Source organism: uncultured Anaerobiospirillum sp. (assembly GCF_902485895.1).
In the GTDB taxonomy this organism is placed as follows: Bacteria; Pseudomonadota; Gammaproteobacteria; order Enterobacterales; family Succinivibrionaceae; genus Anaerobiospirillum; species Anaerobiospirillum succiniciproducens.
Genome location: NZ_CABTML010000108.1, coordinates 1 through 57,671, shown reverse-complemented (window position 1 = coordinate 57,671; position 57,671 = coordinate 1). Strand labels below are relative to the sequence as shown.

Sequence of the window (57,671 nt, the reverse complement as noted above, 5' to 3'; positions counted from 1 at the left end):
TCAGCAAGTCTTACATCTAATGGTGAAGACATCGGTTTGCCTTTGACAGATATGTCAATTAATTCCAATTGATTATCTATGGTGTCGGCAAAATATCTATATAACAATAAGTCTGTTTTTAGATAGCTAATAATGCGTTTAATGAAGGCTGCATTCTTCAATGACTCATGGATAAGTCCATATTTTGAAATCAAACTATTAGAGTCTTTAAAAAACTTACGGAATGGTTCGGATCCAATAGCATTGCAAAGCTGAGTTATTTCTTCGCTATTGAGAGTTTTCATGTAGATCATAGACTTCTTTCCTGTTTTTCTGTTTTTTCTAGTCGACAGGTTTGTTGAAGCAAGCGATAAGCATGTTCGTTCATAGTGCCGCACTTAATGCGCTGTCTAATCCAGGCTTGAATTTCGGGGTAGTGTTTAAGTTTAGCCTGTATGTTTCTCATTGCATGAGGCGTAGGGATTAGATTTGTATGAGTTGAGTTAAGACGTCTTAATAAATCACTTTCGATTAACCGGTCTTGTTTTGGTTTTCCTTTGTAAACAATATCTGCATACCAGATAGTGTCAAAGCCAACCAAGATCTTAATGCTGCAGTTGTATGAGATACCATGGACGATGTTGACTACATCTGTTTTGAGTGTTTGTTTAGAGTAAATTGCGCCGTCTCTGCTTATAACAACACATCCATCAAAGTTTATCTTGATGTGCAGACTAGTTTCTGTTAACAAAGATATGTCTTGCCCAGTTTTTAGCTCATTGTTATTACCATCCGTGACTAATGCATCAGGTTTAACCGTATCTTTAACTAACTTTTCTCTCCAAAGATAGGTTGAGGAAAGTATGGATACTCGTCCAGCTGTAACAAGCATTTGTCTATCAGAACAGTTAATCTTGTAAACCTTCTGACCTGAAGGAACTTCATAGAGAGGTTGTGCTGCTTTAATTGGTAGTGAATGTACTGCAGTTACATGTCCACTTACTAGTGCGTATAAGCTGTCGCTATTGTGCTTGTTGCAAAAAGCCCCTTCAACATATAAAGGCCATAGTGGTTGGAAAGAGACTGGGCTATTAGTAAGGCGACAGTGGAATTGTAAAAAGAATTTTGCAGCCTCGTGATCAAAACTAAGAGCGCGAACTTCATACAATACCCAATCATTACAACAAGTTGAGCCGCCTTCGATTTCGATACAGCCAAAGGTTCTAAAAGAGGCTGACTGAGGCTTCAATAGGTAGTATGACTTGTTGATCGTAACATCGGCATCATACGGTAACATCAGGCCTGTTTCTTTGTCGAATAATGCTCCGTAGCTATGTACGCCAGACACTGTTTGAGGCCAGTATTGACGAAGAGCTTTATTATCTTGAGAAAACTCAATTGAGAAAGAGCTATATGGTAAGTGTCCTACATCTAGGTAGGTAATGCGCCCATGATTGAAGCGTTCTTTGTTATATATGACAACATGATTACCGCATCCTTTTCCATGAATTTTCACAAAAAAGTCGTGGTTAAACTTATCTATTGGAGCGCGGATAAAGCCTAGCTCTAGCCTAAAGGAATTTTTTGTAACATCACGAATACGCAGAGGAAGATCGCGTTTGTGTGGATCATAGTTTAATTGACCGTTATTGCGCTTTGCTCTTTCTTGGCATACTTTGATCTCTTCGGATTTACTATGTTTAAAGTGAGGCCTGATCTTAGGGCCAGCTGCTAATAATGCATATTGACCGCACAAAGAACATAGCAATAAGCAGCTTTTGCTACTGATGCCGACTCCATGGCTATTTAATATTTCAGCCTCTGGAGTTGTTGGTTGCCATCCATGTTCAGTCCATTTGCAAACATGTTGGAGCATTAAGTCTGATGCCATGTTTTAGAACCTAACTATTGAGATGAAAGATCTTAAAGAACAAGTCAATCGTCCATAAAAAAGCGTACCCACATGTATCTGCAATTTAAAGCAGCATAAAGCTATAACATGGAAAGTAATAGTTCTGACGATTTAACATATGCGTACAAAAGTTAAATAGTGTTACAGCTAAATAGTATACATAGGATGTGATATCTAGTATCCATCATTAGTGTGATCAATCTAACAATTGAGAGTATTGCTATGGATCTAAGGCTAGAGTGCATGCCGCTTTGCCAGTTGCGCTCATATGCGAAAGTTAAAAATTAGGTGGGCATGGTCAGCTCGTCACGACAGCTCTTAGTGCTGTGCGTAGTGGGCTGGATCTAAGTTTTAACGATGGGCTTGTTTGAGCGCTTTTCTTGGAAGATTGGGATGGGTAATATCACAGATAGTCATTGAAGATAGGAGGTTTTTAATGGATGAGTCTTTGGTATTACAGGTAATTGAGAGAGCACGAGCTGCAGCTGCAAAAGAAGGCTTAAAGGTATGTATTAGCGTGGTGGATGCCTCGGGATTAATGAGCGGCTTTTTGCGTATGGATGACGCTTTGCCTGGGTCTATCGATGTGTCCATGAAGAAGGCTCGTACGGCGGCACTGTTTAGATGTGACAGTGCAGATATTGGTCAAAGAGCCTGTCCTGGTGGAATTATCTATACCTTGGAGGCTACTAACGGCGGCATGATTAGCTTTGGCGGTGGCGTCACGATCAAGGATGACAGTGGCAAGGTCATAGGCGCGGTAGGCATTTCAGGCGCTTCGGTAGACCAAGATCAGGCCATTGCGCTGTATGCGGCAGGCAGGTAGTTGTTAAGGTGCTTTGATTGCAGTCCCGCACTTATATCTTATTAGTGCGGGCGCTGCATGTAAGATGGCGGTTTGGAGCTACTAAGATCGCGATCTTGAGAGGCTCGTGTGTTTGCTAACAGATGGCTACTGGGAAGTAGTGTTTGAGTCTATCGATGGCATATGGTTTGGCGTGCTTTAGCAGGGCGTCACTGATGTAAACCGTGCCGCGATCTTCAGGGGCAAGCCACATGGCTGGATAGATCACAATGTCTCTACTCATGCCCGGGATCGAACCCTTGATTGGATCGCTAGTGAGATCAAGCTTAATACCTAGCCTTTCGATGATACGTTTAAGTGGCTCAATTAAGGCTCGTTGCTCGTCAAGGGTTAATGCCGGAGCTGCCTTGCCTGTACGTCCCCATTCAAGTAATTGCAACGCTGCATGACGATCAAGCAGGCCATGGAAGAACTGATTTCTAAAGTGCTTGAGGCACTTGGAACAAGCTGCGTCGCAAGTACAATCACTTAAGATCGCGTGTACATCTTGCAAGATGGTGCTGATATTTTGCGCAGCACTATCTGAATATCCTGCACCACTTGAGAGGCTATCGTACAGATAAATATCTACATATGAGGTGCCTCTAAAGAGTGAGGTGCCACCATCACGCAGACGATAGCCGGTCACAAGTTCGGTAAACTCCACATCTAAATGCTTACTTGCAGCTAGTCTTAATGCCTCAGCAAGTGATTGAGCGGCGCGGCTAATCCAAGTTCTATCGTCAGCATTGACATCGATTTTATTGTTATCAATGGCAAACTCTAAGACCATCATATCGGTAATGAAGTCATAGCCTAAGTTAACGCGTTGTACATTAGCGTGGCGACATGGCTTTAAGAAAACGTTGTGCAGTTTGTATGGGCGTTCTACATCCTTAAGCACGTCTTTGCTATCGCCAGGCATAGCAGCACCGCAGTCAGTGCAAACGGTGAATCCTTTGTAGCGAGCGCCCTTGTTGACCATGATGATGCGCTGATTGGTACGTGAGGCGATCTTGATGTTAGTGCAGTTATCCACTAGCTGTAATTGCTCACCTTCAGGCAAAGTTGAGTAGAGCGGCTGTTGTACAGCAGAGTAGGTCTCTTCGAGCATAGCATCAGAGATTTGCTCGGCATTGCGTGGCGCAAAGCCCCATGGACGCAGCATATTAATATCTTGTTCAAGATTAGGATTGCCGCAGAATGGACATTGATGTGGGTTATCCTCCTCAAGTCCAAACCAGCCACAATGGGTGCAAGTAAGCACGCGTTTAATGTAGTTTGGATCTGAGAAATAAGCCTTTGCTGGTTCCTTGATATTTCTATACGTAGCACTGCCTGGAGCGTAAAAACCGCCAATTTGGTAGGTCTTCTTATCTACTACGATAGCTCTACCCGGAGCATATTCACTAATAGCCACATCTAAGCCACGATCGATGGCGTACTTGGTCTTACCGTCCTGATCAGAGATATAGGTGCTAACCACATTCTTTGGGAAGGAGTAGGTCGGGATAACGCCGGCTTCGTAAAGAGCATCTAACAGAGCTTTAGGCTTGGTGTTAAATGGACCATGCTGTACGGTAAAGAGATCAGGGTGGCGTTCGGCCTTATCTTTAAGTTCTTCTAAAGCGTCAATGAGCTCGTCTTTAAAGCGCTCAAAGTTAAAGTCGACATCAGCAGGTAATTGCGCTAAGGCACGAGAGCGATCGTAAGTTTCTAAGTAGGCTATAAAGCTTTGCAGTTCTTCTTGCAGGAAGTCTACAGCTGCAGCTTTGTCTAAGCCGTTTTGAGCAATAGAACGATACTCTTGCAATACGATCATGGCCAAATGACGCTGTAAGAGCTTCTCGCTTTTGATATCAATCCATGGTCTACGGGGCTCACCGCAAAACATTGGCACTGGATTGTTAAAGTAAATGGAGTCATGTGGGCCACCTTCGCAGAAGGTAACGATGGTCGATAAGCTTGAGCCACGACGACCGGCACGACCAGCACGCTGCTGATAGTTTTCTCGCTTAGGTGGAATATTGCGCAGACCAACTGCCACAAGGGAGCCAATATCGATACCCACCTCCATAGTGGTAGTGGAGCTAAGGATATCTACAGGAGTTTCATGTTCTTGGACTAAGTCTTGGAAACGTAGCTCATATTGTTCAGTCTTTGACCACAGATCATCACGCTGATCTTTATGCGACAACTGCGCTGTGTGCTCCTCAGTATCGATAACGCGAATTTGCTTACCGGCAAGGGCATCGTACACAGGCTGTCGCCAATAGCTTAAAGCCGCATAATCGCTCTGACCCATAGCATGGGTATGCTCTGATCCACAGCTTGGGCATTTACCCTTAAGTAGGTATGGTGTGAGCTCTGAGCAGGTAGTGCACTTGTACCAAACATGAGTATCATCAAAGCGCGGAGTTACAGTGTTCAGACGGATGTAATTACGCTCACTCTTACCGCTTTCTAAGAAGTAGAGATTTAAGACATCTTTCCACTTAAATGCCTCAATATCATCCTTCTCCCAGCACATGATGGAATGAATGGCGGTTGAGAAAGTCCACTGATCTTTTAAGCCATAGTTAAAGCGATCAAAAGGACGCTTTACATTAGCTCTGATCTCATCGCTAATATTTTCACCCAAAGCCAGGCTTTCATCGCACACGTTCATAAACCAAGCATTGAAGAACTCAATGAACTCTTGTTTGCTTACTTCAACGCCAAGCTCTTTGAGTGCAGCAATAGCTTTGTTTAATACCTTGCGTTGCGGCTCAATCCAACATACAGCTGAGTCGTATAAGGTGTTGTAGCTTCCGGCAATCAGTCTAAACATATACTCCTGCATTTGCTCAGGAGCGCTCTTCGAGACAGGGTATTGCGTCTCATAGTCCTCGCCACCAGATAGCTCGTACTCTTCAATACAGCCTTTAGTATGCTTGATGAATTTCTCGCGATCTTTATCGTGGAAGAACTGAATACTCTTTTGGGCTGCAGCTAAGCACAAAAAATCGTAGAGATCTTCAAGTGAAAAAGCCCTCGGGGTATCTTCCATCAGTTTGATAGCTGAGACAAAGAGCTGTCTTGCCGCCATGATCTCAGAGAGATAGGACATGTCTTTGGCAAGCTTAGCTGCACGCTGACGGCTATCAGAGAAGAGTAATACCTTGCGACCCTCATTAGGAAACTCATTAGGCATGCCGGTTTTCCCTGGCACTGCAGGTTGCTGCTGGAACTGAGTTTTAATGAGGTTGTAAAATGACTGATTTCCCTTTGTACTAAAAGAGCTAAGCTGTTTGGCAAAGAGCATATGGCGGCAGTGAGGGCATTTAGAGAAGGTAAATACCTCAGGGCGACCTTTTGCCGAGTACTTGCTGTAATAGAGCTTGATAAGACCATCAACCTTGCCATCAAAGAAAGCATGGTTAAAGCTCAAAAAGCCGCTTTTAACATCTAAATAGCAAGGCCATACACCAGCGGTTTGCGAACTCTTAGGACGTTGTGGCTGATAGTCAGGAGACGGCAAGTACAAGTGCAGTTCTTTCATGTAGTCATCCATCAGATGACCATGATTACGCCACAGATATGTGTCTTGCTTAAAGTCAGCGTCTTGCTCAAGGACATAGCCTTTAAAGAATAAAGTACCGCAGCGTCGATCTCGATAGAGCTCATAGACCTGACTGCCACAGTGTGGACAGGTTAGCGTATCGTCAGTAAAGAAGATTTCGCCAATGGAAATACCATCGTGAGAGTGTCCTTTAGGACAATCAGGATTGGTACAGGCATATACACCGGTTAAGCCTTTAAAGAGCATGTGCATACGCGCAGGAAAGAGCACCGCACCTTCATAGTCTTTGGCTAAAGGAGCGATGGATAACAGTACACTTACTGCATGTAAACCATCTGCATGGCTAAGATTAGGAAAGATGTCTTTGGCAAGATCATCCATGCACACTGCATTACCACGGCAGCGTTCGATAAGCTCATTAAATGGACGATACGAAGCTAAATTGGCGTGCATCCATGCACAGATATCATCAAGCTCAGTAAGCCTATGCTCAAAACCCGCCACCTCAGCAAAAAAGCTTGTTAAAGCATTAAGCTTGCTCTGATCGTCATCTTCAAACGCACCTGGGTTGGCCTTTAAGATGGTGCTATCGGCAATATCATAACGACAGAGCGTGGCCACACTCTCTTGGGTACCAGTTAAGTATTCAAAAGGGCGAGAGCTATCATTAGCCGTAAGCGCATCGGCAAAACGCATCACTGCAGCGCTATCTAAGGCGCTCTTGTTTGGCATACTTGCAGTGGTCAAAATGAACTGCACGCGATCGCGGCTGATGCCTAGCTTATTAAAGAGTCGACGAATCAGCAGCGCTACCTCACCACCTGAGGAACCGCCATACATATGCGCCTCATCAATAACAAATAAGAGCTTGTTATTGCTATCGATATCCAGCCATGATCGGGTGTTCTCCCAGATCTTGCGCTCGATTTTACGCAAGAGCATGTACTCGAGCATGGAGTAGTTGGTGATGAGAATGTCTGGGCAATAGTTCTGCATTTCAAAGCGCGTAATGAGCTCAGCATCTTCATCATGCGGCTCATGGGTATGGAAATGCAAATTGTGCAAGAACAGCTCTACATCCGCTTTTGCCGGGATCTTGCCCTCATTTAATAAGTGCTCATAAAAAGCTGCATGCACGCCTTCTTTACGATCAAAGATGAGCTTGAGAGTCTTCTCAAGCTTATGATCTTGAACATCATCAGGCATTTCACCAGGGTAGGGAGTACGGCCTGTGTACATGCCAAATTGAGGACGACGTGATAGATTGGTTGCAGTTTCTCTAAAGATAGAAACAAATTTATTTTGCGGATCTCCAATCATGCGACGCATACGGCTGATTTGATCTGAAACCAGTGCGTTCATTGGATACATGATGATGGTGCGTACGCCGCGCTGTTCCCAGGAGTATGGGCTATTGCGTGCCTCAGTTACTAACTTGGCGAGGATCGGCCACATAAAACACTCAGTCTTACCTGAGCCAGTGCCTGTAGAAACAAAGAGATCGTGGCCTGCTACGGCTTTTTCTAATGCCTCAAGCTGATGAGAAAAAGGCGAGGCAAAGACGCCTAGACCCTCATGGGCAAGCTTTAAGAAGAACTCTTTAAGCCAATCATCAAGATGAGCCGTACTTAGGCCGTCATGTACGGTTAGGTATGCTGGTGATGACTCGATATATGGCTTTTTGTGCAGTAAGTTTTCCTGCTCAAGGCGATTACCAATGGCAGATAAGAGGAGCTCAGATTTACCAAAGTAATGAGCCTTGATGTAGTCAGCTAGGTCTGTACACAGCTGCTGATGAACGTAATTAGCACCATGTGGCATTAGCTTAAGCCTTCTAAAAACTCGTAACCTTGGGAAATAAGCAGATCTTTTAACACGACAAAGACTTCTTTATTGAGACAGCGTGCAAAATCAGGTGATGATGAGGTAAAACTCTCTGGCCAACTATAGAGTCTTAATAAATTAAGCTCAGGACGTGGCAGTAAGTAGTTTAAGTGCACATGCACCAAGTTACCATCCATTGTATAGTCAATTGGAGGCATGGCTTGGCGTTCTTTTAAGATTGCACAGCAAATAGTGCGATACATGCCGTTTTCCATCATCCACATAGGCAGTGGGCTGATGATTAGCTCTTCATCACGATAAAAGTACAGATAGTAAGAACCATTGCATCTTAAGATGGAGACAGCTTTAGCCTCAATCTCGCTGCCTGAGACACTTACGATCTCACCGAGCAACTCACTTTGATCCTCATAAAGATCAGCACCTAGGACGTTATCCATGCCCTCTGTAGATTGCTCCTGGTTTAGGCTCAAAAGATCTCTATGGTCATCCTGAGAGCGGTATGGTCTTGCTCTAGAGCCTGGAGCATCGAGATGTGAGAGGATGAGACCATTGTCAGAGCGCTGGGCTTCAGGCTCAATCATAGACAGTAGACCAAAGGTATTGCCATATTCGCTTATCGCTGTGGATAAGGGAGTACCATCTTTGCTGACGCTCTTTTTGTCTTTATTGACCCAGTAGCCTAAGGTAAAAGGGCCGTCGGTGCGTAAAAACTCTAGCTGAGATTTATCTAAGTAGCTTTTATGCCAAGTGGCGCGGTTAAGCGTTACGTGCAGTCTTTTAGACAGGGACTCTGTCTCAAGGCCAAACATGGCCCTAAGCGCCTTAAGATCCTTGGTGTTGACCTTACTTAGAGCTTGAGCAGCAAGGGGATCTAGATGGGCATCTTTTGGCTGTAGCTCATAGCCATAAAAACCAATGCCAGATACTCGGTCAATCTCATCAGGGCTGATGCCACGCATGAAGGTCACTTTGTCGTAGCGAAGCTGAACGCGCTTACTGATGGCCAAACGATAAGGACTTGAGTAGATTACGCCTGCATCTAAAAAGGTTTGATAGATGCTCTCTGCAATATCAAAATTAGCGTTACTAAAAGAGTCTTTAAGCTCAGGCATTAAAGATAAATAACTATCTAAAATGTCTTTGACGCGATACTTGAGATTGACCTTAGAGATGGTGGCAATAGACTCATCTGACTCATCGAGCAAAGAGGTGTAGGCCATCATGCCGCAGATGCTGTAGACAATACGTGCCTTATAGCTAAGTGCAGTCTCATTTTTACCCTGAACTAAGTGGTAGCGATTACACGCCTCGAAGAGAATCTTTTTGAACATGCTTAATTGCCAAAGATAAACTGCAGCTCATGGGTAAGCTCAGGGGAGATCTTAAGTGGAGCCATAGGATCTTCAATGGCATCTTCAAGCTTATTGATTTTCATCTGTGCATAGGCCAAAGGAAGCAGAGCTAGCACCACCTCAATATCTTTATAGCCACACTCATCTTCATCCTCTTCCATAAGATCAGCCATACGTGCAAAGAGGGTATTGACCTTGTTGAGCACCAGTGGCGATGGGGCAAAAGAGTTTAGCTTGCTAACAGCATAATCATCTTCAAGATCACTAAGCTTAAAGAGAGAGGCTTGATTAGTCATGCTAATCCCAGTGTACATGCCAGAGGCACTCTCTGAGACTAAAAACTCAGTAAAGATCGGGAGCATAAAGCCATATAAGCTCTTTGGCTCAACTTGCAGATCTTCTTTGTATGGATGGGTTGCAATAAAGAAGAGATCCTTATGGCTTAAGATCTCCTCAAGATGGCCAATATAAGCGCTTGAAATGAGATTATTCAGCACCACCAAGCGCTCTTGATGGGCTCCAAGAAGATTATGGATTTGCGCTGAGTAATTATCATCGCAAGTAAGGCAAGCATAGGTCTGATGACAGACAGCTGCAGCAAAAGCCTCGATAATATCCAGGCTATTAGGGCCTACTAAGATTAAAGGCTGCTTGTGCATATACGCTGCAATCAAGTACTTAGCTAAACCCTCAGCATAGTGCTCAGATACACCTGAGCGCTTGAGATTGCTCTTTAACACGCGAATGATGCCCACGAGAGAATCTCGCTCTTGCATAGCCTTAATCTTGCCCTGGCAGTCAAGTAAACGATAGTCCACCGCTTTAGAGTTCACACTCACAGCAGCTACGCTGCTAGGAGCAGCATTGACCGCAGGCGCTTGCTCATGAGATGCAACTGCTGCAGCAAGCGGGGCTGCACTAACCTGAAGTGCAACACTAGCAGTAGCTGCATTAGCAGGAAGGGCAATAGTAGCAGGAGCCGGAGTGGCATGAGGGGCAACAGTAGCCGTGGCAGCTTTTATTGGCTCATCAACTAACTGTGCTGTTGTTTGAGGCGCAAGAGCTTGATGACTGGTAGCAGCCTGACCTTGGTTGAGGGCAGTTTGGGCTGCTTTAATGAAGAGCATTTGCGCTACAAAGTCGGCGGCGTTTTCTTGAGCCTTTTGAATATGCTCGCTTACCGCCTGCTCGATCTTGCTTGCCTCTTGAACCTGAGTGGCTTTGAGCTTTGCAATCTCTTGGGCATGCTCTTGTTGAAGCTTGGCAATCTCGTGTTGCTGCTCGTCTTTTATCTTAGATAGGAGCATCTCTTGTGAGACGCTATCAAGGTTGAGCTCGGAGCGCTTATGTTCAAGATCAGCATCTAACTTATTAAGCTCAGCATGCTTGCTCTTAAGTAATAAAGTGACATCCTCAAGCTCTTGTTTAGCAAGGGTAGTTTGCTCTATAAGATCTTGATGCTCTTGTTCCCACTGTTCTTTTAACAGATCACAGGCCTTTTGCTGCAACTGACCATGCTTGCTAAGAGCAGCAAGAATCACCTTGTCATCAAAAGTATCATAGCTTACATACTCATGGGCCTCTTGCAGGAACTTGTGTAAGTAGGCCTGAGCTTGCTCGTAGCTGCAGTGACAGCTTTGCATGACCTTAGTGGTGAGATCTTCTTTATGCGGAATATGCCTGATGATCTCGCCAAGCTCATCAAATGTTTTAAAGGTGAGCTCACGCTCGACTAGGCCGCGCCATGATAAGGAGAACCATACGGTATCTTTGACGATCTCAAAAGGTGTCTTTACAGGACAGATAGCATTTGGCTTACCTAAGAACGCACTCTTATGCAATGAGTGGTCAAAAATTAAGCCAGAGAGAATGCTCTGAGGTCCAAACTCATAGACAGCAAGCTCACTGCATTGTTCTTTTAGCTCAATGCGTGAGTTTTTAAAGCTGACGTTTTGCGAAGAGCACAATACACCTACGTAGTTGCCATCTACTTTACGTGCAGTTAAGAGTACCTTCTTGCTAATCGGCTGATACTCTAAGCCCTCTTTAATCTTTAAGATAAGCTCATCAAGGGAGTGAATATCCTGAAGAATTACAACTTCGGTAGGCACGATCAGACTTTGAGGGCGGCTTACGGTGCTATCTGGGCCCTTTTTATGATTTGAGGTAGCTTTCTTAGAGATCGCCCATGACCATACCCCCACCGTGCCCTTGCTAACGGTGCTATCAGCAAGACGAATCTTATCAATACTCTCAACACTATCCTCGCTTGCGCTTGTCTTATGGAAGGCTTCAAAGAGACCATTAGCTTTAAGATCTGCAATGCGGATCAAATGTGTGTCCAGACCTGCACCTGCAACTACGCAAATGGAGAGCCGTTGGTTTTTAAGATGATCAATGGCGATGGTGTCATCAAAGCTGTTTAGATAAGCCTCATCATCAATTTTAATGACGCCACTTAGCTTAGTAAGATCCACAACTTGCTTGCGTAACGCGGCGATCTCAGTTTGCATATCCACCTTGCTAGCCATTTCAGAGGCTACATCTACCTTAGGCAGATTCTTAGCCTCATGTACACGATCTCCTTGATCCTGCTCTTCTAAAGAATCAGCATCCTGATCTTGGTCTGTAGCATCTACACTCTCTATAAGATCTTCAAGATCACTTAGTGAGGAGGTATTTTTCTTTGAATCTGCAGCTTTAGAGTCCTTTGCAGATAAGGATGCGATCTTGGCAAGATCTTTAAGGCCTTTATCTAGCTCAAAAGAGGAGCTGAAGGCACTCTCACTTAGGCTAGTGGAAGAGGAGTTATGGCCTGGGCTTAGCGGCTTATTAAGGTCGCTAAGACTTAGATCGTCATTGCGATCTTCTGCAGTACTCTCAGCGCTATTGAAAGACTCAAAGGCAGAACCGATTTTATTTAGTCTATCTAGAGCATTGGCGCTATCTTTTTGGCTCTTGTGAGGGTGAGTTGAATCACTCATGAGTAGTCTCCATTGCTGCTAGATCGTTGCGATAGATGTGCTCAAGTAAGCGGTATGCTCTTACAGAGATAGTGTTCTTTGCTATACATGTGCTGATCCATTTAGCTAATTGTGGATAGGCATGTAAGCTTCGTTGAATATTACGCAAGGTATGGGGTGCTTTAATATACGGCGCACTACATTGATTTAAGCGGAGCATGATTGTCGGTGCATCTAAGCAAGCTGAGGTGCTATCTTGCAGTTCTTTACGCTTGTACTCATGCGACCAGACAATATCATGGCCAATACATACCTCAACACAAGTGCCGTAGCTAATGTTGTGGATAGAGACGTACTGCTCTGCCTTGAGTAAGGTGCGCTCGATGATCTCGCCGCGATTTCTTTGCACGATGTAGCCATCGTAAGATGAGTAAAATCTTAAACAACCATTGATAGGTAGGTCAAAGCTCAGGCCGGTAAAAACCGCTTTTTCTTTGAGATCTGTGACTTTGACTTGAGGATTATGATCTGTGATATCTAATGGTTCTTTCCACAGATAGGTATATTGCAAAACATCAGATCGGCCAGTAGATACGAGCTGCTGTCTTTGCTCACAGCTTATACGATAGAGATCCTTGTCATCATGGCTCTTGCCAAGATGTTCAATATACGAGTTTGGGTAGGTCTTAAAGGCAGTGACATTGCCACTTACCAATAAGTACATATCCTGACTATTGTGTTTTACGCAATAGCTTGCATTGGCATACAAAGGCCAAATAGGTTGAATCTTGGCAGGGCGCTCAGTTAGACGACAATTAAACTGAATGAAGAACTTAGCAGCATTGTCATCATAGTCAGTGGCCTTAACCTCATACAGATATAAGCCCTCAAGTGATGCTTGCTCATGCTCAATACGCTCAAGTTCTAGTGACAAGCCTAGCTCTAAAGATAAGGGGCTATTAACTAAGATGAGGTATGGCTCGTCGATGAGCACATCGGCATCATAGTTTAAGCGTATACCCGTGCGCTTGTTAAACACCGTACCTTTTGGGTTTATTCCGGCAACACGCTCAGGCCAAAAGGCCCTTAATCCTCGTGGCTGGTCTTTGAGCTTAATTTGATAGCTCTCATAAGGTCTATAGCCTAAAGAGACGTAGGTGATAGAGCTAAGATTAAGATGCTCATAGCTATAGGCCGTATCACAAGGCAAGATTTTTATGCCAAAGTCAGGGTGAAACTCGGTAAAGGGAATACGAATCAAACCTAAGTCAAAGCGATACTTATTGGAGTACTGCTCTTTGACGATACGAATTGGCAGGCTATGGGCATTAGCTGAGTATTCGCGCGGCTTTGACGCAAAGGTGCGCTCTTTACATTCTTTATCTGCCTCACCTTTAGAATGTCTAAAGTGCGGTACTTGCTTGTCACCAGCTACTAAGGTGACAAATTGTCCGCATAGATTACAGATAAACATGCGCTGATCGATAGGGACGCCTGTCTTGCCCATAAGTTCATAGGCCTCAGACGCGCCAATAGCTTTCCAGCTATGATTTAGCCACATGGATACATGTGTAAGTGACGGCTCTTTGCCCATGAAAAATCCCTATGTTCAAACAATAGGCTCAACGACTGCACTCAAGCTAAAGACAGTAGGCTCTCCACGCTTCATGACGCTGGCTATGCTCATCTTATGGCAACCTCAGTGAGATAGTAGCCTATCACATGTGCAAAAGGTTTTTGCTTGTATATTGGGTAGGTATATCTAATTTGCATAGCTTGCTTATTATCTTTACCTTAACAGAACAACTTAGGTGCATTGATACAGCTTAAGATGGGTGCAATGTAATCTAGTGCACAAGCTTACAATTAAGCGGGGCCTTTTAGTTAACTTAACATAGTCTTTGCGCTAGGATAGGTGTAAGTGTCTTTTAGGCCATCGCCATGAGGCTCTCTTGAATAATGCATAGCCACAAATTTTGACTAGCATTACATGGCTAAAAGCGGTGGGATTTGAACATAAGTCATCTGCTCAGAGCAAAGAATTAGATATGGATTGTTTCGAAAAGCCAAGCAAGCTTACAGCGCAGCACATACCTCATGATGTAGATGATGTAAGCAGCAATCAGGTCAGTAAGATAAGGTCTTTAGATGAGCTGATGGCCTCGCGTTACTCATGTCGTGAGTTTGATCCTAAGCGTCAGGTCGATACAGCTATCCTTGAAAAGATTATTGCCTCAGGTAGCTTATCCCCATCAGCATGTAATCAGCAGCCTTACTTTTTCTTTGGGGTGGGCTTTCAAGGAATGAGCAAGTTAAATGCTTTAAGGCCTTGGTACGGTGCTAGCGCGATGATTTTAGGCTGTCGCGATGATCAAGAGAAGGGGTGGGTAAGACCATCAGATCAAGAGCCGTTTGCCGACTTTGATTTAGGCCTTGCGATGATGCCTATGGCTCTTAAAGCAGAAGAGCTAGGGCTAGGTTCATGTTTTATTGCGTCCTTTAGTCCTAAGTACATGCGTAAAATTTTAGGCATTGATGAACGCTTTGAGCCACATGTTGCCTTAGTGCTAGGATACCCATTAATGGGCCCTTGCGAGAATCACTTTAAGCGCAAAGAGTCGATAAGTATGATTATTGATTAGACTCTAATGTTTCCATAGCCACATACAAAAAAGGCCCCGAAAATTTCGTGGCCTTTTTTGCTCATGCCTAGCAGCTAGGCTGCTAAGTTGTAAGACATTATGCGAGGTCGTTGTACTTTAAGAGTAACTCGCGTGAGAATACGCGCTCACAGTAGTGGCAACGCATCATAACCTCATTGTCTTCCTTAAAGATACGGAAGCAAGGCTTAGCACCACGCTCAACGTGGGTGATGCAGTTGGAGTTAGGGCACTCAAAAGCACCTCTAATCTCAGAAGGTAGACGCAGATTGTACTTGTCTTGCACCTTGTAGTCCTTGATGGTGTTTACAGTAGCATCAGGAGCTAAGATAGCAAGCTGCTCAGTCTCTGCAGGGGAGAAGGTAACATCAGCAATCTTGATGATGTCCTTCATGCCCTTCTCTGAGGATGAGGAACGCAGATTGAAACCTACGGTAATGTGGTTGTGCTTACCTAAGAAGTTAAATAAGCGCAGAATGTTCATTGCCTGACCAGGGGCGATGTGGTCAATAACAGTACCGTTAGAGATAGCCTCTACTAAGAGATGGTCGTTGGTGGTCTCGCTCATTTTAGATCTCCTTGTTTAAGACTAAGGCTAATAAGGCCTGACGGGCGTAGACACCGTTGGCTGCTTGCTGGAAGAAGTAGGCGTGTGGGGTCTCATCTACGTCTAAGGTAATTTCATCGATACGAGGGAGCGGGTGAAGAATCTTCATATTGCTCTTAGCCTCGGAGAGCATGCTCTTAGATAAGATGAACTTGGAGCGCAGGTTCTGGTACTCAGTCTCATCAAAACGCTCTTTTTGAACGCGGGTCATGTAGAGGATATCAACCTCAGGAATAACCTCTTCAATGGTTGGATGTACGGAGAACTTGACGTTATTCTTCTGCAGGTGCTTGAGAATGTAATCAGGCATTGCCAGAGACTCAGGGGAGACGAGGTAAATGTGTACGTTCTTGTACATGCATAATGCCTCGGCTAAGGAGTGAACGGTACGACCGTACTTTAAGTCACCTACGAAAGCGATCTTAAGATCATCCACCTTGCCTTGAGTTTCGTAGATGGTGAATAAGTCGAGCAGGGTCTGTGATGGATGCTGATTAGCACCGTCACCTGCATTGATCACTGGAACAGGGGAAAGATCTGCAGCAAGACGTGCAGCACCTTCCATTGGGTGACGCATTACTAAAGCGTCAGTGTAGGAGGTGATAATGCGAATTGAGTCTGATAAAGTCTCGCCCTTCTTGCCTAAAGAAGTGTTGGAGGCATCAGCAAAACCGATTACACGGCCACCTAAACGGTTGATAGCGGTTTCAAATGAAAGACGAGTTCTTGTAGAACCCTCAAAGAAAGTAACACCAACGAGCTTGCCCGCGAGAAGATCAGTGCGTGGGTTGTCCTTTAAAGTACGTGCAGTCTTTAAAACGAGCTCGATGTGATCACGGGTGAACTCAGAGATTGAGATGATATCTTTTTGGAAGAGGGGATTGGTCATGGAGATAGTTCCCTACTGTTGTCAGAGTTAACAGTTCGGAAACAGGCAAGGTGGGTTCTCAAGAACATCATTATGCGCTGTTCCTGAAAACCTCATTATACAGAAATAAAAGCGTGATCTCTATATCATTATTCAAACAAAGTGCTGCTTTTTGACTCCATAATATGTGGCTGCGCCTTGAATTTAAGGGCTTTATATCTAGGCATAATGACTGTGTAAAAAAAATTGCTTAAGTATACCTGTCTGACAGGTAATTGGTCTTCTTGCCAAGGTTATGTATGGTGAACTGCTCTAAGAGTGCTGCATGATACAAGAAAGCCAAGATGCGCTCCTCAGTCAAGATGTAAATTATTTCGTCACAAGGCAAGCTTAAGTGAGCGGTTTTGTAGAGTTTTGATGGTGAGAATGCCGTCTATTATTAGCAAGTGATGGTAGCAAAGTTACATTTTTATAGGCTTTTATCAGGCTTTTTAGTGGCTTTAATGCTGATATATATGCGCTTTTGATAGAGGTTGGCAGAAAAGTTAGGAAAAAAGTTTTGAAAACGCTTTACAGCATTGGCAAAAATCGGCATAATACGCGCCATTGCAGGAGCATAGTTCTAATGGTAGAACAGCGGTCTCCAAAACCGACGGTTGAGGGTTCGAGTCCTTCTGCTCCTGCCATCAAGGCCCCTTTTTTGGGGTTTTTTTCGTTTTGGCTATACCAAAAATCAAGCGTCACAGCCTTGGCTTTGACCACAGTATTCTTAAGCGCAAGATTAAGCCACATAAAAGTCGCTTTTTCGTTAACGCGCTTACTAAGCTACTCTTGCTTAGCCCCATCCTCTTGGTATTGCCTCTCCAAAACAGCCAGTCTATTTCTAAACCGACCTTATAAGCCATATAGCTAACTGCGTTTATGCAGTCTTTTGCTATTGTGACTCCAAGACAGGCTGTTTTCGAGGATTGCTCTCCTTATTAAGTCAACACTCCCCTTTATTATCTAAGCACTTCTTGTTTGCATAATTTAAGCAATCTTTGCTAATTAAGCTCTGGTTTTGCTCATTTGGGCAATGCTTTTGCTTTAGTCGCATTGTTTGTGCATGATTAGTTACAATCAAGCTCGAATAAGATAACAAGATCGCTCTTTGGGGGATTGCATGAAGATTACTTATCTCTATCACAATGGCTTTTTAATTGAGCAGGATGAGTGCTACATCCTCTGTGACTACTTTCTTGATGGCTATGCATTGCCTTTTGATAAAAGAAAGAAGGGCGGTGTGGTTAGAGCCATTGGTTCTGAGGCTTGCGGCAATTTAGTGGAGCAAGATGAAGTACGTCCTATGGATGAGAGTATGAATATCTCTTATCCAGACACTGCTCCTGGTGTAATGGCTCAGCTGATGATCTCTTTAGATAAGCCTCTGTACATCCTCTCAACCCACTTCCATAAAGATCATTTCCTGCCATTCATCCTCAACTTCTTTGCCTATGCGCAAAAACGCCGCGAACAAGACAAAGAGTATCCTGAGGTCAAGCTGGTTTTCTCATCGGATATTAAAAAGTATCGCCGCAAGTTTGTCGCTCCTTACTTAGAGCACATTACCTTCCTTGCAAAAGGCGATGTATATGAAGATGAGACCCTTAAAATCACCGCGTTAGGCTCAACTGATGTGGGTGTTTCTTTTGCAATTGAGTCTTTATCCTCAGGTAAGTCTATCTACCATGGTGGCGACTTTAACTACTGGCATTGGATGTGTGAAAGCACCGACTCTGAGATCAAAGAGGCTCACGAGTTCTTCTTAAAAGAGCTTGCTTTTATCAAGGAGCGCTTTGACTCTTTTGATATTGTCATGATCGATTGCGATCCTCGCATGGAGAAAGACTATTTGGCAGGAGCCTCAGAGCTCTATGATAATGTTCCATTCTCCATGCTCATTCCTATGCACGTGTGGGAAATGGGAGATAAAACTGAGGACGCTTTAAGATGCAATGCGCTCTTTTCTAAGATGAACCTTAAAAAGGGTAACGAGTGCGACACTCCACAAAGCGCCATTACTTTAGTTAGCCCACAAAGCCCTCTAAGCGACAAGCACATTTGGCTCCCTGTCTATGCAGGCGACTATTGCTATGTGAATGCATAAGATCATAAGCATGTTGCTGAACAGGCCCATGGCCAAAGCAACTAGTCTCTTGGTTGCACATGCCCATGGCCAAAGCAGTTAAGCTTTGAGCATAGCGACTCTTTTAGAGCGAGGAGCCATAGATTCAAACATGTACTTATGGGGCTCCTTTGCGATCTATTTTGTCTCATTAGTACGCTGTGATAGATGTTTTCTAAGTTAAAATAGCTAAGTACTCTTTAGTGTCTCAGTTTGAGGTTCTCATGAAAATCACTGCCCATTTTGATCACTTCAATATCAACGTTACTAATTTAGAGCGCTCTATTGCATTCTACAAAGAGGCTTTAGGCCTTGTCGAAGTGCGTCGTAAGGAAGCTGCTGACGGTTCTTACATTCTCGTTTACTTAGGTGACAACACCACTCCTTTCTCTTTAGAGTTAACTTGGCTGCGTGATCACACCAATCCATACGAGCTAGGTGACAACGAGAGCCACATGTGCCTGCGTGTCAAAGAGGACTACGACGAGGTTAGAGCTTTCCACAAGCAAATGGGCTGCGTTTGCTACGAGAACGAGGTCATGGGCCTTTACTTCATTCACGATCCAGATGATTACTGGATTGAGATTCTGCCAGTTAAGAAGGACAAATAATTAAGCTCTCTTAGCTACTTAAGCGATGTGCCACCATGATCTTGGTTATGCATCGCTCTATAGGCTATTATGTGGCCATGGGGCTCATCGTAAGATGGGCTTTTGTTTTCTTGGTAGTTATAGTGTCTAAAGGACGAGTATGCATCAATCCAAAGTAGTCTGGAGAGCCAATCCAGATATATCTTTTCCTTATGCTCAGCAGTCTGATGAGGATGACACTATCAAGGCAAATGGAGTAGCTCCGGATTTAAGCTCTGGCATATCTAACGAGTCAGCTGTCCCATTGCAAGAGCCAGCCGTAGCACAAGACAATGCAGCACAAGGTGCTGATCAGGCAGCTGCTCAAGCTGCAGCACAAGCTCAAGCTCAAGAAAATATGGCTCGCAATGCTGCCATTGTGAGCGAGACATTTGCAGCCTTAAAAAGCTCTTTATTAAGTGAGCAAACCCTCTCTGATCGCACTCATTCGCAATTAGAAAGCGAGATTACTGATAACGAGCGCCTCGCTAACGACGCCCGCGCCGAACAGTTTGCTACAGAACAACAGCTTGCAGCCTACGCTCAAGAGCAATCTCGTGCCGCCCAAGCCCAAGCTCAGCCACAAACACTGGCCCAGCCCCAGCCCCAGCCCCAGGTCCACGCACAATCACAGGCCCACGCACAAGCACCATTACAAGGGTACCCTGGCCAAGTTGCGCCGCCTTACGCGCCAAACCAAGCTCTTGGGCATTCTTACAATCAAGCGCCAAATCAGGCGTACAATCAGGCCTCCAGCCAAGGCTTTGGTAGCCAGGCTCCAAATCAAATGGGCTATGTGCCTAATCAATCTTGGCAAGCACCTGTACAAGGTCAGATGCAGATGGCTCCTGCAGCTATGCAAGCAGCGCCTGCGGCTCCAGCTCCTGTAGCAGCGCAAAGTGCTCCTGTCGGTGGTGCGCCAAGTCGACCTGATGCTGATGTTTATGTACAGCCGGATAGTTCGATTACTTATTTAGAGAATATGATGCGCTTCTTAAACTCCAAGGGTTTAAGAGTAGCGACATATCATCCGGCCTGGCAGTATCAGCCTAATGACATTATCTTGATGCCATATGCTCCATACCCAATGCCAAGCAATCGTACTTTTGTCATGACCAATGATAAAAAGGCAGTGTGGAACTTCTTAAAAAGTGAGTTTGCCTCACGCGGCATCGCTCTTTAACGAATACTGTTGGTATTAAGCCGTCTTACTTATTTTCAAGTAGTAAGCGCAACGAGGTTTAGAAAAGATTTATGGGTTCAAGACGACATGCAATGCATGAGAAGCTGAGTATTGAGCTTATTGACAAGCCAACCCCTGAGATCTTGCATACTTTGCATGAGATTGATGTAAGTGCGCATTCCGATCCATGGTCTTATGACTCGCTTGAGGCCTGTTTTACTGATAATACTCGTTGCTTTGGTTTGTTCATCAATCGTGAGCTTGTTGGTTTTTCTATCATCAGTTTAGTCTGTGATGAGTCAGAGCTTTATACCATTGGCATTAAAAGACAGTATCAAGGCTTAGGCTTTGGTCATAAACTCTTACGCTATACCTTAGAACAATGCGTAGCCGAGGGAGCAGCTACTTGCTACCTTGAGGTACGTGTCTCTAATGAAGTGGCTAAGTACCTTTACGACCTCTATGGCTTTACCATTACAGGTACTCGTAAGAAGTACTATGCTGCTACTTCCAAGCATCCTGCTGAGGATGCCTACACTATGGCTTGCGATTTAAGTATCTATAAAGATGGCACCTTAAAGTTCGATGAGTCAGGCAAGCCGATCCTAAGCTCTTTTGGCGTATAAAGAGGCCTACACAATATCTTTATTACAGCAAAAAGCCCCATCTATTGATGGGGCTTTTTGCTAGTGCCAAGGCTTTTTTAGAGGTAGGGTAAATTGTGGTGGCTTTTAGCTATTAGTAAGCTCGTTACCTAAGTTCTCTTCTTGTGTACTTGCTAGCTTGTCTCTGATATCTACTCTATTAACCTCCGCATTGAGCTGGTTTTGGTCAAGCTTATTGTGAATAGCCTTATTTCCCATGTCGATTGACGGTGCTTTAAACCTATTTTGGCTTGGTCCAAAGTGCAGGGCCTCACGCAGTGGCTTAAACTCCATAACTCTCTGATGGGTGCCAAATGGGTCTGAGCTTGAGAGCTTTAAAGACGGTGGTAGCGGATTAAATGGCTTAAATTCCTTGTTGATGCCATAGTCTTGATGCTTGTGATTAGCTGGATCGGCCGCAGCCTTTTGCTTTTCTAGCTGAGCTTTTTGGCTTGCCAAGATCGCACGAGCGGCTGTTTTTACAAGCGCTGGTTTATCTTCAAGAGCCTTGCTTAAAGGAATGGCCTCTAACTCTTGAGCTCTCTTTTCAGACTCTGAAATCTTAGGTGGTTGAGTTTTAGCAATGAGATCGTTTTTGTAATCTTCAAGGCTCTTGTCGAGATCACGATATAAGTACACATGTTCAGTGTATTTTGGTCCTAGGTTAATGTCGTTATTTAGGTAGCTCAGATAGGACTGATGAGTTGTACCTTCCCCCTCAGCACTGCTCTTACTCAGGTACGACTGCAGCTCACTTTGGCTAGCCGTGCTTTGTGCCGACTGCTGCTCGTTATCAGTGGTATTGCTCTGAGCTGACTGTAGCTCGTTATCAGCGGTATTTACCTGGGCGGACTGCAGCTGTTGAGCTTTAAGCGCCTTGGCCTGCTCTTCTTGTTCAAGAATTTGCATCAGCTCGATCGTTTGTGGGTAGATTACGTTCCTAAGGTTTGCAGGAGCCTTAGTTAAAACAGGTAGCAAGATGACAAACAGCAAGGCAAAAACAATGAGCAAGTACATAAGACCATTCTTTTGGGCCTCTTCAGTAAGAGCAGGTGAGTCTAAGAGATCGGCTCTGAACTTGTCGACACGATTAAACTCGATACGACCGTAGTTCTCCTCAGTCTTGGTGGGCACTATACTTGGACAGCATTCGTTAAGAAGAATGTTGCGCACCATGACACGATCAGGGTTGTCGTTGGCAAAGAGAAATTCCCAAGTCTCTGGTGGGTGGTTCCAATAGGTTGAGTAGATGTCTGTATTAGACTGATCGATCACTTTCTTGTTGAAGATTGTCTTTAACATAAGACAGTTCCTTGTTTATACAACGCCTTATAGGCATTGCTTTAATTACTTGAGGCAGTAGAGACTCAAGAATTTTTAGGTTTTGTTCTTGTTGATAGATTGGCCAAAGACTCTTATTCAAGTTGATTGGCAAACTTGCTTTTGCTCAGCTCAATAAGCAGTTTGGACATAACCTCGGTAAGTTTGTTGGCCTCATCTAATGAGGCAAAGTGCTTAAAGAGGTGGTAGTCGTCTTGCGTCTCGATGCCGATGGCATACAACTCAATGTTTTGCTGCTCTAATGACTCAATAGCGTGTTTGGTGCGATCCACATCATCAGGTGCGCCGTCAGTAATCATGATGATGATCTTGCGGTCAGCTGTTTGATTGTTGAGCTGACGCATGGCTGTATAGATAGCGTCATCCATTGGTGTACTGCCATGAGGCTCTTGCAAAAAGTCACGTGCTTTAGTTAAGAGGCGCTCATTGCTATGTAAGGCCGTGAAGGTGGAGCTATTTTCAATAAAGCCTGGAAAGAAGCTGCATGCGATTAAGACACCATCAATGCCGTAGAGGGCAGAGGCAATGGACAACGCTGCTTTACAAGCGTGATAGCAACGAGTGGCATATGGCATCTGCTCTTTTGGTACTGGCTTAGATACGTGACACATGGAGCCTGAGATATCCACAAGTATGTGAATAGAGGTATTAAAGTCCTCGCTGATAAAGCGCTTTTTGAAGATGCGATCTTCACCAATCTTGATGAACTGAGCACGCAGTGGATCAATCTCGCGTCCCTTTGGATTACGACCACGCATTTTTGATACGGCAGCGGTAACCTTTTGACGTAGAACTCGTCTTAAGAACTGATTTTCTGTGTTGGCCTCCTTTAAAAAGCGTTGAATCATCTTCTCATCAGGGATGAAGGTTCTTGCATTAGAGTCAATTTCATCGCCGCGCTTTAAAGGTTTATCTGGCATGATGGTGATGCCACCGACGCCACGATATGGGTCTACGTTCTGTTCTTTGGCTAGTGCATCGATAACGCTTGAGACATTGTTTTGGGCCTCAAGTCCAAGATCAAATTGGCCATTGGCGTACAAATACTCTCTAAGAGCATCGCAATATGTGTTTTCTAAACGTGGATCGCGTATATGCTCATCTAAGATCTCAATGTTTTTGCTAGCATCGTTGCTCTTGCCATCTTCCTCATTAAGATCGCGAGGAGTGCAGGCAACCGTGTTAATAAGGCCCTCGTAGAGCTCTAGTGGCTCGTACATCTGCAATGCCTCGTCAGCATCGACAGTAAAGGCCTTACTCTCCTCATCGCTAGGATCTAAAGAGGAGTCTTGTTGGCCAATACCATAGGTTCCCGCAACAACTTTGCTTAGCTGCTGATCATCACGTACGCGGTAGTCGATAAAGGCCTTGGTGCAGTCGTGGTTAAACAATAGATGTCTGCCAAGACGCACAGGTTCTGATAAAAACGAATAGCCTGCGCTCTCATCAAGCGGTATGGAGATCTCGTGGGTGTCTGGATCGTACTTGGCTCTAGTGGGTTGATTGCTCTCAAGGGCTTGCTGAATACCCTCTTTACTTGGCGCAATGCCCATGGCTTTAGCGCGTCTTTTGACAAGATTGATGGAGGTTTTGTCACTAGGATCGCGCATGGCATAGAGCATAGTGCGTAAGGAGCGGACATTACTATCGCGGCGTTCAATTTGATCGCTTACATCCTTAAGACGATTATTTAAGAGCCTGTAGTGATCTTCACTGACGCAAAGCGGTATATCTTGACGCTTTTCAAAAGACAGATAGAGCTTTTTGACCGCCATGATAAGGTCGATATCACGTTTGAGTACGCACACTTTAGCGTCACGATCAACGCAATAGGCATCAGGATTTAAAGGTGGATCGAGGTTAAGGTTTAAGTCACTTAACAGTCCGTATTCCTTTAAGATCGCTGCTTTGCGCTGATACTTAAGCTTGCGACGCTCGTTATCGAGCATAAAGCGTATTTTTAAAATCAACTCTGGTGACTGACGGACAATGAGCTTGCGATTGTCTGAACGCAGCTTTAACAGCAAGATTTCATTGTTATCTTGTAAATACTGCACTACAGGATAGGCAGGGATATCTTGATAGCGTTTGCATTGAGCTTCATTGGAGTTCAGATCATCAGGCAAGAGACCAGAGAGTTGTTTAGTGGCTCGAGTTACAGCCTCAGCGCACTCTTGTAAAGTTGTAAAGTGGCAGACTATCTTCTCTTGTAGTAGGCGTACAGCTTTAAGCGCATCTTGCTGCTTGAGGCTGAGGCGACGCAATGGAGATGATAAGAGATTAGGCAGATTGCGAATACACAGCCAAGGTATGATCGGAATGAACTCGCATGGATTTGCCCAAGCATCGGCGATGATACGTGTGCTTAGGGCAAAGGATGGCAAGGCTACTCCGTTGAACATTTGGCTAGGCACCTCTTCTTCAACAAAGGCTTGAGAAAAAGGTCTAGTAAAATCACTGTCTAAGAAGCTATCGACACTCCAGCGGTGAACCATGCCAAGACGCTGAGTGCTCAGCTCGCTATCATTGTCACGAGCCATTTGCGCAATTTGACGCTGTTTGTTGATGAGATTGGCTCTAAACGACTCAAGATCGCTATACTTGCCGCAATAACGGGTCAGGCGACGATCGTATAAACAATCGTTATCCCCGCTCATCATTAAACTATCACGGTCCTTATCGTCCTTAGACTCATCGGAGCTATCCTGATTAGAAGATGAGCCCTCACCACCAGTCTTAGATGCAGCGCCACCACCGACATGTGATGAGCACGCAGCCGCGTCTTTTGCTGCAGCAAACTCAATCTTTTTATTAGCTCCACAACCAGCAGCTAAGCCGTCGGTATCGGCAGCGCCATCATCAGAGAAAGTAGGGGCTGCGACATTGGTACCTTGGGTGTCAGTGCTGCTGCTAGGGCTTGGAGTGGTGTAGATATTTTTAGGCTCAACGTAATGATTGAGGGCCTCGTAAATATCTAAGTTTTTCATTTCCTGATTACGCCCTGAGCGCATAAATGCTTTGGCGCAAGGAACTCCCTTGCAATCATCGTCATCGGCGCAATTTGCCTGAACTTCCATATCTGCCTGAGATGCCAGGGGCTCTTGCTGTACTATGGCGTTCTTACCCAGAGCATTGGTTGCGTCGACAGTAATGCCACTATCGGTATCAGAGCATGCGGCACTGCTATCTGCGCCATCGGTAAGCTCATGAAAGCAGCTAGAGTCGATGTCATGGGTGAGGGTAGTGGCACTTGGAGTAAGTGGGCCCATTCTGCAGTGCTCGGAGCGGCCATCAGCGCTTAGAGATCCTTCATCTAAAGGCAGATCATGCATGAGCGACATCTGCTCTGGGGCATGAGCGCCATTACTTAGAAACTCGTGATCGCTGCTGTTTAGGTGCTCGTGATAGCTACTGTCTAGGTGCTCATGGTCGTCTTTAAAAGCATCTAATTTGGAGCCATGTGGATTAGAAAAGCTTGTCTCAAGTGCATCTAATTGTTCAAAAAGAGAATGTGCGTGCATAGATCACCTCACTAAAACTCGTTGTCCATGAAGCGCTCGAAGTGCTTTAAGTGTGCAGAACCGCCTAAGGACTCGTCGGCATAGGCTTTGGCCTCCTTGATAAGATCTGCAGGCAGGAGGTCAGATGGCTTTAAGACGAGACGACTAAAGAGGTCTAGTGGTTTTGGACATAAGAAAGTTGGGTAGCACTCTTTCATGAGCTGTTTGACCGTATACGGCAGACCATGCTTTTGGGCAAAAGGCTTTATCTTGTGCACCTTGCTCATGAATGGACTTGGGCATAAAACTGGGTAGTCGAACTTTTGCCCGTATAAAGCTGCAGTAGCGATACAGTTAGCCTGATCGAAAGCTGAGGTCAGGTTGTAGCGTATGGCAAAGCGTCTAAAGTCTGGGACAAAGAAAGTCTGGCCACAAAACATTGAGTCGATGCGCTTAGCTAGTTCATAGACCTGCTCGGTGTTCTCAAGCTTGGGGCAACTTTCGTACAAGAGTGATTTAAGCTCATCAAGACCTTGAGGGTTGATTAAGCAACTGAGCTCTTGATAGCTAAGACGGCTCATCAGGGCAGCGTCGCGATACTGATTAACGATGCTCTGTGAGGTATACATGATGTAGTTGAAAAGTAACTGCAGCTTAGGCATGGAGCTAGTTCTCTTAAAGTCCATTAGCTGAGTCTTGTAAAGGCTACGGTTAACGAGCTCTAGGTTGTCATATACGCCGATGAAAGTACGGCTCATAAGTTTTTCGATGCGAGCATCTTCAAGGATGTTGACGAGCACGCGCAAACGGTCGTCATTAGAGATCTTGTTTAAGACCTTGTAGTCACTAAAACGAATGTGGCCAGCCTCATGAGCTACGAAGCCAAAAAGCACTCGTTCTAGTTCTTGAGAGCTAACATCGAGCTTTGGAACAGTGATGGAATGACCGTCAGAGTAGGCGCTACAGCCTTGAATGTTGATAAAAACATTGTAACGATCGGCATAGACCTTAGCTAAGTAAGGTAGAGCTTTGATTTGTTGAGCATCACGCATACGGTGTACTCCTCCCATGATCAATTATTCCTATTGAGCAAACTAGGGCGTACTTTGTCATGGAGCTGTATATGTATGCTTAAAGCTGCACCACAGGCATTGAGAATCTAAGGTGAGCGCATACATAAACAAATGGTTAGGCCATTAAATAGAAGCTTTGGCCAGCACCGATAATGATACTTTTGAGCTAAAGGAAAACTTGCTAAAGTGCAAACAAAATGTTTTTTCCTGAAATAAATGCGGTTTTTGACGTTTTGCAAGCGCTTAATTGGGCTATTACAAACTATATTTATATGAAAAAGAACTTGTGTAAAAAGATGATATAGGAGTGGTGTAGGCAAAAATATGCTTATCTAAAAGATGATGCATGCCCATAACAGCAATTTGCCTTCTTAGCAAAAGGGAGGCAGATGAGATTTTTATTTGGCCATCATGGTGCTGCTCATGAGTATTGATGGGAGAGTTAGTGAACTAATTATGCTAGAATCACGTACACATTAGGGCGTAAAGAACATGACTTAAACCTAGGTAAAGATTCTAGGTTTGCGGTATATGAAGATTACGTAAGGCATAGATCTTTGCAGTTGGAATAGTGCCTGCAATGAGCGACGGTAAGCATTCATTAAAACGTTTTTCCTACAAAGAGCAGGTGTCCCGTTCAATTACCTGGGGCCACTACTTTATCTTTGTAAACATGCTCCTTTCATGTCTGTTAGGACTTAGCTACGTCTATGCAGCTCCTCCAGCCACAGACTTTTTGAGCTTTGTCTACCTTGTAGTTACCTCTCTTGGCCATATGAGCTTTTTGGCTGTGGTCTTCTACATGGTCTTGCTCTTCCCGCTAGCTTTTATTGGTAATTTCCGCTACTACCGTGTTATTGCTGTAATCCTTGCGGTAATTGGACATACTGCGCTCTTGTTTGATATCAAGATCTACTTAGCGGTTAAAGTCCACCTGAGTATGACGGCACTTAACCTCATCGTCCGTGAGCTTGATTTCAGTACCGGCCTTAACTACAACTTCTTATTCATTGCTGTGCCTATAGTGATTGGCCTTGAATTATTCTTTGCCAAAATCACTACACACTCACTCTACCGCGATCATCATCCGTATGCGGTCAGAAGCATTTTAATTACCCTCATCTCCTGCTTCATTTGCTCGCATATTCTGCATATTTGGGCTGATGCTACTAAGTATGAGCGTATTACTTTGTTACGCTCCTCATTCCCGATGCATTACCCAATGACAGCGCGCTCATTTTTAAGCTCGCATGGTTGGCTTAATAACGAAGTGTTCGATGCTAATGCTGCAGCTAATATTGCCGATTACATGGAGTATCCATTAGGCAAGATCACTGTTGATGAAGAGCAAAAGCCTAAGAATGTCATCACCATTAGCCTCAATGGTCTTTCATATAACGATTTAACCCAAGAGAACAGTAAGAATCTCATGGACTTTAAGTCCTATGCACAGAGCTTTGAAAATCACTACTTGCTCTATAAAAATGAGATCGACAATGTTTACTCTATGAACTTCGGTCTGCCTTTGCAGTACCGTCGTGCCTTGTATTCAGGTAATATCCTGCCAGTACCATTCGAGACCATGTACCGCCAGGATTACGTTCGTCGTTTAATTCTTTCTGATGCGTCCTTTAGCGATCCTAATTTGATTGCTAATAAGCGTCATTACTACTCATCCTTGCTTGAGGCATCAGCCTTAGCTCCTTCACAGATGAGTCATGCTTCTAATGTACGCGAGATGTTTATTGAGGCCTTCCGTCAGATCTCTTTATACAACTCTTTTGACAAGCGTCCATATGAGCTCACTTTAGTGATTAATGACTTACGTGACTTTAAGGAACAAGCTGCATCAAGAGCCCAATTTGCTAAGAATTATAAGGCAGGAGCTAACAATAACTCTGATTTACAGTCGCTGAGCACAGATAAGAATAGTGTGACCATCTTTGAGGATGATGCAACCTTGCCACTCATTGCAGCCGAGCTGCCTAATGACGAGAGTGAAGAGCAAAGAGCTAATGTTAATGCTATGGCACAAGCTCGTGCACAAGAGTTTGCTTCCATCATCAACTCCTCTGCTAAGGCTTTAATCGATAAGGAGAAGGACGTGCAATCCTCTGGCGAGGATGATCCTATGGTGGCTGCACGCTTGATGTATGAAAGCTCCTTACACCATGTAGATGCTCTCTTTGCTGTCTTCTTACGTGAGTTGTCATTAGCTGGATTACTCAAAGACACTATGATCATTGTGACCGCTTGCGAGGGCAATCAAATGCTCAAGCCAAGCTCAGAGGTCTTTGATCGTGGCGTACAGCATGTGCCGCTCATGATCTTATGGGCTGATCGCGAGAAGCAAAATACCGCCGTACAAGCGTTAACTTCTCATCAAGATATATGCGCAACTTATGGCGCAACCGCAGTTAATATCACAACTCCAGAGGGTAACTACACCTTAGGTCGTAACTTAAATAGTGGAGCAGGTCATCGCATCTTGATCTCTGATAGTGGCGATAGCCTGATTTTAATTGGCGATAAGCACAATACCGTCTTCTCAAGTGATGGCTCATCATTTGTTGAGCGCGATGGTCGCATCTTGCAAGCTCGACCAGAGCTTGAAAGCCTGATTGAATCCACTCGTGATTTAAATCGTTTTGTGCGCTAAAACTCCCACCCCATACTTGGGCAGCTACACTATCAAGCTGCCCTTGCACACAAGCATCTAACGCAGCAAAGCTGCAGTTAAGCACCACATAGTTAGTCGCCACGTAGTTAAGCACCACATAGTTAGTCGCAGACTTTGCTAGCGCACAGCAAAAATGCATGCTCCCATGCCAGAGCTCATCATCCATGCAAAGGCTGTATATTCCAAGCATGGACGCATAATCGAGGCATGGCCGCATAATCCATGTATGACAGCCTAATCTAGGTATGGCAGCATAATCGAGGCATGGCCGCATAATCTCAGCTATATCCCATCTGCAAGCTGGTGGTGATCTAAAATAGCCAGTTACAAGTGCTAATAATGGCTATCATGGGCAGCTAAGAGGCTAGGCACTAATCCATTTATCCTAGGCGTTTAGTATCAAACAGAGTAAGTCTTATGGTCGAATCTAAACACATTAGAAGTTCAAGGACATCTTTGGATGATGCAACACGCAATAAGATTATTGAGCTTATTGAAGCTAACTTAAGCCCAGCGCAAATTTCTCGAGAGCTTGGCATTAGTGAAAAGAGTGCCCTGAGATTTGTGCGCTTTAAAGACATTCATGGTCTCGATGAGTTAAAACGCCTGCCAAGTCTTACTGAAGATCTCAAGCTTACTCCACGCAAGCTAGCCTCCATAGTTGAGTTTTCTCATGCCTATAACATGCCTCAGTACATGCTTGAGCTTATCTTTAAAACGCGTAGCTCTTTGCTAGGCGATTGTATTGAGATTCGCAAGTTAATTGGTCATGCGCTCATGGATAGTCCAAAAGTTGCCAAACTTCCTGAGAGCGTGAACTTAAAGTATCTTGAGGAGTATGTAAAAGCGCACAATGGTGGTCAGTCGCTGTCTCAGCTCCATCAGGCATATTGCGCTCAGCTTGAACTATATGAAGCAAACGTAAGCTATTTGAATATCAAAGAGGTATCTGACTTTAGACGCTATACCCGTGTCAGTAAGGATGATATTGCCAAGTTCGTCTTAAAGTATCGCTCTGAGGGTTATTCCAACGCCAAGATCGCCGCGCTCATTGGCCAAACGGCTCATACTGTAGCTCGCTATCTCAACTTTATTGATCTACACGGCTTTGATGAGGCAATGCGTTGTACAAACTTAATCGATCCTCAGCCACTCTCTAAATATGATCGTGCTTGCGTAGTTGAGTTCATGATCGCGTATAACTACCCCTTAGATGCAACTGCAGTATTGTTTAAGGCCGATAAGAAACAGCTTGAGACTACTTATCAGCAACGCCTTGCAGCTAAAGTACCGCTAAATGGAGCGATCATCGCGCGTATTCCTGATAGTGCCAATATGCACGTGGTGAACAACCTTATTCTTAAGTACAACCCAGATCTGAGCCTAAGCGAACTTAAAGAGCGCTATGAGCAAGCAGTCAACGCGGCTCGCACCAATGCAGAGGCCACCAAGCTTAGAGACTCACTTTCAGGCAAGTACGATGAAAAAGCAAAGCTCAGCTACAAGCAAGCACAACAATCTAAGCTCCAAGCAAGCCTTAACAGTGCCAAAAGCAAGCTTGAGTTAATGAACAAGCTTACAAAAATGGACACTGACGTCGCGTCGGATAAGTCGCAAGAGGGATTTAATGATTCTTCCAATGATGCGCAGAGCGCTCAGATAGTATCGCTACTTGAGCTTGTCACGAGCCTTGATGAGGGGATGGCAGTATCCGAGTACTTAAGCAAGAGCGATAAAAGCGTCGGTAGACCGCCTAAGGTGAATGTCTTTGATCAAGACTTTAAAAAACTGCCAGAGAAAGTGCAGCTGTTAAATTACTCTCGCTTTGTTGAGGATATGCGCAGCTTAATGGAGGGCGCTAAGGCAAGGATCGACCTTGAAAGAAAGTTAAGTGCTATGGATGCCTATGCTAAAGAGTGCACGCACATGGCGATGCGCCTTGAGAGCTACCAGAGCTTGATTGATAAGCATCCTAAGCTTAAACGCTCGTTGCTACAAAGAGCCTTAGGACTTAGCCAAGACAAAATCAATTATTACACTAAGCACCCTCAAGATGAGCATATGACACGTTCTTTGCGTACGCAGCTTGTCTCTAATTACGTTGTGCAGCTGTATCAGGAATTTGAGGGTAAGCTTACGCTCAACGGCATAGTGCAATTACTCAAATCGCGTCACCATATCGGAATCAGCGTAAATAAACTTAAAACTATCCTGCAGTCACTAGATCTGATACTACTTGAAGGTGATGACCATCAAGATCGCCTCTAGAAGCTAGGGCAATACAAGCAGCAAGGCTTGAAGATGGTAGCTCAAAAGAAAAGAGTAGTTGTGGAAGAGATCAGCAAGCTGCCTCTATAAGATTGGCTCAAAGGAATGCCTAGGTTAGAGTGAAGAGAAAAGTTTAGCGATTAGAGATGGAGCGCAAAAGAAAGCTCTAGGAGAGGGGGATTAAAAAGAAAGCTTTAGGCGGTGGGGAGAAAAGGAGATGCGGCTAAATCCATAACCGCATCAGGCACTAGTTTGCTCAAATAATTATTTAGAATGAGGTGCTTGCGTCATCGTCATCATCAAGATCAGTAGCACTCTCTTGAGGCTTGGCGCTAGCTAGGTTGCTTTGTACGCCTAAGGTGCTCATATCGCTTGCTGCAGCAATGGCGCTCTTTTGATCGGTTGGGTCGTTAAGTTTGTCATTTAACAACTCCATGTAGCGTGTCTTAAGCTCTGGTTTTGAAGAGATCATGGCGGAGGTGATGGTGTTCAGCATAATGAACTCATCGGCAGTAAAGGTAAGACCTTTGCCCATCTTCTTGTGATCTGGAGACCAAGGGCGGATATCGTACTTTGGTTTAGCCTCATTCCATGAAACTAAGTTGACCTCTTTGGTGTAGCCACTACGAGGATCTGTATGGAAAACACCATAGCTCTCGACGATGGTGAATTTTAGGCCATCATCTTGGCCTTGATTGGATCGATACTGATTGCCGCCTTCAAAACGACGGTTGTAGCGGTAATTGTTTTTGTAGTTAGAACCACCTTGTTCGTACTGGTCACCATTTGAACGGCGTGGTGCGTAGTTGCGCTCGTACTGACCATTGGAGCGACCATACTGGCCGTTTTGATCGTACTGACCGGAACCGCCATAAGAGCGGCCATAAGAGTTTTGCTCGCCATTATTTGGATGGACATAGCCATCATCATCGTGTGCGTATTGTGACTGGTAATCAGAGCTGTAGAAGTTCTCTGCCATAACAAACCTGCCTTAATCAAAATGATCGTAGCTTCACGGCCAAGAAAAAAGGCGCAAATTATGACCATGAAGCTGCGGTCAGGTTCTAGTTTCATCTATCATCAGTTCTACACACTTCATTCTGGCTATTGCCTGTGTAGCTGGTGAGTTTGTCCGCGTGATTAGAGCCAATCTCATCTTGCGAGGACAGGTGCATCTTAGCGCAAACTTAAAAATCGCGATTTGTGATGGCGTCGGTAAAACAGTAGGTCTTGTGACAGACTTGGCAGCTTTGCAAATTCATAGTTTTGTGAATTATTAAAATGGCTTAAATAGGCCAAAGTGTTCTTGTAAGATGCTTTAAACTTGCTTCATTTATGTGATCTTGATCACTTTTGATTTGTTTGGCATGCGCAAACACAATAAAAAGCGTGTTTCCTAGATGTGACAAGGCTTTGAGTGAATTTTTAGACAAAAAATGTTGCGCAACGTCACAAATTTTTGAGACAACCAAATAAATTTAAGGAATAAGCCAAAATATCGTTTTAAAGCCATTAAAAATCTAGCTTACAGATGTTTTATGCATTTATGTATGTATGAAAATGCTTGAGAAAGGCCATTTTTAAAATCGTCAAGACAAATATTGTAAAAATGTCATTGCTAACTAACCATTGCCGATCATTAATCTTTTACAATGGCTTATATATCAGGTTTTTGCAGACTTGCATTTATTTGCCAGAAGTAGTATTGCACAAGAAAATTTACGCTTACAAAGATGGCCTGCACTCTCTTTGTAGTAGTGACTACAGTTAAATCGTGGCCATAATTTAGGTGGCACTTTAAGGATTGGTGAGATTATTTTCAGAGCCGAGTGTTGCTAAAGTTTGGCTATCTGTGTGGCTTATCGTAGCCTAGGACTGTACAATAAGGCAGTTTTTCCAAAGGTATAGGTATAACAATGTACGTAACACAAGAAAATTTCCAGCAAGTTTTAGAAGGCTCAATGGAAAAGCCTGTCTTATGCTTTTTCTTTATGGAAGACGGTTCATGTGAACGCGCCAAGACTGCTGTAACAGCAGCTATCTCAGATACCAATGAGTACCTGACCTTAGCTATGTGCAATCTCAATGAGCCTGTGTTGCAGTATTTAGCCTCTCAATTAGGCCTGCGCGGTTTACCTGCTATTGCTGTGCTTGATAAGGGCAATCCAGCAGCCATTTTAGAAGGTGAGCAGCAGATCATTGATAACCTGCAAGAACTCATGAATCAGTTCATGCCAAGCGCTGGTGAGCTGTTAATGCGTCAGGCTCTGCAAGCTGAAGCAGCAGGTGACTTATCAGCCGCTGTTCTTGCTGCTGAGCAGGCATATCTTTCTGACAAGGAAAACCGCAGCTTTAAGTTCATCTATGCTCGTATGCTCATTGCTGCTAAGAACACTGCCAAGGCTCATGAGTTACTTGATGATGCTGGTCGTGAAGAGAAGTCCTCTCCAGAGTATCAGCAGTTAATTGCGGCTTTAACTTTAGCCGAGCAGGCACAAAACAGCCCAGCTTTAATGGAGTTAAAGGATAAGTTTGAAAAGGATCCTTCTGATGAGAACGCTGTAGCTTATGCTGTAGCACTTGCTGAGGCAGGTAAGAAGGAAGAGGCTTTAGAGATGCTCTTCACTAAGCTTAAAGAGGATCTTAACAAGGAAGAAGTTAAGAAGACCTTCCTTGATATTCTCAATACTATGAATGGCGATAAGGCACAAAGCCGTTACCGTCGTAAGCTCTACACTCTGATGTACTAAGAGCTAAAGCTATTCAAACGATCTGGCACATGAAAAAACGGCATAAGTTTGCCTTGTTCTTATGCTATGTCTGATTGTTGAGATGTTGTATTACAAAAAAAAAGCGCCTGTAAGATAGTCTATTACAGGCGCTTTTTTTGATCATGAAGAAGAAAGAATATTAGATACGATCCTTATCGTTAGACTTATCTGGCTCGGAAAAGTTCTTCTCAATATTCTTAATTCCTATCTCTCTTAAAGTAAGTACCGCTTCTTGTGCTGCATCCTCAGCTTTTTGCGGGTTACCAAATTCATCATGTGGGTCGTTATTTGGCCAGCCTGTAATCAGTGTTTTGACGAAAGTGGCCAGTGGAATAGCGAAGAACACTCCCCAAAAACCCCATAAATTACCAAAGATTAAAATGGCAGAGAGGATGGAGAAAGCATCTAAGTTCATTGCCTTAGAGAAGAGCATAGGGGTAAGTACGTTACTATCTAACAGCTGAATAACAGTGTAGATAACTAAAACCCATAAGAGCTCTGGGCTAAAGCCAAATTGGAATACAGCCACCATAACTACAGGCACTGCAATTACTACTGCACCTACATAAGGGATCACCACCGATAAGCCAACGCCTACGCCAAGCAAGAGCGCGTAGTTCATGCCCATGAGCATAAAGGCCACGCTATTAGCTGCAGCAATGATGACAATGTGCAGGATCTTGCCACGAATATAGCCTGAGATCTGGGCTTGCATGCTTGGCCAGAACTGACGCATAAGCTGCTGATTGTTTGGCAGAATGAAAGTAAGTGCACGCTTTTGTAGTTGCCTTTTGTTGTAGAGCATTAAGAAAGTAAAGATAGGCACAATGATGGCGTAAACGAGCCAAGTAAAGGCGTTTACAACTGATGGCATCAATTGTGTTCTCATTAAGTCAGCGATCTTATTGGTAGCTGCTACACGAATACGGCTGACATACTCCTCTAAAGTTGCAATTGTGAGCATGGATGGCATTGGCTCAGGTAAGTTGTTTAAGACTTCATTAAGCTCATGTGCCACACGAATATCAAAATCGTTAACAGTGAGGTTTATCTGTCCATCGCTACTAGTCACAGTGCCTAGAGCATGCGTATTGTTAGCACCGTTGATGACCTTGATCTGATAGCCATCAGGATTTGTGTAGGTATGAGTGCTATTAGCTGCAGTGTTTTGGTGTGCTTGAACTTCTGTTCCATGTGCACTTGCTACATGCTTAGCGCCATCTTGCTCAGGTGTAGAGATGTAAATGATGGTGGTATCAGGGGTTACCTGAGGAGCGCTATTCTCTGTATCCTCATTGGCATTACTTACATCTTTGTTCTCGCTATTATTGCTCTCTTGCGAGGTATTAACTTGTGCATTTAGAGTGCTTTCATGTGCAGTTTGGGCAGGATCATCTGCCATGCTTTGAGCAAGAGATTGGGTCTTGTCATCAACAGCATTCGTTTTATTTTCTGAGCCACTTAAGATGCTGCCAGTAAAGCTTTGCTGATCATATACAGCCTGTTTTTCAGGATCTACAGTGCTAAACGATACAATCGAGTTATAAAGCTCAGCACCCTGTTTAATCACATTAGGAGCTACTAACACGCATATGGTGATGAAGAAGGAGCTAAAGATGGTCATGACTATGCATGAACCGATCTTGCGTCCGATACCAAAGCGTCTTTTGAGTTTTTCAACTGGCCAGTCTAGACAGAATGCTAGACACAGAGCTACCACTAGTGGGCCTACGAGCCACATAAAGTAGTAGACAGTGATAAATGTAGCTATGAGCACTACTGCAAATTCAATGGTGCCAGGCTGTGAGAAGTGTCGTTGATACCAATGCTTTAAGAGAGATAACATGCCGAGCTTTTGGCCTCTAGTTATACAACAACGATAGAGCTAGCGCATGGTTGTTGATAAATAGCCCTGATAGGCTGTGAAATGATAATTAATCTTAGCAGGAACATAGTCTAGCGTAGCCATCTGATAAATCCTAGCTTTCTAATAACTCTAAGACAAAAAATTACTCATTTCTGTAAGCTTGTTAAGCCACGACTCATATCCAACCTGACAAGTGAGCCCAAGCGTATACTTTTTTCAGGAGCACAAAGCCTTTAACTTATTTTTATTGCTCTTGCTTGATGCATGCTAAAGCTAAGCTAAGCATGTGTAGGTACAATGATGTGGTGTTTAACTATGACTTTGCGGTATGTTTTATTAGCACAGTTTAGTGACACCATGGTTATGTTCTCTAAAGTAGACTGGAATTAACTTTTGGGCAGAGCGCTTTCTTTTTTTAAGCGGGATCATTTATAAGCTGATATTAGGATTTGCTTATGCAGCAACGTTATTTATCAGGCCGTAAAGGCATTTTAAGAAAGGCTGGACAAAGTCTGTCTGCTGCAGCACTTGTGGTGCTGTTATCAGGTGGAGCTTATAACGTGTCCTATGCCAACGAAAGCGAAATCCTGATTCCTCAGATTGGTACAGCGGGTGTAATGGGTATCTCTGTACAAAAAGAAATGGCCATTGGTGATTTCTTTATGCGTACTGCTCGTAGCAATATGAATGTGCTCGATGATCCGGTGATGAGCGAGTATGTGACCTCTCTTGGTAATCGTTTGCTTGCTCATGCAGATGGCGTGAACTTTCCATTTGAGTTTTTCATGGTAAGAAACAACACGCTCAATGCATCTGCATTCTTAGGCGGTAAAGTTGCAATCAACACTGGTTTGTTTAACTACGCTAAGACTGAAGATGAGTTTGCCTCGGTTATTGCCCATGAAATCTCCCACGTAACCCAAAGACATATTGCCCGCTTTGTCGAATTAGCTACTGCATCCTCACGCCTGTCAACAGCAGGTATCATCGGCGCGGTGGCCATGTCGATTATTAATCCTGCTTTCGGTGTGGCTGCCATGACTACTGCTGTGGGTGCACAAATGCAAAGCCGCATCAACTTCACTCGTGATAATGAGTATGAGGCCGATCGTGTAGGCATTAGTCTTATGTATAAGGCTGGACTCAATCCTAAGGGTACGGTTGACCTCTTTAGAACCATGCTCTCACAGCAAGGTAATATCAATCCAGCATTTACCTTACTTATCGATCACCCACTTAATGATATTCGTTTAGCTGAGGCGCAAAACCGTGTGACTCAATATGAGCGTCGTAACTACTCGCAAAATCCTGATTACGACATGGCAAGAGCACGTGTGGCAGTTAGATATAGTGGAGTATCAGGAGAGCAGCAATTAAAAACTCTTAAGCAAGCTCTCATGCAAAATGGCGAGCATAATTCAGCGGTCTATCAGAATTATGCCCTGTCTTTAGTTTGTTTGGAGCTCAAGCAATTAGATGAAGCACGATCATATTTGACTCATCTGCCATCTAAGTTACAAAACAACATCTTCGTGCTTGATGTAAAAACTGATATCGATCTTAAGGATGGTAATAGTGGCGCTGCTATTGAAAGACTGCAGCAGGCTTATCGCTACAAACCAAATAATCAGGCTGTAGTGATTAACTTAGCCTATGCCTATATAGAGAGTAAGCAATTTGCCAAGGCTAAGGACATTTTAGATAAGTATCTACGTAACAAGCCAAATGATGCTTTGGCGGTCTCTTTAATTGAGAAGGCATATTCAGCACTTAATGATAAGTGTTCTGCAATGCAGTCACGTGCCGAGCTCTATGCAATCAGTGGCGGCTATTCACAGGCTATTGGTATGTATAACCGCTCCTTACAAGAGTGCACTGATAGACTCACTCGTGAGCGCATTAAGGCACGTGTCTCTCAAATCGTGATACAGCGTTCTTTTGATGAAGAGCTTATTAAAGGCCTCTAAAGACGCAATGAGCATATAGCCGCGCTGCCTCATAAAGCTTTGGATGCTCACTAGCAATGTATAGCGACATAATGAAAAACCCCGCAAATGCGGGGGTTTTCGTTTAGATGCTTAGTTTTGCGTCAAGGGCGTGTGCTTACATATCAGTGCCCTGAATAGCAGGGGTGCTACGGCTTGGTAAACCCTCACCAACGCCCACCTCACTGTCTTTGCGCATGTTTGATGGATGAGCTGGACGGACTAAGTCAGGATTGATGCGGCTGTTTGGACGAACATCAGTGGAAGTGCCCACAAAAGTATCGTTGCTTGGGCGCACTGATACATTCTTAACAAAGTCGAAAGTCCATGGGGCTAAGTACTTAAACTCACCAGAGCGACGCATAGTAGCAGCAAGGTTATCTGGCTCTGAGTTTGTAGCAACTTCAAAGACTAAAAGACCATTGTCAAAGCCGATCACACGAGTATCGCCGTCAAAACCATAAGTGATGAAGATATTTCTGATCTCTTTAATATCCTGCAAACTACGTACATTGGAAATACGCATACGTACATAGCCATCACCAGGGCCAATCATGTCGATATCTACATTGTTCTTAGATAAAGCGCTTGGCTCATTAGACTCAGTTTGATTGGATTGATAGGTCATTAAGGCGCGGGCGATGTCACCGGCACCTAAGGCTGCTACCTCATCCATCAGACCTGAAATGGCTGATTGCGCAATTAAAGTACCGTCTTTGTAAAAGAGGTTCCACTTGAAGGTCATGCCACTTTCATTAGGCACAGAACTAATTGCAGCAGCAATGAAGTAATCAGCACCATAGCGAGCTGAGGCTGCAGCTAATACATCATCACGATGATCTAATACTGTGTTGACCGATACCTTTTGGATCTCCTCGATATCTAAGACTGGGAAGATCATACGGTATTTATACTCAGGAGCAGCGCCTAAGATCGCAGAGGCAAATGGGCTTAAGTTTTGACCGCTCACGAGGCTCATATTAGTGCCACCGCTAGAACCATCTAAACCAGCCATCCATACTAAGATAGGGTTAGACAGGCCGTTCCATGATGGAGTGCCCTTCTTTTTAATAATGCTCTGAGCCATAGGCACGCTAAAGCGCAGCACGAGGTTGCCATCAGCATCAGTGGTGAAGCTACGTAAGGCAGGAGCAACATCATCAATGGTGAGATTAGTTGAGCGGCCCATGCCTAAGGTAAGGCTGCTCTCTAAGCTCTTGAAGCCTTCGACTACAGCAGCGTCAAAGTCAGTAAGCATAGTGACACTGACTTCTTGGATCTGATCATTTGGATTACCAGTACCGCCATCTGCAGCCTTTTGCTCTTGAGCTTGGGTTTCAAAGGTAAAGCCAGGCTCAGCTGGAGTAAATGCACCCTGACCATTTGGGTTATTGGTTGCAGGATAAAGTTGATCATTTACCTGTGCGCGGTTGGAAATTTCGGTCTTGCTCTGAGTTTGTAGCTCCTCAGTAACAGTAGGGCCACCACGAGTTGCTACAGGGACAGGGGCCTGAGCGTTAGCAGCAGGCGCATTGATGCTACCTTGAGGTGCTGCATTGCCAATAGTTGCATTTGCAGCTGCTGCAGTCGCAGCCGCTGCCGAGGCAGCCGGTGCATTTGCATTCGGTGCTGCAGGTGCTACAGCAGGTGCATTGGCAGCAGGTGCTGGAGCCGCCATCGTTTGTGCCGGTGCACTAATCAGCGGTGCAGCAGCAGGAGCAGGGGCAGGTGCTAAAGTGGCAGGGGCAGCTGCAGGAGCAGGAGCTAAAGTGGCAGGGGCAGCTGCAGGGGCAGCTGATGCTGGAGCTTTGGCCACAGGTGCATCGTCAGGAATATAAGGCTTAACTTGGCCGGCTACTGGGGCACTTTTTACTGTAGCACTTTTAACTGGGGCACTTTTAGCTTGAGCTGCAGCAGGTGGAGCACTGTTTACTTGTGTTGCAGCAGGTTGGGCGCTGTTTAATTGTGCGGGTGCTGTAGCTGCGTTTTGCGCTGCAGGGGTAGCAATATTAATGGTGTAGTTACGAGGCTGAACCTTAGTTTGTACAGCCTGCATACCTTGATCAGAGCTAATAGTGACATTGTTCTCAGCGGCATGTGCTATGGCGCAGACGTTGCCGAGCATGAGAGCTGCAGAACCTGCAAGCAGTGAAAACTTTTTGTTGAGCATTCAGATGCATCCTCTAAGTATCAGTGTGCCTGCTAAAGCAGACATGCCATGACTCATAAACAAGATCTTAGCCTGATTGTGAGTCTGTGTGATCTAAGATCTTAAAGATCAAGATCATTGTAGAGCGATTGTTACAGCTTAGATATAGCAAGATCTGTTCTAAGTGTATGTGTGATTAATGAAGTTAGTGATCTTAGCACATGCGCATAAGTGCATGGCGTGGTCTAAGTCACTATGCTTAATTTTTCTGATCTATTGGACATGAGAATCCTAAGAAAAGATCTTCATTGCTTGTTACAGAAGATCTCAAAGAAAAGCCCGTTTAGGCATGGGTACAGGCCTGTCAGTGGAAGATAAGATCTTATGGATCATAGATGAGATCGTTTCTAAGATCGTTAAAAGATCACCTTAAGATCGCCTGAATAACTGATGTTTAAGGCAAAGATCGCCGCTAAAACAGCCATAAAAAGGCCTTAGAAAGGCATTTTTTAGCTAATCAGGATGAGAATGGGGCGATTTCCTGTATAATCAAGCATCCATTTGTTTTTGAGGTAACTGAGGCAAAAAATGGCTGAGAACTTAACCTACAAGGATGCTGGTGTTGATATCGATGCTGGTGAGGAACTGGTAGAGCGTATTAAGGGCCCTGTTAAGCGTACCACCCGTCCAGAAGTAATTGGCGGCTTAGGTGGCTTCGGTGCTTTAACTCGCATTCCTCAGGGCTACAAGGAGCCTGTGTTAGTTTCTGGCACTGACGGTGTTGGTACCAAGTTACGTCTGGCTATCGATCTTAAGCGTCATGATACTGTAGGCCGTGACCTCGTAGCTATGTGCGTTAACGATCTTATCGTTCAGGGTGCAGAGCCACTCTTATTCCTCGATTACTATGCAACTGGCAAGCTCGACGTAGACGTGGCTGCTTCTGTTGTAACCGGTATTGCTAATGGCTGTGAAATGGCAGGCTGCGCTTTAGTCGGCGGTGAGACTGCTGAAATGCCTGGCATGTATGAGACTGGTGACTACGACTTAGCTGGTTTTAGCGTAGGTGTAGTTGAGGCCTCCAAGATCATCGACGGCTCTAAGGTAAAATCTGGCGACACCATCGTTGCTATCTCTTCAAGTGGCCCACACTCTAATGGCTACTCTTTAATCCGTCACATCTTAAAGCTTGCAAACGTAAACCCAGATGCAGATAAGCTCCCATCAGGTCAGTCAGTTGCTGATGCTGTTATGGCTCCTACCCGCATCTATGTAAAGCCTCTGCTCAACCTCATCAAGAATATTGATGTTCACGCAATGGCTCACATCACTGGCGGCGGCTTCTGGGAGAATATCCCACGCGTTCTGCCAGATAACACTGTTGCTACTATCGATGCTGCAACTTGGCAGTGGCCTGAGATCTTCGACTTCTTAAAGGCTAAGGGCAATGTTTCAACCTACGAAATGTATCGCACCTTTAACTGCGGTGTAGGTATGCTTGTGATCGTAGATGCTGCTGATGCTGATAAGACTGTAGAGCTTCTTAACGCTGCTGGTGAGAAGGCATGGGTTGCTGGTCAAATTACCGCACGTGCTAATGCAGATGATAAGCAGGTTGAAATTCTCAACATGCAGGCTTAAGCTATACACATAAAGCACACTCTTGCCAGGAGGTGTGCACGAATAGGCTTTACTCGCTTTGAACGGCGGTAAAGCCTTTTTTATGCCCTTTTCATAGCATTTGCCCTATCAGCTCCCCTCTTCTAGTCGATAAATATCCCCTCTAAAGACGCAACTAAGCCATTTTTCAATAAGCGAATAGCCGCGTTGGTATATTTACTTTCCTAATTTTAAAAATCCCATAAATAAGCGTTTTTTATATTTTTATGGTTAACAAGTAGTCATCTTGAGGCAGCTGACTTCAATTGACCTCAATGCTCTTTAAATTGCTCTAAAAAGTGCATTAATCGCTCGAAAATCATCTTAAAATGTAAACATAAATGTGTATATATTAAATTACTTGTAATACAACCTAGAAAATATTTTCACGCGATCTTGCTCTGATCTCTGAAACATATAGGCAAAACTAAGATCTTAAAGTCAGATCTGAGATCTTGAGATCTCAAAATGATAGGTGACTTGATCGGTCAGATCTTGATAAGGGATCATGGCTATGATCTTAAAAGATCAAAATAAACGATCTTGAAAAACGATCTTGAGACTTTTTAAGATCGTGAGCTATCTACATGCCTTGGATCTCAAAACTCAGCAAAAGAACTTTTATATTGCCTCATTTTATGAGCTTGATGGGGGCAAGCGCTCAGTATTTCTGATAATCTTGCACTTAAGTGTAATGTTCTTGTTTCTGGCGATCTTAAGCACATATAGCCTTATGTAAGTCATATTAAGGAGTTTGAAGATCATAAGAGCTATCAACACCTTACCTTTTTAGATGACATTTAACCCCACTATTTTCATCTGTCATCAATGACACGCCAGATTGAAGATCACGCTTTTGTCGCTGAATTAGTTCAGCTAAGCACACTTGTGCAGCGGATATACGCTAGTTAATAGCGGAGGTGAATATGTCTGGATACAAGAGTGTCACCAATAGCACCGACCTTGCTCTCGCTTTATACGAAGATGCTAGAGAAATGGTTTTATCAGGCCCTTTAGCATCAGGTATTTATCATGGTTGTAAGAGCATCCGCCGTCTTAGGATTTGTGTTGTGCTGTTTGGCATTTTAGGATTATGTTGTGTGTACTATCCTCAAGTGTTGCTGCCAGCATTGCTCGTATTTCCTGTGCTAATGGCAATATTCGTGTTGCCTCTTATCTACCTTAGCTTTGCTAACGTGTCACCAGGTATGGTCAATCGTGTGCGACGTCGCTACTTAGTTTTGGGCTTTGATCCTGGAATGCAAAGTCTGCATCTTAAGAACCATTGTGCTCGCTTTGAGGGAGATAATGTTGAGATCCCTCGTCGTCGACCAAGGGTTTGCCCGATGTATACCATTAATCCTCAACCACATAAGTCTAAGGGCGTACATACTGCATAGAGAGGAAAGCTCATTTATTGGCTTGTAGTGATAGCTGAGGATCATTACCCAAGATCTTAGTTAACTTACTTTTTTGTTCGCACAGACAAAGCATAGGGACTTTATTAGCGCTCACAACGCAAGTTGTGGGCGCTAATAGTTTGTGGGCTACATAGATCTTGTGATCAAGACTGAGATCTTATGATCAAGTGATACCATCGCAAGCAACTTAATATCAGAATTTATTGTAAGAATGCCATGATAAGTGATGGTAATTAAGAACTCTAGATCACAACCCTACGATCTTATGCAAGATCGGCATCATCGCCACAAGTGTACTTCCATGTAACTGTCGTTATTGCATCTGTGCTTATGGCGATGGAAGGCCGTTATTTTGCTGTTGCATGCCATGCAATAGAATATTATGTAGCTATGCTTAAGCTAAGTCTTTTACTAGACAATAGCCTAAAAATGATGATTGAAAAGGGCAGTGCTCAATAGTTTGTATAGCATTTGTTCAACGGAAGGTGCTAATGCCAAAATCACAAGAGTCCTCTGCGGCAGAGGCTAAAAGTAGACTGCATAAAGTGTTTGGTCGAAACAAGAAAGATGCTAGTGAAAGTACAGAGGATCAGAAGGTAGAACAAGATCATGCAGGAAATGCTCAGGATCATAGTGGCAGTCAAGGTACTGCAGCTGATGATATTGAGTTAGTAGAGTGTGAGATCGTTGCAGATGCTGCTACTGATGCTAAAGAAAAGGGCTTTGGACAGAAGATTGCTCAAAGTACAGCCAACTTACGTGACCACATTACATCTGGCTTTGCCAAGACAGTAAAGAAAGTTAAGGTTGAGCATGATTCTGATCTAAAAGATCGCTCTAAAAGTGCAGTTGATGCCGACGCTGAGGAATTCATCGAGGTTGTTCCTGATAACCGTGCCTTAGTCGTTGTGCATACTAAAGAGGAACTTAATGAAGCCCAAAAGAGCGGTGCAGAGCGAATCTTAGTTAAGGGCGAGCTGGGTAAGAAGCTGCATACATCCTTTAAAGCCTTACGCTCAATTGGCTCATCCTCTTTAAATACCTTAGCACTGGTAATGAGTGGAGCTGCCTTATTTGCTCCTTTTACTGGTGGCGTCTCTTTGGGCGCTGCAGGTACAGTGATGGGAACAGTAGGCGCTGCGCTAACCGCAACTGCAATTGCAGCGATTTCTGCAATTGGTCTTGCGCTAGTGATTGCCGTGTTTAAAGGTTATGAGGAAGTGCGTCTTGGTGGCGGAGGCATGGAGCTAGTCATCAAGAAAGGCAAGAAGAAAGATGGCGAGCCGGGTAATGAAACAACCGATACCGCCGATGAAAAGGCCGCAGCTGCCGATCAATGATAGGTTCGCTACTGGCGATAAAAAGGTTTCAGCCGATGAATAGGTTGCAGCTGATGAATAGGCTGCAGCTGCTGATGGCAACCACGCATAAAACGAGGCATCTTATGCGCCTAAGTGAAGTCTAGATAGAAGTAGCTTGTCTAAAGGCCGTGTTCCACCAAAAAGGATTAGATGGGGCTTGCCTTTGCCAAAAGCAAAAGAGCCAGGCTTAAGGATAAGTCTGGCTCTTTTGGTTATATGCCTTAGATGGCATTAGTAGTGGGTATCAGTGATGATAGCTTCGATACCGCGAATGAAAATATGGATGATGGTGGTGTGTACTTCCTGAATACGATCAGCATAGCCACTGTGTGGCACTATAAGAGGGATATCGCACATATCCTTAAGAGTGCCGCCATCTTTACCTAAGAGGCAAATGCTCTTCATGCCCTTGTCTTTACATACCTTGCAGGCTTCAATAATGTTCTTTGAGTTGCCTGAGGTAGAAATGCCTAAGAAGATATCACCTTGAGCGCCTACGCCTTGTACAAAGCGAGAGAAGATGTAGTCAAAGCCGTAATCATTACCAACACAAGTGATATGGCTAGGATCGCAGATAGCAATAGCAGGCAGTGATGGGCGATCACCACGATAACGGCCAGTGAGTTCTTCTGCAAAGTGCATGGCATCGCACATGCTGCCGCCATTACCAGCGCTAATTACTTTACCGCCATTACTAATGCTCTGAGCCATCAGCTCAATAGCTTGTTCAATCTTTTCTACAGCACCTTCACTTTGGAGATAGTTATCTACAGTGTTGCGTGACTCTTCTAGATCTTTGCGGATATCAAAATCAATGCGTGACAAAGTCTTGTCTCCATGTGATGAGCTTGGATAAATTCCTGCACTTCTCTTTTATAAGAGATTGTGTGCCTCATTAAGATGAGTATCCTAATGAGATAAGTATAAGGTCATTAGTTAGTTGCATGCAACTAACTTAAAGTGCATGTACATGAGCGCTTTTCTCATTGCGCAGTGCAAGGCAATACTCTTGTGAGCCTATAGCTAAGCATAGTGCTAAGGCTATCCGATAAACTGCCTATAGCTAAGGATAGTGCAAGGCAATGCAATAAACGTCTAGTAGCTAAGGACAGTGCTAAGGCAATGTGATACACGGCCAATAGCTAAGGACAGTGCTAAGGCAATGCGATACACGGTCAATAGCTAAGGACCGTGTGGGGTATTGGTTGTTAATAACAGTATAGAGCTTAAGCTTGGCCAAGTACGCGGGCCTTCCACTCATTGTAGGCTTGCAGATCTTCAGCTTCGAGTGCTTCAAGGGCTTTGGTGAGCTTTTCATCTAAGAAGCGTTGCATTAGCTCGGCTTTTTGCGCACTAACACGGGCTTTGTATTCTTTCTTGCCTTCATCTTCACCTTTTTCAAGATAAGGGAAGGTGAACTCTTTAGACCAATTAGAGCCAGCAAGAGGATTGCCGTTCTCATCAGCGCCAGTTTTCACCGCTTGACCAAGACTTAACATGGTAGAGAGGTTTTTAGCGTGGCGACAGTCTTCAACATTCATGACCTTAAACTTAAAGCCTTGAGGTCGTTTCCAAGTGCCGCTAGTGCCTTTAGAACTCTCGATCTTTAAGTCAAAGGTAGACTGACCACCAGTCATGGCAAGATAAACTTCAGCCAGCAGCTCAGCGTCAAGTAACGCGCCGTGTTGTACACGGTGTTTGTTACTTACGCCAAAGATGTTACATAAGTTATCTAAGTTAACTAAGTGACCAGGGTGGAGCTTTCTTGCCAAGCTAACAGTATCAGTAACTGTAGCAATATCTGTGGTCTTTTCAGTAAGACCCATTAAAGAAAACTCTTTATCCATAAAGGAAGTATCGAACTTAGCGTTATGGATTAAGAGCTCAGAGCCACGGATGAAGTCAATAAAGTCATGTGCAATATCAGCAAACTTAGGCTTGCCTTTGAGCATGTCCCAAGTATAGCCGTGAACCTTGGTTGCCTCTTCATCAATAGGACGTTCAGGATCTAGGTAGACCTGTAAATGTCGGCCGGTGATCTTACGATCGATGATCTCAACACAACCGATTTCAATAATACGGTGATCTCCAGGAGTTCCGTCATCAGACTTACCTGTAGTTTCGGTATCGAGTGCAACCTGTCGTTTCACAAAGCCTCCGCAGCTTGGCAAATAACTTAATGTACAGATGTATTGTACCAAATGCCTACATCAGCATTGCATGATCTGTAAACATCAATCTTATCCATCTTATATAAGCTTATGCTTGCCTTTGTCTAGGAAAGAACATACCTCTGCCTATATGGCAAATGGTGAGGCAAGGGATCAAAATATGTCTTATTATGTATGTAATATAAAATGTGTAATGCTGTAGGCTGTAAAACCATATAATCCACGGGCTTTGTCGCTTAGTGGTGGCAAGCAAAATGTGGGTATTGCAAAGTTACAATTTTTTTGCTTTCGTTATCGGATGCGATATATATCAGGTTTTATCTGTTTTATAGTGTCTAAAAAAGAGTGCTTTCGTGAAACGTTCACCAAAATGAATGCAAAAGAGGGCATTGGCGATAAAGTTGATCAGATAAACGATCTTTTTTTCAAAAAAGTTCCCAAGTCGATCAGACGATTCTTTGAAAATATGATGTATATCTCATTTTAAACGCGATAGATAAGCGCTTAGTGCCTTTACATGACCGAAGTCTTGTATCTAGACTAGATACGTTATTTTGTCTTTATGAGTCGCAATAAAACGTTATATATAAGCCATTTGTCTTGTATACTAGTGATAGCATTAAGCGGCGCATTTTATAGCGTTTTGTTAGGGTAATAGAGTGTCTTTTGTTATAATGCAAACCGATTCAATGGGTTGTTACTTTTTACACAACCTTTAGAGCCTTTTAATGGCAAAAGTTGACCACGTTTATTAAAACTGAGCTTGGTGCCCACGATTTAGTAAATGCAGGGAAACATCTTGCTAAACCCAAAAACGCCTAACGCGTTTTGTGAGCATATTGAATCTTTAAACTGGGTTTTTCACCGCATAAAAGCTGATGTAGAGCTTTGGTATCGCTCCAGCTACCCTTTTTAAGGTTGCGGACGTCGCCTGATGGCTGTGGTATTGCCGTTTGGCGTGGTTATAGGTCCGATGCGGAATCTTTTTATGAGAGTATCGGATGAAAGAAGTTTTTGTTTTCACTGACGGTTCTTGTCTTGGCAATCCTGGCCCTGGTGGCTATGGTGCGGTACTAAAGTATAAGAACATGGTGAAAGAGCTGTCTAACGGTTATGAAAGAACCACTAACAATCGCATGGAAATCCTTGCAGTTGTAGCAGCTCTAGGCTGTCTAAGAGAGCCTTGTGCGGTACATATTACTACCGACAGTCAATACGTTAAGAATGGTATCTCTTCTTGGATACATGGCTGGAAGAGAAATGGGTGGCTTACTTCAACTAAGCAACCTGTGAAGAATGTTGAGTTATGGAAGCAGCTTGATGAGCTGGTTGCAAGACACAATGTTCAGTGGCATTGGGTTAAAGGTCATTCAGGTCACGCTGAGAATGAACGCTGCGATGAACTTGCCCGTACTGCTGCTTCAGGTCAAAACGCTCCTTTACAAAAGGACGATACCACCCCTTAAAGATATGGTTACAGTATCTTTTCCTTTCTTAAGGTGTTGAAACTCTAAAGCTTTACAAAAGACTTTACTAAGGGAATTAAGCTCTTGGATGATCCATATTTGGTTCATCACCTGTTACGCATGCAGGATAAGAGCATTTCAATGAGGAACCTAATCGAGGTTTCCTGTCTTTCAATTGGATTTTAGTCGCATCGTGCGACTTGGTTTAATTTAAGGCTTAGTTAGTTTAACGATTAGTTAGGCTCTTGCATTAAACCACTATTAGCTTGAGGGCAGCTCTGCTCTTATTAAATGAGCAGACACACAGTCTCAAGCACGCATGTACAGTTCATTACGCGAACTTTCAGCTTCAATAACAATCACAAGCTGTTTACAAGCTGCTTAGCTCATTGCGCTAAAGCACTTAGGGTAGTTTTTTTCTAAAACATGCCTTTAGTGCAAAACATGCAGGGATTTGAATACAAATGAAAGGTTTGCATTCAAAACTTTTTACCATGTATGTAAAGGTGCTTGTGTAGCTAAAAGAGTTTAATTTCGCGCCAATGCTGATACAACCAAGTGTTCTAGCGTAAATCTAGAGCTTGAAAGTTACTTTTAAGCTAAAAAATAGCTTGCGCTAAGTTTGTCATGTTTTTTCAAGACTAAGATGCGACAAACCAAAAGAGCACGAGGTTCTCAAAGTTCAAATTCACAGTACTTAATGGTCAAACTTCTTTTGCCAAGTACTGATTGAAAAAGCTTTGGGATGCTTTTTTTACAGTCCTTATCTTCTCTTTTGGGTCGAGTTACGTGCTCACCTTAATGCGTTTTCAAAGAGATAAATTGGACTGCTGCGTGTTAAACAAATGGCATTTATGCCAAGTGATGGTGGAATGATTAAGAAAACCTTTATTGTTTTTCTCAGCTCAATCCTGTTCTTTGTCGCCGGCTGTACTACTGATAGCTATATCGACAAGAAATCTTCTGAATCTGAAGTAGCAAATGTAACTGAAGCTACTCAAGTAACTAAGAGCGCTGAAGAGCTCTTATTTAACCCATCTAAGGAGTACGGCTCCTTATGGGAGAGCGATCTCTTTGCTGATGATCGTTTTACTTTAAAGATTAAGCTTAGCGACTCTGAAAAGCGTGAAGCTAAGAAACTGGCCCGTTCCTTTGAGTCTCATATGGATCGCGCCAAGATCTTTATGCATTACCTGCTCACTGAGCTTGAGGCTCGCAATCTGCCAGCCGAGCTTGCAGCTGTTCCTCTTGTAGAGAGCGGCTTTAAGGTTCGTGCTCGCTCCTATGCTGGTGCCCACGGCCCATGGCAGTTTATGCGCCGTACTGGTAAGAGCTTTGGCCTTAAAGTCACCTCTCATTATGACGAGTTTTACGACTTCGTTACTTCTACTCAGGCCTCTTTATCTTATTTAGAGCACCTGTACAAAGAGCTCAACCAAGATTGGGAATTAGCTTTAATTGGCTACAATCAGGGCGAGTTTGGCGTAAAGAAGGCAATTCGTGCAGCTAAGCGTAATGGCGTTAAGAACTTAAGTGCTGAGAATTTACCACTGACTCGTGGTGCTCGTACTTACTTAAAGCGCTTTAGAGCCTATGCAGCAATCTTACAAGAGCCTGAGGCTTTCGGTGTATCACACCCTGAGGTAGATAACCGCATCGCTTTCAAGCGTGTTGCAATTGGCGATCGCGTGCACTCCATGTCAGAGGCAGCTAAGATCGCAGGTGTTGATCTTGATGATTTAAAGCACCTCAATGCCGGTTTCTTAACCGACTCTTTAAAGTCTGAGAGCCACCGTGGTCTGTTAATTCCATCAGAGCATGCTCTGCAGTTTGAGCAGGCTTTAGGCTTAGTAAGCGGCTCTCCTGTTGGTAAGGCCTATACTAAGGTTGCTGAGCACAAGCCTCACACTAAAGGCTAAACAAAGCTAGCAAGGTAGGTAGAAGCGATATACGGCTTTTATCCGCCCAACAAAAAAAAAGACCCAGGATCACCAACATGATCCTGGGTCTTTTTGTTTATAGGCAACCTAAATCAATAGTCATCAAGAAGTTTTGCCTTTGTCAGCGCTGAGATCTTATGACCATATACAAGATAGCGATCTTATTAACCTGGGCACAGATGCGATCTTATGACCATATACAAGATGGCGATCTTATTAACCTGGGTACAGATGCGATCTTATTACCATATGCAAGATGGCGATCTTATTAGCCTAGACACAGATGCGATCTTATGAACCTGTACGAGACCTCGTGGGATATGGTGCTACAAGAGATAAGATCGCAGATGGTACTGATTACAGCGGAATCTGATGGCCAGTGTAGGTAAGGACATGAGACGAAGTATCGTCAGTGCTCATACGGTTGTTAGAGAGATTGCGCTCTAAAAGATCATCGCTATTATAGACACGACCACGCTTAGAGCCCATCTCAGTTAAGATCGTGCAAATCTCTTTGAGCTCATTGAAGTTAATGTTTTTACGAGCGTACAAACACAGAGGCTTTTTGACCGCCTTGTTTTGATAGATAAGCTCATAGCGGAAAGTTTTATTTGATGCCGGATAGTCTCCTCTAAGTAGAGATCTATCAATGATAAGAGCAGAGTTTGGCCTCTGCAAAATAAGTTTGCGGCCCTCTGCTATGGATGATACGGCCTCAATTTGCACCTCATTAGTAAGATGCAGCATCTGTATTAAAGAGAACTGCTCATCAAGCAAATGCTCTTCTTCACATACAGTAAAGAGCTTTAACTTATTAAGTTCATCAACATCAAGCTTAAGCTTGGATACGCCAAAGTGTGGGATGTCTGTAGAATGCGAGATCTCTGCATACATCTTAGATGAGAAGAGCTTGATACTAGAGAAAGACTCACTACCACTCAAACGCTGACCATCTGAGACGAAAGCATTAATGCAACCGTTACCAAATTGCTCATAGAGCTCATCATGAGAACCATAGATGATAGAAAGCTCCAGGCCAGTACGATTAAGCACCAGCTCTTTAAGCCTACCCGGCATCTTGTCTTTATCCATTGAGGAGAGCAGGCCTAGTCGTAGCGTAGAGCCAAGATTGCGGTTTACTCTTTGAACCTTCTCAGTGAGCTCCTCGACCTCTTTGAGGATGTGTCCTGCGCGATCATACAAAAGCTTACCTGCAGGAGTCACCTCAAAGCTGCGACCAATACGGTTAATCAAGGTAACATCAAGCTCTTTTTCTAAGTTCTTAATTTGCATAGATAGAGCAGGCTGAGTGATAAAGCACTCTTTAGCTGCCTCGGTAAAGCTATGCTTATCTACTAAACAAATGAAGTAGCGAAGCTGTTGTACTTGCATTAAGACAACTCCAAACTAGAAAAAGGGCCACACAAACTATCATGGTTTGCGCAAAATGCCAATTAAAGCGTATACCATCAACGTTTGCGCAAAAACGCCAATGTAAACGCATACCTTTAGAGGTCGGCGCTGTTAGGCTACCTTTATTAATTTGGGTAGCCATACAGCCTTAATCGCCTAGCCTTAGCTAGAGCTAGCCTTAGCTATCCTTAGCCTTTGGCTTGGCCGCACAGGCGGAGACTGAGCTAGCCTTGCGCTTGCTTGCACAGACTGAGCTTGAGCTTGCCTGAGCTAGCCTTGCGGTTGGTTGCACAGTCTGGGCTTGAGCTTGCCTAAGCTTTAGATAGTGATGTTGTTCTCTTTGAGAATGTTTAACAGGTCTTCTTCACTGTAGACAGTAATGCCAAGCTCATTGGCCTTATCAAGCTTAGATCCAGCCTCTTCACCTGCAACCACAGCAAAGGTCTTTTTAGAAACAGAACCTGAGACTTTAGCGCCCAAAGACTCTAAAAGCTCTTTAGCCTTATCGCGCTTTAAGGTAGCTAAGGTGCCAGTAAGTACGAAAGTCTTGCCTAAATATGGCTTATTGTCAGCGTTCATATCGCTGACTTGTTCGCACTCGCTGAGCTCTAACTTAGCCTCGTTGATAAGACGATCGATAACAGTGATGTTATGTTCTTCTTTAAAGAAATCGACAATGTAACGAGCGGCTACTGAGCCAATGTTTGGAATGCTCTGCAGCTTCTTCTCGTCAGCGGCCATTAAATCCTGAATGGTGCGGAAATTAGAGGCAAGGATCTTAGCAGTGGTGGTGCCGACTTCACGAATACCTAAAGCATAGATGAAGCGGTTTAACGGACGCTTTCTTGAGCCATCGATATTAGCAATGAGCTTTTTAGCTACAGTCTTGCCTAAGAAGCGAGTCTTGCTCTCTTCATCCTTGCTTGCTGACTCAACTAATAGCTTTTCAAGCTTATCTTCAGTAAGAGTGTATAAATCGGCAATATTGTGAATGAATTGCTGATCGATTAAAGCCTCGGCCAAACGCTCGCCTAAGCCATCGATATCCATAGCAGCACGCTCTACATAGTGCTCGATAGCCTGACGCTGCTGTGATGGGCAGAATAGGCCACCAGTACAACGGTAGGCTACACCATCACCCTCGCGCTCTAAGGCAGAACCGCACTCAGGGCAAACGCTTGGGAACACCACATCAGTTAAGGTAGCGCCTTCACGCTTTTCTAAGACAACACCTGCAATCTGTGGAATTACGTCACCAGCACGACGGACGATAACCATATCGCCAACCTTAATGCCTAAACGCTTGATCTCAGATTCGTTGTGCAGTGTGCAGTTAGAGATGGTCACGCCGCCTACATAGACAGGGTCAAGACGGGCAACAGGGGTTACTACACCCGTACGTCCTACTTGGAAGTTAACGGCCAAAAGCTTGGTCATCTCTTCTTCAGGTGGGAACTTATAGGCAATAGCCCAGCGAGGAGCTTTAGCAGTAAAGCCCATCTCTTCTTGCATCTCAATGCTATTGACCTTAAGTACGGTGCCATCTATGTCGTAGTTTAAGGATGGACGTTGTGCACCAGTGTCGTTGTAGAACTCTCTTAAGCCCTCAAGGCCACGCACTACTCGAATAAGAGGATTTACCGGTAAACCTAAGCTCTTAACGTACTGTAGACGGCCATACTGAGTGTGCGGCATGATAGTAGAGTCTGATGATCTAGAGTCAAGGCCACCTTCTTTTAAAGACTCAGGCTCATCATCCATGTAGCACTGACCGATATAGTAGGCATTGAAAGTGAGCGGGCGTGAGGCAGTAATCTTTGGATCTTGTTGACGTAAAGAACCAGCTGCAGCATTACGTGGGTTAACAAAGGTTTTTTGGCCGCGCTTAGATGCCTCTTCGTTCCACTTTTTAAAACCGTCGCGTGGCATAAAAATTTCGCCACGAACATCTAAATAGTCAGGAATCTTTTGGGCAGCAAATGCATCTTGAATGCCTAAAGACTCTAGCTGCTCTTTAGTGAGTAAGCTCAGCTTTAAAGGAATAGAGTGAATGGTTTTGACATTAGCAGTCACATCTTCACCAGTGGTGCCATCACCACGTGTTGCTGCACGAACTAAGATGCCCTTTTCATAAATGATGGAAACAGCCAAGCCATCGAGCTTTGGCTCTACGCAGTACTCAACCTCAGAGCCAGATGATTCAAACATACGCTTGTTAAAAGCGCTCAGTTCTTCATCATTGAAGATATCGCCTAAGGACATGAGCGGGAATTTGTGCGCAACTGGGGCAAAGGTATTTAAGAGGCCATCACCAACACGTCTTGTTGGAGCATCGGCATCTTTAAAGTCAGTCTTGGCCTCGATTTCCTCAAGCTGACGATAGAGACGATCGTACTCAGCATCAGGAACGATAGGGTTATCAAGAACATAGTAAGCTTTTGCATAGCGGTTGAGCTTCTCAACAAGCTCCCGATAGTTCTCGTAAGTTGGCTCTTCGTTCTGAGCTTCAATCAAAGAAAGTAGATCGTTCATCCAAAAAACCTCAGAGTGCATGACTAAGCAGCAGTGCAATTAGAGACAGCGCTAAGCTGATAGTTAATGCTTGGCAAGTGCAACAGCTGCTGATTGATTATTCGTCCATAATGGCGAGTATCAGTAGTTAACTACTAACGTAAGAGTACATGTTACAACGCCTAAGTGTGAAAGTACGTGTAACGCAAAAATTTCCTAGCTTATCTGTCTATGGCTGCTTTGCCTGGCTAGAAAATGTTTAGGTCATCTTACGTTTGCAGATATGAAAACGCCGCAGTATCTGCGGCGTTAGAAAGTCAGTAACTAAGCTTTAGTTAGCTACCAATAGTGTTCAAACCCTCATCGTAGTCTTGCAGCTCTGCTGCAATTGCATCTAAGTGGCTAGCCTCAAGTGGGCGGCGATGCTGGTCTTCAATACGACCACCAAGACGATTGATGAAGATTTCAGTAGCCATACGTAAGGCCTTAAAGTAGGCAAATCCCTTACCCTTAGCAGGCAGACTCATATAAAGAGCAATAGCTGAGGTCTGATAATTCTGCATATTCTCAGGGAAGTAATATGGAGCTTCCATAGAGCAGATACGGAATACCTCATTTTCCTTAGTAGAGGCGTTTTCATAGACAAAGTAAATCTTAAGATTGTCTTTGATAAAGCCCTGAATGAAGCCGTATTGATTGCACAGCTCTTCGATGTCCTCGCCTAAATAAGGCTTACCAGGCTCCGCAGATAAGATAATCTCGTAAACACTTAAAGGAGTGGATCGGCCATTGTTGCCTTTAGAGAGGTTAACCTCTTCAATACCAGCATCTGCAGCGGCTTTCTTCATGTTGTTGACGCTTACAGATGCATTGTTCTTTAAGCCACCAATACTGTCATCATAGTCATATGGTAGTGATACTTTATGCGCTTGATGTTTAGCTGATGGGCTGTTTATTGGCTCGATGTCCATGTCATCAGCTCTATCAGAGCTTGGGGTGTCAGCAGTAACGATACGTACTTTGCCAACGTGCTCAGACTTAGATAGTTCTTGATCGCGCTTGTTGTTCTTCTTAAGACGGCGGTTTTGTGGCTTACCTGAGAACCATAGTCCGTGCATTATAAAGAGGAATATACATACAGCACCCACAATCAAAACAATGGAGCTTGGGTCGGTGAATGAAGACATCTGATACCTCTAATGCAAAAAACACAACGGCTAAGTAGGGAGCTGATTAAACCACAAGATAGGTCATCAATAAAGATGCTAGGAGCAAGAAAAAGCTAGTAGGAGACTAAAGAATAGTTCCACTAACGCGCTTACATAAGCGCTCCTCATGTGTCCGGTCATTATAACCTAAATAATTAAGCTAATTCTTAGGGACAAAGAATAGCGTAAATCAACGCTACTATCCAAAGCCATATGGTTCTTAAGTGCAGCATGACTGCCTTAATCGTGAATGAAGCTCTTAGCTTATGGGATTTAGTTGATTTAAATGTGATGTAGCCTTAAGTTAAGCAAGATAGTGGGTACGATTTGGTGCATTTAGGCAGAAAAGAGACTTTAACTAAGTTTTAGCAAAGACATATAGGCTAATCTTTAGCTCACAATAAGATGGGTCACTGCTTGGCACTTGCTATAAGTAGTGAGGGTTTAATGCTGATAAGTTTATGATGGTAAAAGCTGTCTAGATTTGGTCACGCAGGAGTATGGGGCAATGAGCAATCAAGCGATAGGTAATTCTGAAATCGGAATTTCAAGCATGTTTAATTACATTCAGGAGGGCTTTAGACTTGCCTTAACACCTGAATGCCGTCTGTATGTAATCATACCGATCCTCATTAATATCGTGGTGCTTTCAGCTGAAGGCTATCTCCTCTTTACCGTTATTTACAGCTTCCTTGAGAGCTATGTAAATGCTTTGCCAGAGTTTTTATCTGCTCTGGCCTATTTAATTCAGCTGATTCTCTTTTTATCGATTGGCTTTGTCTTCGTCTACATCTTTTCTATGGTAGCGATCATCATTGCCTCTCCTTTTTATGGCTTGCTTGCTGAAAAGGCTGAGTCTTTAATTCGCGGTGAGAATGCGCTTAATGGCGATGAGGGATTTGCTGCAATCATTAAAGATGTGCCTCGTATTTTAAAGCGCGAACTTCAAAAATTAGGCTTCTATCTGCCACGCTTATTAGTCTGTGTCGTGATTTCCTTTATCCCTGTGGTTAATCTCTTAGCACCTTTTGCTTGGTTCCTATTAGCCGCATGGATGATCGGTATTCAATATGTGGACTATTCATACGATAACCACAAGATTCCATTTAAGCAGATGCGTCAGGAGCTAAGCCATCAGCGTCTTGCTACCTTTACTTTTGGTGCCTTAATTTCATTAGGCATGAGCATCCCTGTATTAAACTTGCTACTTCCTCCTGCAGCTGTGTGTGCGGGCGCTCGATACTATGTAGAAATGCAAAAGCGTTTTTCTATAGATTCTGTGATGCGCTAAATGCTGGTAAGATAGACTACATGCCTATAATGATGTACTAAGCTAAGCTAAGACATAGTGCCTAAATTACTTTTAAGCTGTTGAAAGCACTGAATTTAGACATTGGCTTTTGTAAGCGCAAGGCTTAGTTAGTACATTAATTGCGGCAATGACGCTCAAAGAATCTTTTCTTTGCAGTGTGTTTGTGTCTATGGGCAGCGTTTTAGGAGCAATTAACAGTTTTGAAAAATATAGATAAATGTGTTAATATGTATTTATTATGAGTACATATAAGATTGGACAATTTGCTAAATTGGTACGCCGTACCCCAGCTACGATCCGACGTTGGGAGGCTGAAGGTAAAATCGCTAGTAAACGCCTGCCTTCTGGACATAGGTATTTTGA

At 44.0% G+C, this 57,671-nt stretch carries 35 protein-coding genes, 1 tRNA gene and 1 pseudogene (1 of these 37 running past the window's edge); 18 read left to right on the top strand and 19 right to left on the bottom strand.

The genetic code is table 11. The features are described 5' to 3' along the window. Together RDO37_RS09145 and RDO37_RS09140 are read right to left on the bottom strand one after the other, a co-directional pair. Window positions 1–293, bottom strand: the start of a protein-coding gene (locus RDO37_RS09145; RefSeq protein WP_308498857.1) for a hypothetical protein. It extends 2,053 nt beyond the left edge of the window; only the first 293 of its 2,346 coding nucleotides appear in the window; it begins with the start codon at window positions 291–293; its stop codon lies off the left edge, out of view. Then, a complete protein-coding gene (locus RDO37_RS09140; RefSeq protein WP_308498856.1) occupies window positions 290–1,870 on the bottom strand; it encodes a hypothetical protein in 1,581 nt (526 codons plus the stop codon). The genes RDO37_RS09145 and RDO37_RS09140 overlap by 4 nt, the downstream gene beginning before the upstream one ends. A gap of 457 nt (window positions 1,871–2,327) precedes the next feature. Here RDO37_RS09140 and RDO37_RS09135 point away from each other — a divergent pair, with 457 nt between their 5' ends. Then, window positions 2,328–2,717, top strand: a complete 390-nt coding sequence (locus tag RDO37_RS09135) for a heme-binding protein (protein ID WP_308498855.1) — start codon at window positions 2,328–2,330, stop codon at window positions 2,715–2,717. 115 nt (window positions 2,718–2,832) lie between these two features. Here the strand turns inward: RDO37_RS09135 and RDO37_RS09130 are convergent, their stop codons facing one another. Genes RDO37_RS09130 through RDO37_RS09115 form a run of 4 tightly spaced genes read right to left on the bottom strand, consistent with a single transcriptional unit; the run spans window position 2,833 to window position 14,051 of the window. Next, a complete protein-coding gene (locus tag RDO37_RS09130; protein ID WP_308498854.1) occupies window positions 2,833–8,118 on the bottom strand; it encodes a DEAD/DEAH box helicase in 5,286 nt (1,761 codons plus the stop codon). Then, on the bottom strand, window positions 8,118–9,473 hold the full coding sequence (locus tag RDO37_RS09125; RefSeq protein WP_308498853.1) for a hypothetical protein: 1,356 nt from the start codon (window positions 9,471–9,473) through the stop codon (window positions 8,118–8,120). Before RDO37_RS09125 ends, RDO37_RS09130 begins: the two co-directional genes overlap by 1 nt. Window positions 9,474–9,475: 2 nt before the next feature. Further along, entirely contained in the window at window positions 9,476–12,478 is a 3,003-nt protein-coding gene (locus tag RDO37_RS09120) for a hypothetical protein (RefSeq protein WP_308498852.1), read from the bottom strand. Continuing rightward, window positions 12,471–14,051 (bottom strand): hypothetical protein, encoded by a 1,581-nt coding sequence (locus tag RDO37_RS09115; RefSeq protein ID WP_308498851.1) that lies wholly within the window; start codon window positions 14,049–14,051, stop codon window positions 12,471–12,473. The genes RDO37_RS09120 and RDO37_RS09115 overlap by 8 nt, the downstream gene beginning before the upstream one ends. A 409-nt stretch (window positions 14,052–14,460) precedes the next feature. Between RDO37_RS09115 and RDO37_RS09110 the strand changes: the two genes are divergently transcribed. Continuing rightward, window positions 14,461–15,099: a nitroreductase family protein gene (locus tag RDO37_RS09110; RefSeq protein ID WP_308498850.1), complete on the top strand. Its 639-nt coding sequence runs from the start codon at window positions 14,461–14,463 to the stop codon at window positions 15,097–15,099. 97 nt (window positions 15,100–15,196) lie between these two features. Here RDO37_RS09110 and pyrI read toward each other — a convergent pair whose 3' ends face one another. Beyond that, window positions 15,197–15,685, bottom strand: a complete 489-nt coding sequence (gene pyrI, locus RDO37_RS09105; RefSeq protein ID WP_303073567.1) for an aspartate carbamoyltransferase regulatory subunit — start codon at window positions 15,683–15,685, stop codon at window positions 15,197–15,199. Window position 15,686: 1 nt separating this feature from the next. Then, window positions 15,687–16,613, bottom strand: coding sequence for an aspartate carbamoyltransferase (pyrB, locus tag RDO37_RS09100; RefSeq protein ID WP_303073566.1), 927 nt, complete (start codon window positions 16,611–16,613; stop codon window positions 15,687–15,689). A 589-nt stretch (window positions 16,614–17,202) separates the two neighbouring features. On the opposite strand from pyrB, the gene RDO37_RS09095 reads away from it, so the two are divergent. From RDO37_RS09095 to rimI, 5 genes are all read left to right on the top strand, one after another. After that, window positions 17,203–17,278: transfer RNA gene (locus RDO37_RS09095), tRNA-Trp, on the top strand. A gap of 476 nt (window positions 17,279–17,754) precedes the next feature. Continuing rightward, window positions 17,755–18,738: a hypothetical protein gene (locus RDO37_RS09090; protein WP_308498849.1), complete on the top strand. Its 984-nt coding sequence runs from the start codon at window positions 17,755–17,757 to the stop codon at window positions 18,736–18,738. Window positions 18,739–18,980: 242 nt separating this feature from the next. After that, the gene (locus RDO37_RS09085; protein WP_027939615.1) at window positions 18,981–19,367 is read left to right on the top strand and encodes a VOC family protein; all 387 of its coding nucleotides are present in this window, start codon (window positions 18,981–18,983) and stop codon (window positions 19,365–19,367) included. 139 nt (window positions 19,368–19,506) lie between these two features. Then, the gene (locus RDO37_RS09080; protein WP_308498848.1) at window positions 19,507–20,568 is read left to right on the top strand and encodes a hypothetical protein; all 1,062 of its coding nucleotides are present in this window, start codon (window positions 19,507–19,509) and stop codon (window positions 20,566–20,568) included. A gap of 71 nt (window positions 20,569–20,639) precedes the next feature. Next, on the top strand, window positions 20,640–21,194 hold the full coding sequence (gene rimI / locus RDO37_RS09075) for a ribosomal protein S18-alanine N-acetyltransferase (protein WP_281709797.1): 555 nt from the start codon (window positions 20,640–20,642) through the stop codon (window positions 21,192–21,194). 105 nt (window positions 21,195–21,299) lie between these two features. Here the strand turns inward: rimI and RDO37_RS09070 are convergent, their stop codons facing one another. The 3 genes from RDO37_RS09070 to RDO37_RS09060 form a co-directional block, all read right to left on the bottom strand. Continuing rightward, on the bottom strand, window positions 21,300–22,514 hold the full coding sequence (locus RDO37_RS09070; protein ID WP_308498847.1) for a hypothetical protein: 1,215 nt from the start codon (window positions 22,512–22,514) through the stop codon (window positions 21,300–21,302). Between the two features lie 113 nt (window positions 22,515–22,627). Beyond that, complete coding sequence (locus tag RDO37_RS09065) at window positions 22,628–26,074, bottom strand: vWA domain-containing protein (RefSeq protein ID WP_308498846.1); 3,447 nt, start codon at window positions 26,072–26,074, stop codon at window positions 22,628–22,630. An 11-nt stretch (window positions 26,075–26,085) separates the two neighbouring features. After that, window positions 26,086–27,123, bottom strand: a complete 1,038-nt coding sequence (locus RDO37_RS09060) for a hypothetical protein (RefSeq protein ID WP_156907559.1) — start codon at window positions 27,121–27,123, stop codon at window positions 26,086–26,088. Between the two features lie 583 nt (window positions 27,124–27,706). Here RDO37_RS09060 and RDO37_RS09055 point away from each other — a divergent pair. Then, window positions 27,707–29,785 carry a DUF3413 domain-containing protein gene (locus RDO37_RS09055; protein ID WP_308498845.1) on the top strand — a complete coding sequence of 693 codons (2,079 nt, stop codon included), beginning with the start codon at window positions 27,707–27,709 and terminating at the stop codon, window positions 29,783–29,785. Between the two features lie 477 nt (window positions 29,786–30,262). Beyond that, window positions 30,263–32,074, top strand: coding sequence for a hypothetical protein (locus tag RDO37_RS09050; protein WP_308498844.1), 1,812 nt, complete (start codon window positions 30,263–30,265; stop codon window positions 32,072–32,074). A gap of 502 nt (window positions 32,075–32,576) precedes the next feature. On the opposite strand, the pseudogene RDO37_RS09045 reads toward RDO37_RS09050, so the two are convergent. Further along, window positions 32,577–32,738, bottom strand: a pseudogene (locus tag RDO37_RS09045) (YdbC family protein); the annotation flags it as partial. A gap of 1,252 nt (window positions 32,739–33,990) precedes the next feature. Between RDO37_RS09045 and RDO37_RS09040 the strand changes: the two are divergent. After that, window positions 33,991–34,824 (top strand): tetratricopeptide repeat protein, encoded by an 834-nt coding sequence (locus RDO37_RS09040; RefSeq protein ID WP_027939607.1) that lies wholly within the window; start codon window positions 33,991–33,993, stop codon window positions 34,822–34,824. A gap of 160 nt (window positions 34,825–34,984) precedes the next feature. Here the strand turns inward: RDO37_RS09040 and RDO37_RS09035 are convergent, their stop codons facing one another. Next, window positions 34,985–36,691 (bottom strand): AI-2E family transporter, encoded by a 1,707-nt coding sequence (locus tag RDO37_RS09035; RefSeq protein ID WP_308498843.1) that lies wholly within the window; start codon window positions 36,689–36,691, stop codon window positions 34,985–34,987. A gap of 476 nt (window positions 36,692–37,167) precedes the next feature. Between RDO37_RS09035 and RDO37_RS09030 the strand changes: the two genes are divergently transcribed. Beyond that, window positions 37,168–38,679, top strand: coding sequence for a M48 family metalloprotease (locus RDO37_RS09030; protein ID WP_308498842.1), 1,512 nt, complete (start codon window positions 37,168–37,170; stop codon window positions 38,677–38,679). Window positions 38,680–38,815: 136 nt separating this feature from the next. On the opposite strand, the gene RDO37_RS09025 is transcribed toward RDO37_RS09030, so the two are convergent. Beyond that, window positions 38,816–40,867, bottom strand: a complete 2,052-nt coding sequence (locus tag RDO37_RS09025; RefSeq protein ID WP_308498841.1) for a DUF2066 domain-containing protein — start codon at window positions 40,865–40,867, stop codon at window positions 38,816–38,818. 567 nt (window positions 40,868–41,434) lie between these two features. Between RDO37_RS09025 and purM the strand changes: the two genes are divergently transcribed. From purM to RDO37_RS09010, 3 genes are all read left to right on the top strand, one after another. After that, window positions 41,435–42,487 (top strand): phosphoribosylformylglycinamidine cyclo-ligase, encoded by a 1,053-nt coding sequence (gene purM, locus RDO37_RS09020; protein ID WP_281709804.1) that lies wholly within the window; start codon window positions 41,435–41,437, stop codon window positions 42,485–42,487. A gap of 944 nt (window positions 42,488–43,431) precedes the next feature. Next, window positions 43,432–43,905 (top strand): hypothetical protein, encoded by a 474-nt coding sequence (locus RDO37_RS09015; RefSeq protein WP_308498840.1) that lies wholly within the window; start codon window positions 43,432–43,434, stop codon window positions 43,903–43,905. 512 nt (window positions 43,906–44,417) lie between these two features. Further along, the gene (locus tag RDO37_RS09010; RefSeq protein ID WP_308498839.1) at window positions 44,418–45,266 is read left to right on the top strand and encodes a hypothetical protein; all 849 of its coding nucleotides are present in this window, start codon (window positions 44,418–44,420) and stop codon (window positions 45,264–45,266) included. Window positions 45,267–45,518: 252 nt separating this feature from the next. On the opposite strand, the gene gmhA is transcribed toward RDO37_RS09010, so the two are convergent. Both gmhA and dnaQ read right to left on the bottom strand, forming a co-directional pair. Continuing rightward, window positions 45,519–46,112 carry a D-sedoheptulose 7-phosphate isomerase gene (gene gmhA, locus RDO37_RS09005; protein ID WP_027939289.1) on the bottom strand — a complete coding sequence of 198 codons (594 nt, stop codon included), beginning with the start codon at window positions 46,110–46,112 and terminating at the stop codon, window positions 45,519–45,521. Window positions 46,113–46,513: 401 nt separating this feature from the next. After that, window positions 46,514–47,437, bottom strand: a complete 924-nt coding sequence (dnaQ, locus tag RDO37_RS09000) for a DNA polymerase III subunit epsilon (protein WP_273323874.1) — start codon at window positions 47,435–47,437, stop codon at window positions 46,514–46,516. Between the two features lie 1,022 nt (window positions 47,438–48,459). Here dnaQ and rnhA point away from each other — a divergent pair. Together rnhA and RDO37_RS08990 are read left to right on the top strand one after the other, a co-directional pair. Next, window positions 48,460–48,924 (top strand): ribonuclease HI, encoded by a 465-nt coding sequence (gene rnhA, locus RDO37_RS08995; protein WP_027939288.1) that lies wholly within the window; start codon window positions 48,460–48,462, stop codon window positions 48,922–48,924. A gap of 845 nt (window positions 48,925–49,769) precedes the next feature. Next, window positions 49,770–50,843 (top strand): transglycosylase SLT domain-containing protein, encoded by a 1,074-nt coding sequence (locus tag RDO37_RS08990; RefSeq protein ID WP_308498838.1) that lies wholly within the window; start codon window positions 49,770–49,772, stop codon window positions 50,841–50,843. 378 nt (window positions 50,844–51,221) lie between these two features. On the opposite strand, the gene RDO37_RS08985 is transcribed toward RDO37_RS08990, so the two are convergent. The 3 genes from RDO37_RS08985 to RDO37_RS08975 all read right to left on the bottom strand — a co-directional run bounded on the left by RDO37_RS08985 (window position 51,222) and on the right by RDO37_RS08975 (window position 55,975). Continuing rightward, the gene (locus tag RDO37_RS08985; RefSeq protein WP_308498837.1) at window positions 51,222–52,256 is read right to left on the bottom strand and encodes a LysR family transcriptional regulator; all 1,035 of its coding nucleotides are present in this window, start codon (window positions 52,254–52,256) and stop codon (window positions 51,222–51,224) included. A gap of 339 nt (window positions 52,257–52,595) precedes the next feature. Further along, window positions 52,596–54,809 carry an NAD-dependent DNA ligase LigA gene (ligA, locus tag RDO37_RS08980; RefSeq protein WP_308498836.1) on the bottom strand — a complete coding sequence of 738 codons (2,214 nt, stop codon included), beginning with the start codon at window positions 54,807–54,809 and terminating at the stop codon, window positions 52,596–52,598. A 314-nt stretch (window positions 54,810–55,123) separates the two neighbouring features. After that, window positions 55,124–55,975 (bottom strand): cell division protein ZipA C-terminal FtsZ-binding domain-containing protein, encoded by an 852-nt coding sequence (locus tag RDO37_RS08975; protein ID WP_281710308.1) that lies wholly within the window; start codon window positions 55,973–55,975, stop codon window positions 55,124–55,126. 529 nt (window positions 55,976–56,504) lie between these two features. On the opposite strand from RDO37_RS08975, the gene cysZ reads away from it, so the two are divergent. Both cysZ and RDO37_RS10870 read left to right on the top strand, forming a co-directional pair. Continuing rightward, entirely contained in the window at window positions 56,505–57,287 is a 783-nt protein-coding gene (cysZ, locus tag RDO37_RS08970; protein WP_308498835.1) for a sulfate transporter CysZ, read from the top strand. Window positions 57,288–57,546: 259 nt separating this feature from the next. Continuing rightward, on the top strand, window positions 57,547–57,671 hold a 125-nt coding region (locus RDO37_RS10870; RefSeq protein WP_374045313.1), incomplete at its 3' end, for a MerR family DNA-binding transcriptional regulator.

Bases quoted from the DNA above. Each gene is read 5' to 3' on its own strand.
- RDO37_RS09130 (WP_308498854.1), bottom strand. From the start codon at position 8,118: ATGCCACATGGTGCTAATTACGTTCATCAGCAGCTGTGTACAGACCTA.
- RDO37_RS09120 (WP_308498852.1), bottom strand. From the start codon at position 12,478: ATGAGTGATTCAACTCACCCTCACAAGAGCCAAAAAGATAGCGCCAAT.
- RDO37_RS09030 (WP_308498842.1), top strand. From the start codon at position 37,168: ATGCAGCAACGTTATTTATCAGGCCGTAAAGGCATTTTAAGAAAGGCT.
- RDO37_RS09035 (WP_308498843.1), bottom strand. From the start codon at position 36,691: ATGTTATCTCTCTTAAAGCATTGGTATCAACGACACTTCTCACAGCCT.
- purM (WP_281709804.1), top strand. From the start codon at position 41,435: ATGGCTGAGAACTTAACCTACAAGGATGCTGGTGTTGATATCGATGCT.
- cysZ (WP_308498835.1), top strand. From the start codon at position 56,505: ATGAGCAATCAAGCGATAGGTAATTCTGAAATCGGAATTTCAAGCATG.
- RDO37_RS08990 (WP_308498838.1), top strand. From the start codon at position 49,770: ATGGCATTTATGCCAAGTGATGGTGGAATGATTAAGAAAACCTTTATT.
- RDO37_RS09135 (WP_308498855.1), top strand. From the start codon at position 2,328: ATGGATGAGTCTTTGGTATTACAGGTAATTGAGAGAGCACGAGCTGCA.
- RDO37_RS09055 (WP_308498845.1), top strand. From the start codon at position 27,707: ATGAGCGACGGTAAGCATTCATTAAAACGTTTTTCCTACAAAGAGCAG.
- ligA (WP_308498836.1), bottom strand. From the start codon at position 54,809: ATGAACGATCTACTTTCTTTGATTGAAGCTCAGAACGAAGAGCCAACT.
- RDO37_RS09025 (WP_308498841.1), bottom strand. From the start codon at position 40,867: ATGCTCAACAAAAAGTTTTCACTGCTTGCAGGTTCTGCAGCTCTCATG.
- RDO37_RS09085 (WP_027939615.1), top strand. From the start codon at position 18,981: ATGAAAATCACTGCCCATTTTGATCACTTCAATATCAACGTTACTAAT.
- RDO37_RS09070 (WP_308498847.1), bottom strand. From the start codon at position 22,514: ATGTTAAAGACAATCTTCAACAAGAAAGTGATCGATCAGTCTAATACA.
- pyrB (WP_303073566.1), bottom strand. From the start codon at position 16,613: ATGACCAATCCCCTCTTCCAAAAAGATATCATCTCAATCTCTGAGTTC.
- pyrI (WP_303073567.1), bottom strand. From the start codon at position 15,685: ATGAGCGAGACCACCAACGACCATCTCTTAGTAGAGGCTATCTCTAAC.
- RDO37_RS09065 (WP_308498846.1), bottom strand. From the start codon at position 26,074: ATGCACGCACATTCTCTTTTTGAACAATTAGATGCACTTGAGACAAGC.
- RDO37_RS09080 (WP_308498848.1), top strand. From the start codon at position 19,507: ATGCATCAATCCAAAGTAGTCTGGAGAGCCAATCCAGATATATCTTTT.
- RDO37_RS09115 (WP_308498851.1), bottom strand. From the start codon at position 14,051: ATGGGCAAAGAGCCGTCACTTACACATGTATCCATGTGGCTAAATCAT.
- rimI (WP_281709797.1), top strand. From the start codon at position 20,640: ATGGGTTCAAGACGACATGCAATGCATGAGAAGCTGAGTATTGAGCTT.
- RDO37_RS08985 (WP_308498837.1), bottom strand. From the start codon at position 52,256: ATGCAAGTACAACAGCTTCGCTACTTCATTTGTTTAGTAGATAAGCAT.
- RDO37_RS09010 (WP_308498839.1), top strand. From the start codon at position 44,418: ATGCCAAAATCACAAGAGTCCTCTGCGGCAGAGGCTAAAAGTAGACTG.
- RDO37_RS09040 (WP_027939607.1), top strand. From the start codon at position 33,991: ATGTACGTAACACAAGAAAATTTCCAGCAAGTTTTAGAAGGCTCAATG.
- RDO37_RS09125 (WP_308498853.1), bottom strand. From the start codon at position 9,473: ATGTTCAAAAAGATTCTCTTCGAGGCGTGTAATCGCTACCACTTAGTT.
- RDO37_RS08975 (WP_281710308.1), bottom strand. From the start codon at position 55,975: ATGTCTTCATTCACCGACCCAAGCTCCATTGTTTTGATTGTGGGTGCT.
- RDO37_RS09090 (WP_308498849.1), top strand. From the start codon at position 17,755: ATGAAGATTACTTATCTCTATCACAATGGCTTTTTAATTGAGCAGGAT.
- RDO37_RS09015 (WP_308498840.1), top strand. From the start codon at position 43,432: ATGTCTGGATACAAGAGTGTCACCAATAGCACCGACCTTGCTCTCGCT.
- RDO37_RS09140 (WP_308498856.1), bottom strand. From the start codon at position 1,870: ATGGCATCAGACTTAATGCTCCAACATGTTTGCAAATGGACTGAACAT.
- RDO37_RS09060 (WP_156907559.1), bottom strand. From the start codon at position 27,123: ATGGGAGGAGTACACCGTATGCGTGATGCTCAACAAATCAAAGCTCTA.
- rnhA (WP_027939288.1), top strand. From the start codon at position 48,460: ATGAAAGAAGTTTTTGTTTTCACTGACGGTTCTTGTCTTGGCAATCCT.